Annotated in this window: 46 protein-coding genes (1 of these 46 running past the window's edge); 26 read left to right on the forward strand and 20 right to left on the reverse strand. The window is 62.0% G+C overall.

From position 1 onward, the window contains the following. Nucleotides 1–136 precede the first annotated feature (136 nt). From ACESNB_RS00485 to ACESNB_RS00510, 6 genes are all read right to left on the reverse strand, one after another. Nucleotides 137–1,114 carry an NADPH:quinone oxidoreductase family protein gene (locus ACESNB_RS00485; RefSeq protein WP_373002458.1) on the reverse strand — a complete coding sequence of 326 codons (978 nt, stop codon included), beginning with the start codon at nt 1,112–1,114 and terminating at the stop codon, nt 137–139. After that, the gene (locus ACESNB_RS00490; RefSeq protein WP_373002460.1) at nt 1,111–2,145 is read right to left on the reverse strand and encodes an alpha/beta hydrolase; all 1,035 of its coding nucleotides are present in this window, start codon (nt 2,143–2,145) and stop codon (nt 1,111–1,113) included. Before ACESNB_RS00490 ends, ACESNB_RS00485 begins: the two co-directional genes overlap by 4 nt. A 69-nt stretch (nt 2,146–2,214) precedes the next feature. Continuing rightward, complete coding sequence (locus tag ACESNB_RS00495) at nt 2,215–2,841, reverse strand: TetR/AcrR family transcriptional regulator (RefSeq protein WP_373002462.1); 627 nt, start codon at nt 2,839–2,841, stop codon at nt 2,215–2,217. Nucleotides 2,842–2,915: 74 nt separating this feature from the next. Continuing rightward, the gene (locus tag ACESNB_RS00500; protein WP_373002464.1) at nt 2,916–3,524 is read right to left on the reverse strand and encodes a DUF6498-containing protein; all 609 of its coding nucleotides are present in this window, start codon (nt 3,522–3,524) and stop codon (nt 2,916–2,918) included. A 41-nt stretch (nt 3,525–3,565) separates the two neighbouring features. Beyond that, nucleotides 3,566–4,252 (reverse strand): M23 family metallopeptidase, encoded by a 687-nt coding sequence (locus tag ACESNB_RS00505; RefSeq protein WP_373002466.1) that lies wholly within the window; start codon nt 4,250–4,252, stop codon nt 3,566–3,568. Nucleotides 4,253–4,282: 30 nt separating this feature from the next. Beyond that, complete coding sequence (locus tag ACESNB_RS00510; protein WP_373002468.1) at nt 4,283–5,614, reverse strand: flavin-containing monooxygenase; 1,332 nt, start codon at nt 5,612–5,614, stop codon at nt 4,283–4,285. A 90-nt stretch (nt 5,615–5,704) separates the two neighbouring features. Here ACESNB_RS00510 and ACESNB_RS00515 point away from each other — a divergent pair, with 90 nt between their 5' ends. Together ACESNB_RS00515 and ACESNB_RS00520 are read left to right on the forward strand one after the other, a co-directional pair. Further along, complete coding sequence (locus tag ACESNB_RS00515) at nt 5,705–6,193, forward strand: PaaI family thioesterase (RefSeq protein ID WP_373002470.1); 489 nt, start codon at nt 5,705–5,707, stop codon at nt 6,191–6,193. After that, nucleotides 6,183–6,614, forward strand: coding sequence for a PaaI family thioesterase (locus ACESNB_RS00520; protein WP_373002472.1), 432 nt, complete (start codon nt 6,183–6,185; stop codon nt 6,612–6,614). Before ACESNB_RS00515 ends, ACESNB_RS00520 begins: the two co-directional genes overlap by 11 nt. Nucleotides 6,615–6,642: 28 nt before the next feature. Here ACESNB_RS00520 and ACESNB_RS00525 read toward each other — a convergent pair whose 3' ends face one another. After that, nucleotides 6,643–7,959, reverse strand: coding sequence for a serine hydrolase domain-containing protein (locus ACESNB_RS00525; RefSeq protein ID WP_373002474.1), 1,317 nt, complete (start codon nt 7,957–7,959; stop codon nt 6,643–6,645). Between the two features lie 45 nt (nt 7,960–8,004). Between ACESNB_RS00525 and ACESNB_RS00530 the strand changes: the two genes are divergently transcribed. The 4 genes from ACESNB_RS00530 to ACESNB_RS00545 are packed head-to-tail and all read left to right on the forward strand — an operon-like array spanning nt 8,005 to nt 10,595. Further along, the gene (locus ACESNB_RS00530; protein WP_373002476.1) at nt 8,005–8,319 is read left to right on the forward strand and encodes a hypothetical protein; all 315 of its coding nucleotides are present in this window, start codon (nt 8,005–8,007) and stop codon (nt 8,317–8,319) included. After that, nucleotides 8,316–8,780, forward strand: a complete 465-nt coding sequence (locus ACESNB_RS00535; RefSeq protein ID WP_373002478.1) for a DUF6265 family protein — start codon at nt 8,316–8,318, stop codon at nt 8,778–8,780. The genes ACESNB_RS00530 and ACESNB_RS00535 overlap by 4 nt, the downstream gene beginning before the upstream one ends. 42 nt (nt 8,781–8,822) lie before the next feature. Further along, entirely contained in the window at nt 8,823–9,209 is a 387-nt protein-coding gene (locus ACESNB_RS00540; RefSeq protein WP_373002480.1) for a hypothetical protein, read from the forward strand. An 18-nt stretch (nt 9,210–9,227) separates the two neighbouring features. Then, entirely contained in the window at nt 9,228–10,595 is a 1,368-nt protein-coding gene (locus ACESNB_RS00545) for a DUF3488 domain-containing protein (RefSeq protein ID WP_373002482.1), read from the forward strand. A gap of 8 nt (nt 10,596–10,603) precedes the next feature. On the opposite strand, the gene ACESNB_RS00550 is transcribed toward ACESNB_RS00545, so the two are convergent. Both ACESNB_RS00550 and putA read right to left on the reverse strand, forming a co-directional pair. Further along, the gene (locus ACESNB_RS00550) at nt 10,604–11,446 is read right to left on the reverse strand and encodes a hypothetical protein (protein ID WP_373002484.1); all 843 of its coding nucleotides are present in this window, start codon (nt 11,444–11,446) and stop codon (nt 10,604–10,606) included. A gap of 14 nt (nt 11,447–11,460) precedes the next feature. Then, nucleotides 11,461–14,595 (reverse strand): bifunctional proline dehydrogenase/L-glutamate gamma-semialdehyde dehydrogenase PutA, encoded by a 3,135-nt coding sequence (putA, locus tag ACESNB_RS00555; protein WP_373002486.1) that lies wholly within the window; start codon nt 14,593–14,595, stop codon nt 11,461–11,463. Between the two features lie 199 nt (nt 14,596–14,794). Between putA and ACESNB_RS00560 the strand changes: the two genes are divergently transcribed. After that, a complete protein-coding gene (locus tag ACESNB_RS00560) occupies nt 14,795–15,901 on the forward strand; it encodes a glycosyltransferase family 4 protein (RefSeq protein ID WP_373002488.1) in 1,107 nt (368 codons plus the stop codon). A 63-nt stretch (nt 15,902–15,964) separates the two neighbouring features. On the opposite strand, the gene ACESNB_RS00565 is transcribed toward ACESNB_RS00560, so the two are convergent. Then, complete coding sequence (locus ACESNB_RS00565) at nt 15,965–17,050, reverse strand: substrate-binding domain-containing protein (protein WP_373002490.1); 1,086 nt, start codon at nt 17,048–17,050, stop codon at nt 15,965–15,967. Between the two features lie 275 nt (nt 17,051–17,325). On the opposite strand from ACESNB_RS00565, the gene ACESNB_RS00570 reads away from it, so the two are divergent. Continuing rightward, a complete protein-coding gene (locus ACESNB_RS00570) occupies nt 17,326–18,519 on the forward strand; it encodes a type III PLP-dependent enzyme (protein ID WP_373002492.1) in 1,194 nt (397 codons plus the stop codon). Here the strand turns inward: ACESNB_RS00570 and murI are convergent. Then, nucleotides 18,465–19,334, reverse strand: coding sequence for a glutamate racemase (gene murI, locus ACESNB_RS00575; RefSeq protein ID WP_373002494.1), 870 nt, complete (start codon nt 19,332–19,334; stop codon nt 18,465–18,467). The genes ACESNB_RS00570 and murI overlap by 55 nt on opposite strands. Before the next feature lie 124 nt (nt 19,335–19,458). On the opposite strand from murI, the gene ACESNB_RS00580 reads away from it, so the two are divergent. Further along, nucleotides 19,459–19,761 (forward strand): hypothetical protein, encoded by a 303-nt coding sequence (locus tag ACESNB_RS00580; RefSeq protein WP_373002562.1) that lies wholly within the window; start codon nt 19,459–19,461, stop codon nt 19,759–19,761. Here the strand turns inward: ACESNB_RS00580 and aguB are convergent. The 3 genes from aguB to ACESNB_RS00595 form a co-directional block, all read right to left on the reverse strand. Continuing rightward, on the reverse strand, nt 19,758–20,600 hold the full coding sequence (aguB, locus tag ACESNB_RS00585) for an N-carbamoylputrescine amidase (protein WP_373002496.1): 843 nt from the start codon (nt 20,598–20,600) through the stop codon (nt 19,758–19,760). The two genes, ACESNB_RS00580 and aguB, sit on opposite strands and share 4 nt — an antisense overlap. Nucleotides 20,601–20,645: 45 nt before the next feature. Continuing rightward, nucleotides 20,646–21,629 (reverse strand): agmatine deiminase family protein, encoded by a 984-nt coding sequence (locus ACESNB_RS00590; RefSeq protein ID WP_373002498.1) that lies wholly within the window; start codon nt 21,627–21,629, stop codon nt 20,646–20,648. A gap of 95 nt (nt 21,630–21,724) precedes the next feature. Continuing rightward, nucleotides 21,725–24,940: a TonB-dependent receptor domain-containing protein gene (locus ACESNB_RS00595; RefSeq protein ID WP_373002500.1), complete on the reverse strand. Its 3,216-nt coding sequence runs from the start codon at nt 24,938–24,940 to the stop codon at nt 21,725–21,727. Nucleotides 24,941–25,201: 261 nt separating this feature from the next. Between ACESNB_RS00595 and ACESNB_RS00600 the strand changes: the two genes are divergently transcribed. Continuing rightward, the gene (locus ACESNB_RS00600; RefSeq protein ID WP_373002502.1) at nt 25,202–26,923 is read left to right on the forward strand and encodes an ArnT family glycosyltransferase; all 1,722 of its coding nucleotides are present in this window, start codon (nt 25,202–25,204) and stop codon (nt 26,921–26,923) included. On the opposite strand, the gene msrA is transcribed toward ACESNB_RS00600, so the two are convergent. From msrA to ACESNB_RS00615, 3 genes are all read right to left on the reverse strand, one after another. Further along, nucleotides 26,917–27,567, reverse strand: coding sequence for a peptide-methionine (S)-S-oxide reductase MsrA (msrA, locus tag ACESNB_RS00605; RefSeq protein ID WP_373002504.1), 651 nt, complete (start codon nt 27,565–27,567; stop codon nt 26,917–26,919). The two genes, ACESNB_RS00600 and msrA, sit on opposite strands and share 7 nt — an antisense overlap. A 159-nt stretch (nt 27,568–27,726) precedes the next feature. After that, on the reverse strand, nt 27,727–29,784 hold the full coding sequence (gene pbpC / locus ACESNB_RS00610; RefSeq protein ID WP_373002506.1) for a penicillin-binding protein 1C: 2,058 nt from the start codon (nt 29,782–29,784) through the stop codon (nt 27,727–27,729). A 4-nt stretch (nt 29,785–29,788) separates the two neighbouring features. Continuing rightward, entirely contained in the window at nt 29,789–34,762 is a 4,974-nt protein-coding gene (locus ACESNB_RS00615; RefSeq protein ID WP_373002508.1) for an alpha-2-macroglobulin, read from the reverse strand. Between the two features lie 169 nt (nt 34,763–34,931). On the opposite strand from ACESNB_RS00615, the gene ACESNB_RS00620 reads away from it, so the two are divergent. From ACESNB_RS00620 to murB, 10 genes are all read left to right on the forward strand, one after another. Beyond that, on the forward strand, nt 34,932–35,339 hold the full coding sequence (locus ACESNB_RS00620) for a YbaN family protein (RefSeq protein WP_373002510.1): 408 nt from the start codon (nt 34,932–34,934) through the stop codon (nt 35,337–35,339). Nucleotides 35,340–35,344: 5 nt separating this feature from the next. Continuing rightward, nucleotides 35,345–36,118 carry an SDR family NAD(P)-dependent oxidoreductase gene (locus ACESNB_RS00625; RefSeq protein ID WP_373002512.1) on the forward strand — a complete coding sequence of 258 codons (774 nt, stop codon included), beginning with the start codon at nt 35,345–35,347 and terminating at the stop codon, nt 36,116–36,118. Between the two features lie 173 nt (nt 36,119–36,291). Beyond that, a complete protein-coding gene (locus tag ACESNB_RS00630; protein ID WP_373002514.1) occupies nt 36,292–36,867 on the forward strand; it encodes a type 1 glutamine amidotransferase domain-containing protein in 576 nt (191 codons plus the stop codon). A 162-nt stretch (nt 36,868–37,029) separates the two neighbouring features. Further along, nucleotides 37,030–38,238, forward strand: a complete 1,209-nt coding sequence (locus ACESNB_RS00635; RefSeq protein ID WP_373002516.1) for an NAD(P)/FAD-dependent oxidoreductase — start codon at nt 37,030–37,032, stop codon at nt 38,236–38,238. A gap of 59 nt (nt 38,239–38,297) precedes the next feature. Then, nucleotides 38,298–39,041 carry a TVP38/TMEM64 family protein gene (locus tag ACESNB_RS00640; RefSeq protein WP_373002518.1) on the forward strand — a complete coding sequence of 248 codons (744 nt, stop codon included), beginning with the start codon at nt 38,298–38,300 and terminating at the stop codon, nt 39,039–39,041. Between the two features lie 138 nt (nt 39,042–39,179). Then, nucleotides 39,180–40,712 (forward strand): 2-isopropylmalate synthase, encoded by a 1,533-nt coding sequence (locus ACESNB_RS00645; RefSeq protein WP_373002520.1) that lies wholly within the window; start codon nt 39,180–39,182, stop codon nt 40,710–40,712. 66 nt (nt 40,713–40,778) lie between these two features. Further along, a complete protein-coding gene (locus ACESNB_RS00650) occupies nt 40,779–41,372 on the forward strand; it encodes an exopolysaccharide biosynthesis protein (protein WP_373002522.1) in 594 nt (197 codons plus the stop codon). A 94-nt stretch (nt 41,373–41,466) separates the two neighbouring features. Then, nucleotides 41,467–42,606, forward strand: coding sequence for an OmpA family protein (locus ACESNB_RS00655; protein ID WP_373002524.1), 1,140 nt, complete (start codon nt 41,467–41,469; stop codon nt 42,604–42,606). A gap of 45 nt (nt 42,607–42,651) precedes the next feature. After that, nucleotides 42,652–44,178, forward strand: coding sequence for a hypothetical protein (locus ACESNB_RS00660; RefSeq protein ID WP_373002526.1), 1,527 nt, complete (start codon nt 42,652–42,654; stop codon nt 44,176–44,178). Nucleotides 44,179–44,233: 55 nt separating this feature from the next. Then, the gene (gene murB, locus ACESNB_RS00665) at nt 44,234–45,187 is read left to right on the forward strand and encodes a UDP-N-acetylmuramate dehydrogenase (protein ID WP_373002528.1); all 954 of its coding nucleotides are present in this window, start codon (nt 44,234–44,236) and stop codon (nt 45,185–45,187) included. A 6-nt stretch (nt 45,188–45,193) separates the two neighbouring features. Here murB and ACESNB_RS00670 read toward each other — a convergent pair whose 3' ends face one another. Then, nucleotides 45,194–47,251 (reverse strand): TonB-dependent receptor plug domain-containing protein, encoded by a 2,058-nt coding sequence (locus tag ACESNB_RS00670; protein ID WP_373002530.1) that lies wholly within the window; start codon nt 47,249–47,251, stop codon nt 45,194–45,196. 240 nt (nt 47,252–47,491) lie between these two features. On the opposite strand from ACESNB_RS00670, the gene ACESNB_RS00675 reads away from it, so the two are divergent. The 6 genes from ACESNB_RS00675 to ACESNB_RS00700 all read left to right on the forward strand — a co-directional run bounded on the left by ACESNB_RS00675 (nt 47,492) and on the right by ACESNB_RS00700 (nt 54,114). Beyond that, a complete protein-coding gene (locus tag ACESNB_RS00675) occupies nt 47,492–48,400 on the forward strand; it encodes a D-alanine--D-alanine ligase (RefSeq protein ID WP_373002532.1) in 909 nt (302 codons plus the stop codon). Further along, nucleotides 48,388–49,257 (forward strand): cell division protein FtsQ/DivIB, encoded by an 870-nt coding sequence (locus ACESNB_RS00680; protein ID WP_373002534.1) that lies wholly within the window; start codon nt 48,388–48,390, stop codon nt 49,255–49,257. Before ACESNB_RS00675 ends, ACESNB_RS00680 begins: the two co-directional genes overlap by 13 nt. Further along, on the forward strand, nt 49,257–50,552 hold the full coding sequence (gene ftsA / locus ACESNB_RS00685) for a cell division protein FtsA (RefSeq protein ID WP_373002536.1): 1,296 nt from the start codon (nt 49,257–49,259) through the stop codon (nt 50,550–50,552). Before ACESNB_RS00680 ends, ftsA begins: the two co-directional genes overlap by 1 nt. A gap of 88 nt (nt 50,553–50,640) precedes the next feature. Then, nucleotides 50,641–52,068, forward strand: coding sequence for a cell division protein FtsZ (ftsZ, locus tag ACESNB_RS00690; RefSeq protein WP_373002538.1), 1,428 nt, complete (start codon nt 50,641–50,643; stop codon nt 52,066–52,068). A gap of 190 nt (nt 52,069–52,258) precedes the next feature. Further along, entirely contained in the window at nt 52,259–53,164 is a 906-nt protein-coding gene (gene lpxC / locus ACESNB_RS00695) for a UDP-3-O-acyl-N-acetylglucosamine deacetylase (RefSeq protein ID WP_373002540.1), read from the forward strand. Nucleotides 53,165–53,280: 116 nt separating this feature from the next. Continuing rightward, nucleotides 53,281–54,114: an outer membrane protein assembly factor BamD gene (locus tag ACESNB_RS00700; protein ID WP_373002542.1), complete on the forward strand. Its 834-nt coding sequence runs from the start codon at nt 53,281–53,283 to the stop codon at nt 54,112–54,114. 3 nt (nt 54,115–54,117) lie between these two features. On the opposite strand, the gene ligA is transcribed toward ACESNB_RS00700, so the two are convergent. Both ligA and recN read right to left on the reverse strand, forming a co-directional pair. Continuing rightward, the gene (ligA, locus tag ACESNB_RS00705) at nt 54,118–56,223 is read right to left on the reverse strand and encodes an NAD-dependent DNA ligase LigA (RefSeq protein ID WP_373002544.1); all 2,106 of its coding nucleotides are present in this window, start codon (nt 56,221–56,223) and stop codon (nt 54,118–54,120) included. Further along, a protein-coding gene (gene recN / locus ACESNB_RS00710; RefSeq protein WP_373002546.1) for a DNA repair protein RecN crosses the window boundary here: on the reverse strand, nt 56,220–57,671 show its 3' portion. It continues 243 nt past the right edge of the window; 1,452 of the gene's 1,695 nt are visible here — the last part of the coding sequence; its start codon lies off the right edge, out of view; it ends in the stop codon at nt 56,220–56,222. The genes ligA and recN overlap by 4 nt, the downstream gene beginning before the upstream one ends.

Consider the following 57,671-nt stretch of genomic DNA (forward strand, 5'->3'; position numbering starts at 1 on the left):
CCAACATGGGCCGCAACAGCCCGGCGAAAATCAAGCGAATACGAAACTGCCATCGACAAATCCTCCTGCCGAACAGGAGAATCAGAGTTCGAAGCAAAAGGGAATCCCTCACGATTCCTTTTGTCGCGGATGTGCTTTAGGGCGTCACAACGACCTTGCCGACCACCTTCCGGTTCCACAGCATGGCGAAAGCATCCATCGCCTGTTCCAGCGGAACCTCGGCATGCACGCGCGGATGGACCTTGCCCTCGCGCGCCCAGTTCCAGATCGTCTCGACATTCTCGCGGCCCTTGTCGGGAAACTGGCGGCCATATTCGCCAGCCCGTACCCCAACCACCGAGAAGCCCTTGATCAGTGGCATATTAGTCGAAACGGTCGCAATTCGTCCTGACGTGAACCCGATCACCAGCAACCGCCCATCAAAGGCGATGCAACGCACGCTCTCATCGAACACATCGCCGCCGACCGGATCGAAAATGACGTCCGCACCGCGTCCTCTGGTCAGTGTTTTCACCTTGTCGCGAAAGCCTTGCGTCACATTGATCGCATAGTCCGCGCCATGCGCGATCACCTTGTCCAGCTTGTCGTCCGATGCGCCCGTCGCGATCACCGTCGCGCCCAGCAGCTTGCCAACATCCACCGCCGCCAGGCCAACCCCGCCGCTCGCGCCATGCACCAGCAGCGTCTCGCCCGGCTGCAAATTGCCCCGGCGCACCAGCGCAACATAGGCCGTGAGATAGGCCGCCGAATAAGATGCCGCCTCGGCAAAGCTCATCGCAGGCGGTTTCTTCTGGAGCGATGACACTGGCACCACGATAAATTCCGCAAACGCGCCGGACCGCACACCGCCCGCAACGTCGGTGCCCTCGCGCAACGGCCCCGTCACGCCTTCACCCAGCGTGTCGATGATGCCCGAAAAATCCATGCCCGGCGTGAAGGGCGGTTCCAGTTTCAGCTGGTACTTGCCCTGCGTCAGCAACAGGTCCGGAAAGTTGACGCTCGCCGCCTTGACCCGCACCAGCACCTGGCCGGGGCCGGGCTTGGGCATCGGCACGTCACGAATTTCGGTTCCGGAAAAATCATCCGTGATCGTATGGCAGACAAGCGCCTTCACAGCCGGCCATACATGTCGCGCACCATGCCCGCTATCTGGAGACACGCCCGGCGCGAGCCCGGCGAGAAGTCGGTAAAGGCGGTGAAGGCATGGGACAGGGTGTCATAACGCTTGTGCTTCACATACACGCCGTCACGCCCCAGCCGCAGCGCATAATCATCGCCCTCGTCGACCAGCGGATCATGTCCCGCCGTGATCACGATCGCTGGCGGCAGACCGGACAGGTCGCCGCTCTGGCCAGGCGACAGCAAGGGGTCGCTGCGATCATGACCCTCTGGCAGGTACTGGTCCATGAACCAGTTCATCGTGTCGGTCGACAGCGAGAACGTGTCGCCAAAGGCGATGCGCGACGGAAATTCCTCGACCAGGTCCACAGCCGGATAGATCAGCAATTGCAGCGCCGGGATCGGCTTGTCCTCGCGCTTCATCTCCTGCGAGACAATGGCCGCGAAATTGCCGCCCATACTGTCGCCGCCAACGGCAGCAACGCCCGCCGGCGCGCCATACTTGCCGGCATTGCGGAGCGCCCATTCATAGGCGGCCATCGCATCGTCAATCCCGGCCGGGAACTTGTGCGGCGGCGCCAGGCGATAATCGACCGACAGGACCGGGCATTTGGCAATCGTCGCAATCATCGAACAGAACGCATTGCATGTATCGAGATCGCCGATCACACCGCCGCCCATATGATAATACACCATCATCGGGTTTGACGTGTCCTGTTCGTCGGGCAGGTAAATCCGCACAGGGATTTCGTTCTTGTCGGGGCCCGGGATCGTCGAATCTTCAATGATCACGCCCGGCTCCGGCGCGGCCGCCAGCATGGCAAGCTGTTGGCGTGTTGCCGCCTGGACCACGTCAGCCGGCAGCGATGACAGCGGCGGCGCGTTGCGACCGTTCCAGGCCACCATCTGCAATTGCGGCTCCAGCACCCGGCCATTGATTTCGAGCGGCTTGCCGCCCGCCATGCGTACGAGCAAACTGCCCGGCAGTTTGAATATCAGTTTCGTGATTATCTGCTGTAGACTCATCGCCCGGCTCCCAAACTGCCCTTTGCACGTCAGTTTAGCCCCCTTCCCCAAGGTCCGCCAAGCGCTTCCTCAAACAGCCTTGCCGGCGATCTCGCGAACGCCGGCCAATAACAGGGCCGAGGCGAACTCTGTCGCCGCATCCGCATTCACCGGCCGGCGCTGCAGCATGTGGTCGCCCATTTCCCGCGCAATGCCGATGGCCGCAGCTGTCAGATAGTCGATATCGATCACTGGCGCCCCGGCCGCCTTGAGAACATGATCGAGATCGGACCGGATTTCGTCGGCAATCGCCAGCATTTCTGGCGTATCCACGCGCACACCGATCAGCGCCAGGTGCGGCGCCCCGCCCCTGATGGCCTCGGCATTCTCGGCGGCGATGAAGCTGAAATAGGCGTGATAGGCTTGGTGGATATAGTCCTCGAACGTCGTCGCCCGCGCCCGCACATCACTGAGGCGAGTGCGAAACCGGTACGTGGAATCCTCGGCAATCGCCTCGAACACGTCTTCCTTGCACTTGAAGTAATTGTAGAACGTGCCCGCAGCCAACTCCGTCTCGCGGATAATGTCGCGCACGGTCGTGGCATCAAAGCCGATCCGCGCGAAGACGCGCCGGCCCGCTTCAAGAATCGCGCGGCGGTTGGCCGCTTTGGACTTTGCGCGTTTGCCTGAGGACAGTGTGTCGATTGAAGAGGGCATTCTACATCCTTTGTTGCCGTTTGATGCGGCTCATCCGGATTACCTTGCGCAACCCGTCACCAAACGTCAACTTTTTACAATGCCGGCGCGAACTTGTCTCCAACTTTACCCAGTTGGCCATCCAGGCGCCGACGGCGCATCATCGACAGCATGATCCCGAACACGACCCGGATCACGATCCGGCCAAAGGGGGCGAACATCTCTGCCGGCGGATTGGTCCGGCGGAACTCGCCCTTGCCGATGAAGTCGACGGCGAAGAATATGGCATTCGAAAGGATGATGGCCGCGACAAACCAGATCATGCCCTCACCTGACGCCAGCGCCCAGTCGACAAGCGCCATTGCGCCCTCGCCGGCGCTACCCTGACCCGGCACCGCGAACGAATGCAGGAAAACACCATGCCCGTAGCAGAACATGCCATAGTGGACGGCAAAGAACGAGATCATGAACAGGGCCACCATCAGCTTGCCGATTCCCCCCAGCGCACTGCCCGCCAGCCGCAGGATCGTATAGACACCAATCACCAGATTCTCGAGCCAGTACAGCGCCACCAGCGGTGTCGACCGCCAATGGAACAGGATGATCGCGATGATCGGCACAAGGTCCGTGCCGAGGCTCAGCCATGCCCGCGGATCGCGATAGGTTCGCACCATCAGCGATGGATCGAAAAAACGGCGATTCACGCCGCTGTGCCTGTCAGTTTCATTGTCCCCCGCTCCCTCGCCTAAGACCCCGCGAAGTTCAGTTCATAAGCGGGAAAGCTGAACGGGTCGCGCACGTCCAGCCCCTTGGAGCCGCGGGGATTGTGATAATTCCCAGTCAGAATCTCATAATGAAGGTGGATCGCGGTCGCATTGCCTGAACTGCCCATCATGCCGACCGGCTGGCCAAATCCGATTTCCCGTCCGACGGCGACATTCGGCTCGAAATAGGCAAGGTGAGCATAGCGCGTATACACGCCGCGGCCATGGTCGATCAGCACCTGCCAGCCATAGCCCGTGGAATGGCGGGCCTCGATAATGCGGCCTGGCGCGGCGGCATAGACCGGCCCGGACGGGCGCCGTGTCAGGTCGACCCCCTCGTGAATCCGTCCGCCACGGACGCCAAAGCCCGATGACAGGCAGGCATCATTGGTCGGCACTGTCACCAGCACCACACCATTCACATCGATTACCGGCTTGAAATCCCGCACCCAGCCGCCCGGATAGAAGGGCGGCGAATTGCTCACTGCCATGCCGCTGCAGACCTGCAAATATTCATTGGGCTGGTACGGGCCCTGCACCGGATTATGCGGATCGCCCGGCGGGCCATAATGCACCACCACCCGAGGGGCCGCCGGTATCGGCGGTGGCGCGGACGCACACGCGGCAGCTGCCAGAAGCAGCAGTATGGCTGGGATCAGGCGAGACATCGACTATACCATACCATGCTTGTCTTAATATCAGGCAACCACACCTGCGCGTTTTGCGCCCCGCTTTAACTCTTTCAGCAAGTCGGCGACATAGACGCCGAAATCCACCTGCATGCGGTGGCGCGGGCTGTCATAGAAATGGCCGAGGTGTTCCTGCTCGTCCGTCATGGTGATCCGGTCCATCTCGGCGGCGTCCGGGAAGGCATATTCCCCGGTCAGCGCCGCCGCGACCAGTTTCGACTGTTGTTCGGCGAAGTTAACCAGTGTCGGCAGCGGCTGGGCCAGTCCCAGGAAGAACATGTTCTCGAAGCCGGGCTTCACCATGCGCTTGTACAGCGGGAACGTATTCTCCTGCGGCATCAGCTCTTTCTGCTTCAGGAACGGGAAGGTCACGTTATATCCGGTCGCCCAGACAATCGCATCCACCTTCTCGCGGCTGCCATCGCTGAACACGACGCTGTCGCCGTCCAGCCGCTCGATCGCGCCCTTTGGCAGGATGTCACCGCAACCGACCCGCGTCAGGAACTCACCCGACACTGACGGGTGCCCGTCCAGCGGCTCATGGTCGGGCTTCGGCAGGCCGTAATCTTCCATCATGCCGATCGTTTTCTTGATCTTGGCGCGGGCCAGCTTGCGGCCAAGCTTGGCGGGTAGCCATGGCGGCAGCGCCGCCTTGTCCGCCGGCGTCCCGTCGATGTATTTCGGCAGCACCCACACGCCGCGCCGCATCGAGATGAACAGCTTGTGCGCGATCGGCCGCTGCGACAGTTCCGACGAGATATCCATCGCCGAATTGCCGGCGCCGACAATCATCACGTTCTTGCCCCGGAAGTCATATGGCTCGAACGGGTCGCGATAATGGTGGGAATGCACCTGGTAACCATCGAAATGCCCGGGATAGGTCGGCATCCGCGCATCCCAGTGATGACCGTTTGCCACCGCGACCGCTTCATATTCGCGCGACTCGCCCGTCGACAGCGTCACCTTCCAGCGCCCGTCCGGCAAGCGCTCGCAATCGGTCACGGCCGTATTGAACGTGATCGTCTCGCGCAGCCCGAAATGGTCCACATAGTCATGGAAATACTGCAACAGCTGGGCATGATGCGGAAAATCCGGCCAGTCGTCCGGCACGGGATAATCCTCGAAGGCGAGACGCCATTTCGACGTGTCGATATGCAGGCTCTGGTAACAGGACGAGGTGCCGTTCGGGTTCTTGTAATACCAGTTGCCGCCAATATTGTCCGACATCTCGAAACAGTCATAGGGCACGCCCTTGTCCTTCAGGCGCTTGGCCATGGTGAAGCCAGAGCACCCGGCCCCTATGATGCATGTTTTCGGTTTTCTGCTGCCGTCAAATGCCATTTGGCATGTCCTCCCTCGCGTGAAGTGTTCCCACGTTCCTGACCAGATGTTATCCGGGGCGGATCGAACGTCAAACAAAGAGGTCTGCACATGAGCGATGACGCGACGTCAGCACCGGTCCCGCTGGAATTGATGCAGGGTAACCTCGACATGATCTCCGGAGTCATCCCCTGGGGACGGCGCCTCGGCTTCCGCATGACCAAAGTGGAAAAAGGCCATGTCTGGGGCCTCCAGCCATGGAAGGAGCGCCTTGTCGGCGATCCCGACACGGGCGTCATCCATGGTGGCGTCCTGACCGCCTTCCTCGACAATCTCTGCGGCACGGCGGCCGGGTCCGCCATGGACCACCTGCGCTATGTCGCAACGCTCGACCTGCGCATCGACTACATGCGCCCTGCCGAACCGCGCCGCGACATTCTCGGCGAAGCCGAGTGCTATCACGTTACCCGCTCGATCTGCTTCACCCGCGCCTGGGCTTTCCACGAGACCCGCGACAAGGTGATCGCCACCGCCGCCGGCGCCTTCGCCATCACCAAGCCCCGCGCACCGTACACGATGGGAGGCAATAATGCCGAGTGAAGCCGTGCTCAGCCGCGCTGAAGAAGTCGCCGCCTTCATCGCGCGCACGCCGTTCGCGCAGGAACTCGGCATGCGCTGCGAAGTCATGGGCGACGAGATGACCGCCATCCTCCCCTTCCAGGACAAGCTGATCGGCAATGTTGCCATCCGCGCCATCCATGGCGGTGCCATCGGCGCCTTCCTCGAGATCGCGGCCATGGCGCAGGTCTTCCTCGTCAGCGAACACCTCGTCCGCCCGCCCCGCCCGATCAACCTTACCATCGATTATATGCGACAGGCCCACGCAAAAGACCTCTACGCTCGCGCCACCATCACCAAGATGGGCCGGCGCATGTGCTCGGTCCAGGCGGTCGCCTGGCAGGACGAAAAGTCTAAGCCCGTCACCACCCTGATGGCCCACTTTATGGTCGGCGGAGAATGACCTCAAAGCCCCTCAGGCGCCGCGCGCGCTACTCCACCGCCGCCGCAACTTCCGGAAAGGCCCGCGCAATTTCCTGGTTCCACTCGTAGAGTGCTGACCAGTTTTCGTCCGTGTTCTCCATCAGGCCGAGGTGCACGATCACGAGGTCACGGCTCGGCACGACCCAGATGGTCTGGCCCTCATGCCCCCCGGCATGGAAGGCGTCCCAGGGCGGCGTCGCCGCGTTCTGCGCATGGGTCAGCGGCGCGCCATAAGCGGTGATCCACCAGCCCGCACCATAAACATTGCTATTGTCCGCTGGGGTTTTCGTCCGCGCGAAATCCACCCAGCCTTCCGGCAGCAGGCGCTCGCCATCCCACACGCCATCGCGCAAATAGAGATAGCCGAATTTCGCAAAATCCCGCGGGCTCGCCCAGACCAGAGAGCCGCCGAGATACGTCCCCGCCGCATCGAATTCGACGAGGGCGTCCATGCCGATACGAGGCAAAAGAAGTTCATCAAAAAACGAGCGAGCGATACACTCATCAATTTCCTCGCGAGAGAGGTCCTCCGTCTCGGCAGGGCGCTTGTCCCCCTCTGCCAGCTGGCCATTGTCGGGTCGGAACGCACACAAGATCGGCTTGAGGCAGGGCTTGTCTCCGCATACCGATCCCTTGATTTGGGGGTTCTCACGGAGTGTATCCTGAACCGCCCGCCCGATCAGATGAAACGCCGCCGTCGAATAATTCCAGTGCGTACCGGGCTCATGGATCAGCGGCAAATCGCTCTTCACATAGTCCAGCACATCGAACCGCCCCTTGCCGAACATCATCTGGATAACGTCATTTTCCGCCATACTCGTCGCGCCAATTTCGGCATAGTCGAGCCCGTCCGTCATGGTCAGCCACTGGCCCCAGGTAATCTCAGCCCGCGGATCGCCTGCTTCGAACGGCGTCGGCATCGCGGCGTCGATATCGTCAATCAGGCCAAGCGCCACCGCCCGCCCGACCAGCGCCGAGGTCACCGATTTCGCCATGCTCCACGAGATCTGTTTCGTCTTCGGCCCGAACCCGTCGCGATAGGCCTCAGCCACAAGCTTGCCCTCGTGGATGATCACGACCGCCCGCGTCTCGCCCATCGGGCCTGCCTTCTCGCCGGCGATCACCTTGTCGATCAGGGGCGTCACAATGGCCGCCACGCCCGCATCCATCTCCCCGGTCTCCCAACCATTCGTCGGCCAGGCCAGTTCCGCCGGCTGCGGCGTTGAGGGCACGAGTTCCTGCGCGGCGGCGGGCAGCGCGGCAATGAATACAAGGCCCAGAAGGCTCATCCTGAGCGCTGCGGAATTCAAGAAATGGTTGCCCACGACAATGCTTCTCCCCTAACCTTTGACCCAGCTTAGGGGCATCACTTGAAAGTCGTCAAAGTCCTTCTCATCACGCTCGGTGTGATGCTCGTCCTTATCGGCTTCGGCTGGCAGGTCTGGCTGAAGGACCAGGTCGCATTTGCCCGCGTCGCGACCGCCTATGGCGCCAAGCAGGTCTGCTCCTGCCTGCATGTCGCCGAACGCCCGATGGACAGTTGCATGGATGACTTCACCACCGATATCAGCGCCGTCAGCATTGCCGATGATGGCGCGGAAACCAGCGCCACAGTGCTCGGCGGCCTGGTCAGCGCGAAAGCTCGCTTCGAGCCAGGCCTCGGCTGCACACTGGTGAAACCGTGAAGCGGCTAGCCGTCCTGTTCCTGCTTGCCGGCTGCAGCACTGCAACGACCTCTGCCGAGGAAGAACACTCCCTTGGCTGGCTGACGGGTTGCTGGGAAAGCGAAGATGGCATCTACCGCGAAGTCTGGTCGTCGCCCGAACACGGATTTCTTTTCGCCTATGCTGTGTCCCTGCAAGATGATGCCGTCACATTCTTCGGACAGACCTGTATCGAACCCGGTCCGCCCGCTGTGTTCAACGCCTATCCCGCTGGCGCAGGTCCCTCGCCTTTCACGGAACGCGCACGGACCGGGACCTCGATCAAATTTGCGAACGCGGAACATGACTATCCGCAAGTCGTCGCCTATTGGAAAACGGGCCGGGGCCTCGCTGGCCGATGGATCCGACCCGCGAGATTTCGTATTCCGTCCGTGCGCCGGCCAACCCTGAAAGGCCGAGTCCGATATTTAGGCCTTGCTTAAAAGGTTTGTAGCAGCGTGCGCTGAACCACGAGAGAGCGCCTGATGCCTGCAATCCTGGACTTTGGAGATCTGACCGCGACGCCCTATTGGCGCGTCTTCCTGCTTTTCCTTGTGACGGGCATCGGTCTCCTGCTGCTGGACGGTCCGCCCGGCGCCAGCTTCGCCGCCGACGTCGACGACGTCGCCCGCAAGCTGCAAATCGCCGACCTCCTGCGGGACAGCCAGTGGCATGACCTCTCCTGGCCTGTCATCGCAATGCCCGACGCCTATATCACGCCATGGTCCCGGCTCGTGGATGCGCCCTATGTGGTGGCGACCTGGCTGCTCGGTCTCTTCATGGACCCCGACGCGGCATTCGCAGCCGCGCGCCTCGTGGTGCCCCCGCTCTGGTTTGTCGCCTATGCCGCCCTGGCAGCGCGCGTAATCTAGCATATTTCAGGCCCCCATTTGCGCGCGCTGCCGATTATCGCTGCGGCTGTCGCCTCGCTGTTCGCCCTGCCTGAATTCTATCCCGGGCGCATCGACCATCACAATGTCCAGCTCGTCCTTATGCTGGCACTCTGCCTCGGGCTCGTGTCTCCGCATCGACACGCCGGCGTACTGATCGGACTGGCCAGTTTCCTGTCCGTCGCCGTGGGACTGGAGTGTGCGCCCTTTGTCGCCTTGGCGCTCGTCGGTATCGGCCTTGCAGCTGTCTGGACACGCGACGCCGACCTAGCCCGGCGACTCTCCCAGGCTGGCCTGACACTGTTCTTCGTCGCCCTGCCGGCGAGCCTTTTTTTGATCGGACCCGGCGCGATGTCACAGGTCCGGTGCGATGCGCTGTCGGCACCCTGGATTGCCGCCCTTTGCCTCGGCGGACTGGTCCTCGCGGCGGCCCCGCGCCTCTGGCGACATGAGCGCTTCGCCCGACCGGTCGCGCGGATGTCCAGCCTGGCTGTCCCGGGCGCGGTCCTGCTGGCCGGATTGTGGCTGGCTTTTCCGGCCTGCCATGCCGGTCCCCTGTGGATGATCGACCCCATTGCGAACGAATACTGGTTCGCCCGCATCCCGCAGGAACACGGTCTCATCGATGGCTATGCCAGGGGGGCACCGCTGGCCATTCCGATCGTCATGGGCGGACTGATGGCCGTGCTCATCGCGGCCGGGTACTGGGCCCGGCCGCGCACGGCCGGTGCGCTGGTCATTCTTCTTATGGCAACCGCCGCCCTGATCCTGACCATTCTCCAGACCCGCAATTTCCGGTTCCCGGCGGTCTTCATCCCGCTGTTCGTTCCCGCTGTCATGATGGTGCTTCCGACGGTCAGTTCATGGACGAAGCGGCTCGCGCCACTCGCGGTGCCCGTTGTTCTCGGGTTGGCCTTGGTCGGACTGGCAAACCGCACAGAGCTCGCGGTCGACCCGATCCTGATAATGGATGGCGATGCCTGCAAGGACACCGATTTTTCTGCGCTCGACAATGCTCCGCCCGGCATCGTCATGGCGCCCTCAGGCCTGTCGTTCACGCTGGCTGAGCATATTGAGTCCACGCACAGCCTGCACCAACTCGCGTCGCTGCCATTCCACCGTGCCGCGCCCAGTATCAGTCGGGTCGTGAAGACCTTCATCATGAGCGACAGCACCGCACGCCGCGAAGCACTCGCACCGTTCACCTATGTCGCCGTCTGCACAACCAATCTAACCTTCGATGGTTCTGTCGCCCCGCTCTATGTAGCGCTCAGCGCGGGTGAAGACTGGCCCGGCCTGGTCGATGCGGAAACGGACAGGGCGTCGCGCTTCCGGCTGTTGCGCATCGATCATGAGGCGCTTCGCTAGGTAGGGATTTAGTCTTCGGTAACCGGCCCGCCTGCGAACAGTCCGGCATATTCAGGTTTCAGGAAATCCCCGAAGACCGACTGCGGCACGACGGCCTTGTACGCGCCCTCGGCATAGGAGCCGATTTCATAGGGTGCAAAGTGCACGACAAAACCGCCAAACGTACCGGCTTGGGTCGATGCGACCAGACCAAGCTCACCGCTTAGGATAGTGTCAGCCGACACAGCGTCAGCCGTTTCCGCGCGGAATGTTTGAGCGGATGCCCCGCCGCCGACTTTTTCTGTCCGCTGCTGCGCGATGTCGGAAAGAACGAATGGCAGACTTTCCGCCATGGCGCCCGCCGGATCCGTCAGCAGGTCGCTCAGGGACACCTGCTTCCCGTTCTGGAGACTGTAGATGCGCGCATCGGTTCCGTAATTTCCGTGCGCACCGCCGGAATAGGCCGCCGTGAATCCTTCAAGGCTGATCAGGTCGCCAGCTGCCGCTTTCAATGTCCACTGGATCGACAGGCTGTAGGGATTGAAATATTCGGGATCCGCTTCCTTGTAGGCCAGCGCATCAGCGTCCATGGCCTCCAGTCGGCCCCGCGCATCCTCGACCAGCGTGGCGGCAATGTCCGGCGCGATCTCGAACAGGGAATCATCGATACTGGCTGAACCAACGAAATAGTCCTTGGTCACTTCCAGGTGCTGCGGCACGTCCGCAATCGCCTCGGGATCGACCACCAACTGAGTCTCCCCCACCGGAAGCTCGGCACCCTGAGTGACCTCGGTGTCTGGCGCGTCGGGTGTCTTCCCGCAGGAGGCAATCAAAAGCACCCCCAGCGCGGCACTACAGGCAAGTCTCGACATCAGGTCGTCTCCCTTTACAGGCTCAGCAGTTCGGCATCGCCGCCTTGCGCCGTGATATTTACTGTTACCACCCGCTCATTGGCGAAACGATGGAGATAATGCGGCCCACCCGCCTTGGGCCCGGTGCCCGACAGGCCTTCCCCGCCAAATGGCTGCACACCGACAACGGCGCCGGTCATCGAGCGATTCACATAGGTATTTCCAACGGGGCAGACCGACTCCACAGTCGCATGGAAGCGCTCCAGCCGCGAATGCACGCCCAGGGTCAGGCCGTAGCCTTTCGCTTTCAGCGCGGCACCGACCTTCTTCACATTGTCAGGATCATAGAGAAGGATATGCAGGATCGGTCCGAAATTCTCTTCCTGAATCTGGTCCATCGATGACAGTTCGACCAAGGCCGGCCCGAAGCCGAACCCCTCCTGGCCAATCTTCCCGGCGTCGACCTGGTGCAGGACTTTTGCCTCCTTGCGCATCTTGTCGAGGTGCGCCTCGAGCAATTTGCGCGAATCGGCGTCGATCACCGGCCCCATATCGGTATCGGCTTCGGCCGGGTCGCCAAGCTTCAGCTCGTTCATCGCCCCAATCAGGCCCTCGATCAGGCTCTTGGAGGTCGACTTCGGAATGAAGGCAATCCGCAGCGCCGAGCAGCGCTGGCCTGCAGAGCCAAAGGCCGACGCGATCATGTCATCGATGACCTGTTCCCGCAGGGCGGTTGTATCAACGAACAGGCCGTTCAGGCCGCCCGTCTCGGCGATCAGCGGAATGATCGCACCATCACGTCCGGCAATCGCCCGATTGATCAGGCGCGCCGTCGACGTGCCGCCCGTGAAGCAGACACCCGAGACGCGCAGGTCAGCCGTCAGTGCCGCGCCCACTGTCTCACCCTTGCCCGGCAGGAGGTGAAGTGCATCGACCGGCAGGCCGGCCTTCTGGAACAGGCGAACCGCCTCGAATGCCACCAGCGGCGTCTGCTCGGCAGGTTTGGCCACGACCGTGTTCCCGGCTGCGAGAGCCGCCGCGATCTGGCCCGTGAAGATCGCGAGCGGGAAATTCCATGGACTGATGCAACAGAACACGCCGCGCCCGTGCAGGGAGAGGTGGTTGGTCTCGCCCGTCGGCCCCGGCAGGCGCACCGCGCCCTCGAACTCATGCTCGGCCTGCGCCGCGTAATAGCGGCAGAAATCGACCGCCTCGCGGACTTCGGCCACGCCATCGAGCAGCGTCTTGCCTGCTTCGCGCGCCATGAGCGCGATCAGGCGGGGGGCGTTTTCTTCCATCGCATCCGCCATGGCGCGCAGGTGCTCTGCGCGCTTCGATCCGCCGAGGGCATCCCATGAAGGCTGGAATTTCACGGCAGCGCCTAGCGCCTTGTCGATGGCGTCAGCACTCGCTTCCTTGCAGGCGCCCAGGATATGGCCTGTATCGAACGGCACACGGATCATGTCGCCGCCACCGGTATCGGGCTTTCCGGAGACAATCGCGCCTGCCGCAATGGCCGGGCTGTCGCGAAAGGATTTCAACGCGGTGGCCATCGCCTGGCGCACCGCTTTCTGGCTGAGATCAAGGCCTGTTGAATTGCGCCGCTCCGGCCCGTAAAGGCGCGGCGGCGTCGGAATACCCGGATGCCGGCGTGGGCCGATCTCGACCCGTGTGATCGGATCATCGACGACGTCTTCGACCGGAACGTCCGGATCGAGGAAGGAATGCACGAAGCTCGCATTGGCGCCGTTTTCGAGCAGGCGGCGAACGAGATAGGGCAACAGGTCCTTATGCGCCCCGACCGGGGCATAGACGCGCACGCGGCGCCCCGCTTCAGCGGCATCATACAGCGCTTCGCCCATACCGTGCAGACGCTGGAACTCATACGCAGTAACGCCAGCCGCCTCCGCCAGCAGGTCGACTGCCGCTAGCGTGTGGGCATTGTGCGTCGCGAATTGGGGATAAATCTTCGGGGACGCCTGAAGCATCATTTTTGCGCAGGCAAGGAAGTGAAGGTCGGTGCCCGGCTTGGTCGTGAAGACCGGGAAATTCGGATAGCCCTCGACCTGGGCATGCTTGATTTCGCTGTCCCAATACGCCCCCTTCACAAGACGGATCATGAAACGCTGCCCGGTCTCTTCGGCAAGGCGCGTCAGGTTCTCGATCACCGTCAAGGTGCGTTTCTGGTAGGCTTGGATGGCAAGGCCAAGGCCCGTCCATTCCTTGAGCGACGGTTCGCGGGCAAGGCGGTCGAACAATTTGAGGCTGAGCACCAGCCGGTCGGCTTCCTCCGCATCAAGGCAAAGGTGAATATTCGCCTCCGCCGCTTTTTCGCACAGAGCGAGCAGGCGCGGATAGAGTTCGGCCATGACGCGCGTCTCGTTCACGGCTTCAAAGCGCGGGTGCAGGGCGGAAAGCTTGACCGAAACGCCGCTCGCCTTTTCCGGCACCGTTCCGACGTCCTTTACGGCGGCGACCGCGTCGATCGCGAGTTCATAAGCCTTTAGGTAGCGCGCTGCGTCTTCAGCAGTCCGCGCACCCTCGCCCAGCATGTCGAAACTGAAATGGGCCGCTTCGCCTGACTTCACCATGCGCTTGCCGCGCTTCAGGGCTTCCTTGACGGTCCGGCCAAGGACGAATTGTTCACCCATTATGCGCATGGCCTGCATCATGGCCGCACGGATCACCGGTTCGCCGCTTTCGCGGATCAGGCCGGAGACAAACGCCCCCGGACCTTTCTCGAGCGATTTCGGCACGCCGATCACCCGGCCCGTCAGCATCAGGCCCCAGGTCGATGCGTTGACCAGCCAGCTTTCGGACTGGCCGAGGTGGGAGGCCCAGTCGCCCGAGTGGATCTTCTCGGCGATCAGGTCGTCACGCGTCTCTGCGTCCGGCACTCTGAGCAGCGCCTCGGCCAGGCACATCAGCGCCAGGCCTTCAGAGTTCGACAGGCCGAACTCCTCCAGGAAACTCTCCATCATGCCTTTCTTGCCGCCCCGGCTACGGGCGATCTCGACAAGTTCGCGCCCATGGCGCACCGCAGCCTGGCGTGCGCCATCGTCAAGCGGTGCGTCCTTCAGCAACCCTTCGAGCAGGGCCTCCTCGTCATCGAATTTCTGGGCGTCGAGATCGTTCCAATCGAGGGACGCAGTGGGCAGCGAATCAGGCATATGGCATTCCGGGGGGCAAAAGTTTCAGGGGTATCCGCAAGACAGAGCAATAGTCTGCCGGGTATTTAATGTTTACGGGCACAGTCATATCGGCACATAGAGACAAACGCGAGCAACATTGCAGTTGTTCCGCCTCTTTACGCATAGGACCAACCCCGCCACATTGCCGCCGACCGTACGGCGGCCTCAAGGAGACCCGATGCGCATTCTGCTGATTACCGACGCCTGGGATCCTCAGGTCAACGGCGTCGTCCGCACGATGAAGCGGGTGATCGCCGAATCCGAAGCGATGGGCCATATCTGGGAAGTCGTGCACCCTGGTGACGGCTTTCGCACTGTACCCCTGCCGACCTATCCCGAGATCAAGCTGGCCCTGTTTGCCCGCAAGAAAATCGAGGAGCGCTTCCACGAGTTCGAGCCAGATGCGATCCATATCGCCACCGAGGGCACGCTTGGCATGGCTGGCCGCTCCATGTGCCTGATCGTCAAGCACCCCTTCTCGACCGCCTACCATACCCGCTTTCCGGAATACGTGTCGGCGCGCCTGCCCGTTCCAATATCCTGGGGCTATTCGTTTGTTCATTGGTTCCACAAATATTCCGGCAAGGTCATGGTCCCAACGCCCTCGATGGTCGAGGAACTCCGGGCCCGCAAGTTCATCAATCTGGTCGCTTGGACGCGCGGCGTCGACACTGAAATGTTCGATCCGGCCCGCCGTGTCCCGGAAGGGGCAGAGAATGACCCGTTCAAGGGTCTGCAGCGCCCGATCTTCCTGAATGTCGGACGCGTCGCGGTGGAAAAGAACATCGAATCCTTTGCGGAACTCGACCTGCCGGGATCGAAAGTCATCGTCGGCGACGGGCCTCAGCTCGAAGAACTGAAGCGCAACTATCCGAACGTGACCTTCCTGGGAGGCAAATTCGGCGAGGAGCTTGCGGCCATTTATGCCAGCGCGGATGTGTTTGTATTTCCGAGCCTGACAGATACGTTCGGCCTCGTCGTGCTGGAAGCCATGGCATCCGGAATCCCTGTCGCAGCCTTCGACGCGACCGGTCCGCGCGATGTGATTCCCGGCTCCAATGCCGGCACGATCACGCCCGTCGGGGGTGACCTCGCCCAAGGGGCGCGAGACTGCCTGACGCTCAGCCGCGAAACCTGCCGCGCCTATGCTGAAACCTATAGCTGGAAATCCTGCGCCGAAGCCTTCATCGAGAACCTCCAGCCCCTGCCCGCCCCCGCGCGCCGCCGGTTCTGGCAGAAGATTCGCCTGCGCCGCCGCAAGAAGCCGCCGATCGACGGGCTCTAGACACAAAAAAACCGGCCGCCCGAAAAGCAGCCGGTCAGATTTGTGAGCGTTTGGCGCGTCGGCCTATTCGGCCGCTTCAGCCTTGAGACCTTCGACGATCACACGCTGGGCTGCGCGATCCGCGTCGCTGAGCGGAATCAGGCCCTTCTCGACCAGATATCCGTCCGGGCCGAATGCGTTGTCGGACGTGAAGGCTTCGACATAGTCGATCAGGCCGGGCACCAGGTTCAGGTTCTGGTCCTTCACATAGATGAACATCACGCGCGACAGGCCATATTCACCTGAATTGATATTCTCAAACGTCGCCGGCACGCCCGCGAGCTCGGCTCCTTTCACCCGGTCTCCATTCTGTTCGAGGAATGAATATCCCAGCACGCCGATAGCCGCTGGCGTCTTTACCAGCGACTGGATTATCGCTGTGTCATTCTCACCGAAATCGATCCAGGCACCATCCGTGCGGATCGTATGGGCGCGGCTTTTAAAAGCATCGCCATCGCTCGCCTTCAGCGCGGCCAGTTCGGGCAGTGCCTCGGCGCCATGCTCCATGCCGAGCTCGACGAACGCGTCGCGCGTGCCGGATGTCGGCGGCGGGCCGAACACCATGATCGGCTCATCCGGCAGGCTAGGGCTTACATCGTGCCAGGATTTGTAGGGGTTGGCCTGAAAGCCACCCGCGCCGTCCGGCACATCCTGGGCCAAGGCCAGATAGAGTTCCGTTTTCGAGATATCGAAATCCGGGCCTTCCTTGGAGTTAGCCACGACGATGCCGTCATAACCGATCTCGACCGGGGTGATTTCGGTTACACCATTGCCGGCGCAGAGTGCGGTTTCGCTGGCCTTGATCGGACGCGAAGCACTCGAGACCGAAGGCTGGTCAGGACCAACGCCCTGGCAAAAAGCCTTGAAGCCGCCACCGGTGCCCGTGGTTTCGACAATCGGGGTGGAAAAACCGGACGTCGCTCCAAAACGTTCGGCCACCGTGGTGGCGAAGGGCGAAACCGTCGAAGACCCGACAATCTTGATCTTCTGGGTCGAACCGGACATTTCCGGCCGGTCGGGCGCGGCATCCGATGCCTCAAGCGTGGAAAGGTCTGTCTTGCCGCAGGCGACCAGCGCCAATGCTATCAGACTGATTGTTCCGAAAGTCATGCCAGATTTCATGAGATTTGCTCCTGCAGAATCATTCCCGGGATCGGGTTTCGAGGGCCGGAATACCCTGCGGGCATGACAATCATGTCGAAGTTACATGACGTTTCTGTGACATCCATTCGGGGGGACTCATTTTTTCACTTGCACTCGCGCTCATGTTCGCATATCTCACGCTCCGAATACGGATGTGGCGGACATCTGGGCCAACCCTTAAACTGGGGGCCCCCTGCACTAACGCCCGAAGCTGGTTAAAAGCCCTTTGGAGGTTAGGTGTCATGCACTCCTATGCTACCCCCTATAATATCGTGCGCTCGCAAGAGCCAGATGTTCCTGTCTACTGCTTCCGCCCGGATCGGGTGACGGCGGCTGCGAAATGGTTCCGGGAAAGCTTCCCGGCCCAGCCCTTCTATGCCGTCAAGGCGAATCCCGGCGTGCACGTGCTCGATGCCCTCTGGGCAGCCGGTATCACCAGCTTCGACGTGGCCTCGGAAAACGAGGTCGAACTGATCTACAACCGGTTCCCCGGCGCTCGCATGGCATTCCTTCACCCAGTGAAGAACCGCCGCGCGATTTCTCGTGCCTACCACCAGTACGGCGTTCGCATCTTCGTGACCGACACACAGGCCGAACTGCAAAAGATCCTCGAAGAAACAGGCCACGCCAGGGACCTCACCATCATCGTACGCATTGGCGTCTCGAATGACGGCGCGACCCTGCCGCTGACCGGCAAATTCGGTGCGAACGAAGACGACGCTGCAGAGATCCTGCGCGAAGCCCGCCGCTATGCCGATGAACTGGGCGTTTCCTTCCACGTCGGCAGCCAGGCGATGAAGCCTTCGGCCTGGGCCACGGCCATGGCCGACGTCTCGCGCATCATCATCTCGGCCGGTGTCACCGTCGATATCGTGGATGTTGGCGGCGGTTTACCGTCAATCTATGCCGATACGCCCCCGCCATCGCTGGAAGCCTATGCGGCCATGGTCGAAACCTCGTTCGAGAACATGTTCGTGCTCGAAAACGCCGACCTCTGGTGCGAACCCGGCCGCGCGCTTGTCGCCGAAGCCGAAAGCCTGCTCGTGCGCGTTGAACTCGCGAAACCCGGCTCGATCTACATCAATGACGGTTCCTACGGTGCTCTCTACGATGCGGTGCACGAGCGCTGGCAGTTCCCGATGCGCGCCATCACGGGTGACGGACGCAAGCTGCGTGGCATGGCTGAATACACGGTCTATGGACCGACCTGCGATTCGACCGACAAGTTCCCTGACAAGGTCTGGCTGCCGGCCGGCCTGACCGAGGGCGACTATCTCGAATTCGGTAATATCGGCGCCTATGGCCGTGCCATGTCGAGCCGGTTCAACGGGTTTGGCGAGACCGAAGTCGCAATCGTGCACGATGCACCATGGCCGAGCCTCTACAATGCCATCGGCGCAGAAGTCATCTCGATCGGGTCCAAAGCCACCAAGTGAGCATCCGGGAAACCGTAACGCCTGAGGACCAGTGCCAGATCCGGCGACTCCTCGGGCGAGCTCGTCAGGTAGGCTGAACCACCGACGCCACGCGCTTCGGCTTCATGTGGCAGAACGCGAATCGTCTGCCGGGCAATCGCCGCGCCGGAATCGACATAGCTGACACCGTGCGGCGCGCTGGCGATCAATTGCCCGCGCACCAGCGGAAAATGCGTGCAGGCCAGAACGACCGTGTCGATCTGGCCGCCGCCAGGCGCCTCGAACAGCGGGGCCTGCGCCGCCGCGATCGCCTCAATCGGCACGTCTTCACCGCGCGCATGGGCCTCGGCGAGCCGCACGAGTTCAATACTGCCATGCATGATGACCCGGTGCCCGCTGGCGAATTCATCGATCAGCCTAGCCGTATAGGCCCGGCGAATGGTACCGGGCGTCGCCAGCAGGCCAATCGTGCCCGTCTGGCTGAAGGCTGCCGCCGGTTTGATCGCCGGGACCGTCCCGACCACCGGAATATCGAGGACGGCGCGAATCTCGGCCAGCGCCAGCGTGCTGGCCGTATTGCAGGCGATGACGAACACGTCGGGCCGGACATGGTCGCACAGCATCTTGGCAACCCGTGGCAGGCGCTCTCTCAGGGCCTCGTCGGACTTGTCGCCATAAGGGAAAAAGTCGCTATCGGCCGCATAGTGCACGCCCAGGGCCGGCCCGAGCGCCCGGATTTCCTCGGCAACGGTCAGGCCGCCAACGCCGGAATCGAAGACGAGGACCCGGCCGCGCGCCGGCGAGGGAACGAAATTGGTGAACAGAAAATCAGTCATGGCAGGAGACTATGTGCATTCGCTCGCGGCGAAAACGGGGCAACCGGGCAGGTTTGGCATCGGATTTGTTGTGCGCCGCACAATAAAGGCCTATTGTCCTACTCAGAAACAAGGAATTTGATTCATGATGGACCTCTGGCTGGCGCCGTGGCGCGCATCCCTCTCCCTCAGCGCTTCAATGCTGGAAATGATGCTCAAGGCACAAAAGAGCATTGCCAGTGCGCAGGGCATGTCGAATTTTCAGCCCATGGACGAGGCACGCATGCGCGAAGCCTTTCACGAGGCCGCTGACGCCAACCTGCGCCGCTGGGGCGACACGGCCGACGCCGTGAACAAGCTGCCTGACTGGTACCGCGACCTGTCCCGCGTGCCGGGCGGCGTCATGACCGACTGGTTCGATGCAGCCCGCCGCGTGAAGCAGGACTAGAGCAACGACCCGTACAGGTCCGGTCGCCGATCGCGGAAGAAACCCCAGGCCGCCCGTTCGCGGTCAATCATGTCGAGATCGAACGTCGCGACAATGACGCCTTCTTTGGCGCGGTCCATCTCGGCGACGACTTCGCCGGTCTGGTCGGAAATGAAGCTCGTACCGTAGAAGGCCTGTCCCTGCTCGTCGCCCACGCGGTTTGCAGCGCAGACCGGAATCACATTCGACACCGCATGTCCGAGCATTGCGCGGCGCCAGCGCGCGGCGGTATCGAGACAGGCATCCTGCGGCTCGGCCCCAATGGCCGTCGGGTAGAGCAGCACGTCAGCGCCCATCAGGGCCATGGCGCGCGCCGCTTCCGGGAACCATTGGTCCCAGCAGATGCCGACGCCGATTTTTCCCTTTTTGGTGTCCCAGACGCGAAAGCCGGTATTGCCCGGACGGAAATAGAATTTTTCCTGGTAGCCGGGTCCGTCCGGGATATGGCTCTTGCGGTAGACGCCGAGCGCTGCGCCGTCTGCGTCGAGCATGACGAGCGAATTGTAATAGGCAGGACCGTCCTTTTCGTAGATCGAAACGGGAATTACCACGTCGAATTTCTTCGCAATTTCCGTGAGTTGCACGACCGCCGGGTGGGTTTCCCATGGCAGGGCGCGGGCGAAATGCTCTTCTTCCTGGGTCTTGCAGAAATAATATCCGCAGAAGAGTTCCGGCGGCAGCACGACATCGGCGCCCCGTCCTGCAGCCTGTTCAACGAATCCGGCGACGCGGTCGATATTCGCCTGAACGTCGTCGCTCGGTGAAAACTGGATGGTGGCAAGGGTGATCGAGCGGGTCATGGGCGGGGGTCCGAGGGGTGTGGCAAGGGGGTGGGCGAACCGGGATTAGGCAGGTATCTCGCGCGTCATGCAATGGAAACTGCCGCCACCGCGCAGAATGTTCAATGCCGGCAGGCCAATGATTTTCCGGCCGGGAAACAGCGGGCCGAGTTCGGCAAGCGCGACGAGGCTGAAACGCTCATCATAGGTCGGCACGAGGACTGCGCCGTTGGTGATGGTGAAATTGATGTGGCTGGCCGGTACCGGTTTGCCATCCCCGAAATGAACAAGGCCGGGTGACGAGATGGTCGTCACCATCAGGCCGGCCCCGCGCAGGCTGTCCTCGATGGCGAGCAGTATCTCGGCGTTCGGGTCGTCAGGCCCTGTCGGGTGCTGGCACAGGACATGACCCGGCGCGATGAAGCGCGCGATATTGTCGACATGGCCATCGGTATGATCATTGAGCAGGCCATCACCCAGCCAGATCACTTCGCTGACGCCGAAAGCCTTTGCCAGAGCCGCTTCGGCATCGGCTTCGGTCCAGTCGCCATTGCGGTTCGGGTTGAGCAGGCATTGCCGTGTCGTCAGCAGGCGCCCTTCCCCGTCAACGTCAATCGCGCCGCCTTCCAGAACGACATCGTGCGCGCGCACCTCGATGCCCTCAATACCGGCAACGGCAGCCGCCGTCTCGGTATCGCCCGGCATCAGGTATTTGCCGCCCCAGCCATTGAAGCGGAACGTCTCAGCTTGCTTGCCGCCCTCTCCTTTGGTGACGATCGGCCCGGTATCGCGCAGCCAGATATCGCCGGTCGGCACCTCGACGATCTCAGCCACGTCGCCCACCTCCGCCCTCGCCGATTGAGCCGCCTCGTCGGAGCCCGCCGCCAGTTTGACCGGCAGGAAGGCCGCTGCCGCGCGAACGAAGGCTGCAATATCGCTGCGGGCACCGTCGAAATCGCCGCCCCACTCATCGGCAAGGCGGGGCCAGCCGCACCAGAGTGCGGATTGCGGGGCCCATTCGGGCGGGAGGAAACGGGGAGCGTCAGTCATCGTCGCAGGGCCTTGCCACAGGTTTCAAACAAGGAAAAGGGCGGCCCGCATCGCGAACCGCCCTTCCCCAATCTGCATTCTGGATCGCGGACGATCTAGAATTCGTATTTCACACCGATCTGAACCTGCCAGAGCGACTGGTTGAGGATTTCGGAATTCTTCGACGTGCTGAATGTCGATTCATCCCGGTCGCCTGTGCCCCAGATGCCATCGCGGCCGGGGAAGCCATAGACGTACTGGCCATTTTCGATCGTCGCGGCGCTGACCAGGCGTTTGTACTCGTAACGGGTACGCTCGATACGACCGGCATTGCTGTCGATCAGGTTACCGAGGTTCTCAATGTCGAGGAACAGGAAGGTACGATGGTTCTTCATCGCGCCTGGCAGTTCCTGCTGGAGACGAAGATCAACGATTGTCGACCAGCGGGAATTATCGCCATTGCGTGGCGCAATGCCGCCCTTGTATTCGTTGAGTTCCGACGTTGCGATGTAGCTGAAGAAGTCCTGCTGGAGATTGACGTCTCCACCGAAGGAGTTCGCCGAGAACAGCGGATCGTCAAAGCCCGACGGCACGTAGAAAGTGGCACCGGCATCATCGGCGCTGCTTTCGTTGATGCCGAACACATCATTACGTCCCGTCGTGTTGAACGTGTAGGAGTAAGGCTGGCCCGAACGGCGGGTCGCAAACAGCGATGCCTTGGTGGCGTAGTCGCGGAAGAATTCCTTCTCCCAGTTCAGGCGCATTTTGAACTGATGCTCGACTTCGAAGTTCGACGTGCCGGTCCGCGGGTTCTGGTAGCTGTAGCGCGCCGTATCGGAATAGTTGGACGTAGCAGTCGATGACGTACCCATGCCGATATCGTTAACGTCTGCGTGGGTATAGCTGGTGAACAGATCAATATCACCAATCGCTGTTTCCCAGTCATTGCTTGCAGTCACGGCCCACAAGAGCGAGTTGCCCTTGTCGACACTGCCGACGAGGATGGCCTGTGGTGCACCACCGCAGCTATAGACAGGACGGCCGTCTGGTGCGGCAGAAACTGGATCACCGCAGGTTGCATCATACCAGTAAGGTGCGTTCTCGAGCTTGTTGTAAAGCACGTCAGCAGTCAGCAGCCAGTTGCCCGGTGCGTTTACGGCGACACCGAGGTTGGCTTTCCAGGTCGATGGAATCTCGAACGAATTGTCGAGCGCGTTGACCGAACCATCAGGTGAAGTGTTGGCCAACTGGTCCAGAAGGTTCGCTGGGATGTAATTGCCCGAGTCAGGATCTGGCGTATTCGGAACGGCAATGATCGATGGTCCGCTCGAAGATCCCTCGAAGACCTCTCCGTTGATCACACCATCATTGGAATAGCTGTTGGACACCCAGACGCTTGGTGCGCCGCCCGAGAACTTGCCGAGACCACCGCGAACGGTGATGTCGTCACTGGCATCCCACTTGAACGAGAAGCGCGGGAGAAAGACATTCAGGCCGTCAAGATCGTTGGTGTTGGAGAAGCCGTAGCGATCGATGAAGTTCTGGTTCTCGCGAATTTCGCCTTTCGATTCGTAATAATCGTAGCGAAGGCCAAACAGCAGGCTGAGATCGTCACGGATATCCCAGGTGTCTTGAGCGTAAACGGAGTTGTAATTGTAACCCCAGATGGCCCGCAGGTCGTTCTCGTCATTCGTGATCGCATTGGCATAGGAGACCCGATAGGCCAGCTGGTTGCGCAGATCGTCGATCGACGCGAACGCATAGGTACCTTCGGAGTTCTGGGCGAAGAGGTTGTCGACATCGACTTCTTCCCGCTCGAATCCGGCCTTCAGCGTGTGATCGCCGAGCAGGTATTCAGCTTTGAGCTTGTACTGCATGAACTCCTGGTCGAGTTCGTTGCCATGACGGAAACGGTCCGGGCCGAAGGCGATGACCGTGCCTGTCGACGTTTCGACAGAGCCTAGGAAGAACTCAGCACCGTTCAAGCTGTCTGCGCCGGATGCCTGGGTCGTCTTGGCAATCTTGACCTCGGTCGAGAAGTTTGGCGTCCAGTCGGAATAGAGATGGCCGATATAGGATTCGAGTTTTTCCGAGTTGTTGTACCAGGAAGATGGGTAAGCGAGATCCGCACCCTGGAGGAAGTTGTTGCCGTTCTGCTCGGTGATGCTCGCGCCTTCGGTCTTGATATAGGTGAATTTCGCGCGATGGTCGTTGGTGATGTTCCAGTCGATGCTGCCGAGAATCTTCTCGTCTTCGACCGGTGGCACGCCGCCGCCGAAATCGCCGACGTCGAAGCCGTAGACGGTCGACATGATGTCGCTGATTTCAGCGACATCTGCCGGCGTCACATCTTCGATATTGACGGCACCCGAGCCTGTTGGGCCACGGTTAAGCGCGGCGGCTTCTTCATACTTGTCGTAGGAGAGGAAGAAGAACAGTTTGTCCTTGATGATCGGGCCGCCAAATGTGCCGCCATAGGTTTTTTCTTCGAACGAGCGGTCCACCTTCCGGTCGCCGATCTTGCTGCCGGCCATCGAGTCGTCGGTCTTGAAGTAGAACGCCGAGCCATGGAATTCATTGGCACCCGATTTCGTCACGGCGTTGATCGTGCCGCCGGTGAAGCCGTTATATTCCGTATCGAATGGAGCGGTTTCGACCGACAGGGACTGGATCGCGTCAAACGAAATGGGCGAACGCTGGGTCGGGTAGCCGTTGGCGTTGAGGCCGAAGCGGTCGTTGAGCGCAACGCCGTCAATGGTGAGCGAGTTGAACCGATTGTTTGCGCCGGCAATCGTCAGTTCCTTGGCGCCACCCGACTGGACGTTGACGCTTGCGAACGGGTCGAGTTCGGCTGCATCAGTGATGTCGCGGTCGATCGTGACGACTTCGTTGAGGGCTTCAAGGCCGAGCGAAGTCGTGAGCCCCTGGCTGGAGAAGCCGGACTGGAGCTGGCTGCCAGTGACGACAACAGTATCCAGCGTACGCGCGCCGGAAACGGTGAGGTTCAGCGGGTAGGTCTGGTCGAGTGCGATAAAGATGTCTGTGACGGTGACAGGCGTGAAATCTGCGCCGGTGACTTCAACGGTGTAAGGTCCGCCGACGCGCAGGCCGCGCGAGGAGAATGTGCCGTTCGCACCGGAAACGGCGGCTGAGACGGTGCCGGATGGCGTGTGCGTGATGACGACTGTCGCTCCGGAAACGGCGCCGCCGTCGGCATCGGAGACTTGTCCGCGAATGCTGGATGTTGTGACCTGCGCGGAGGCGATGCCCGCGACGCTGAGCGCGATGGCGGAAACCGCCATGCCGCGACCGAAAGTATTCCAATTCATCATGATATTCCCCTGATGCAAATGAGCCCCCGACCCTGAAACCTTCGCAAGGTCGGCTTGCGGTCGCTTACTCCCGCTGAGTGACGGATTAGTGACAAGTTTTTAACACTTCAACTTAGTACCCGGAGAATGCTGTCATTCAATTTGCTGCGATGCAAAAAAGCCACGGTTTGGGCCCGTAAGAGGCAGACCTTGCCTGAAAAGGGGGCTGTATTCGACGGGGAGTGCGCTGCATAAGCACAGAACGTATCAAGGTGAGACGACATGGCAGGCAAGAAACACGAATCGGACTCGGCATATCTGCGCGCGACGCTGCTTGGCCTCGGCTTGCTCCTTGTGCTGCGAATCGGGTTTCTCGTCGCCGCGCCGCTGAACCTTTATGCCGACGAGGCGCAATACTGGCGCTGGGGCGAAACACTCGACTGGGGCTATTATTCCAAGCCGCCCATGATCGCCTGGGTGATCCACGCGGTGACGGCCCTGTTCGGCAATGGGGAATGGGCCGTGCGCCTGGCCGCGCCCTTCCTACACACGACCGGCGCCGTCTTCCTCTTCCTGCTCGGGCGAGCCATGTACGACGCGCGCACCGGCATGTTCGCAGCGTTCGGCTATGCGCTGATGCCAGCCGTGATCCTGTCATCCGCCGTTATCTCGACCGACGGCGTGCTGATGCCGTTCTGGTGCGCCGGGCTGTATGCCTTCTGGCGCCTGCGCAGCGGTGAGGGCCGCTGGGCAAGTGCGGTGGGCCTTGGCGTCGCCGTCGGCGCGGGCTTCCTGTCGAAATACGCGATGTTGTATTTCCTGATCGGGACCGGGCTGACACTGGTGCTCGACAAGGATACGCGCCGGGCGCTGGTCTCGTGGCGGGGCCTGGTCGCCTTGCTGGTTGCAGCCGCCATCTTTGCCCCGCACATGGCCTGGAATGCCGCCAATGACTTCAAGACGGTCAGCCACACGGTCGACAATGCCAATCTCGGCGGCGAGCTCTTCCATCCGGAACATGCGCTCGACTTCCTGGTCGACCAGATGGGCGTGTTCGGCCCGATCAGCCTCATCTCGCTGGTCTTCGGCCTGTTCGTGATGCGGCGATCGGATGAGGGCCTGATGGGGCGCGACCGCTGGCTGCTCTGCTTCGTGATTCCTGTCCTCGTCATCATCCTGGCGCAGGCCGTCATCTCACGGGCCAATGCCAACTGGGCGGTGACGGCCTGGCCCGCAGCAAGCGTGCTCGTGGCCGCCTGGCTGATCCGCGCCCAGCCCAATCGCAGCCTGTGGTTCTGGATTGCCGGGCTGACCTTCGTGGCACTGCTGCTGGCGCCGGATCTCGACCTCTGGCTGCGCGTGCTCATCGGCGGCGCAATTGCCGCCAGCATGCTCGGCTTTGGCCACTATCAGGCCTATCGCCCCGCCGGCCTGTTATGGGCCAACCTCACCGCTCATGCGCTGCTGGCCCTGTTTTTCGTCACGGTCGCGCTGCTGCCGGCCGACATGTCGACCGAACTCGGTTTCGACAACGCGCAGAAGCGTACACGCGGCTGGGACATTGCGGCGGCAGACGTGTTCCAGAAAGCGGCAGAGATGGGCGCGACGTCCGTGCTCGTTGACGAGCGCGAAGTCTGGCATGGCCTCGACTATTATGCCCGCGACAGGACCTTACCCCTGCTGTCGTGGCGGCGCTATGGCGTCCCGAAAAGCTTCTCGGAAACCGTGCCTCTCGCAGCGCCGCTCGACGAAAAGGTGCTCGTCGTCTCGCTGCACGCCGAAATGCGCCCGATGCTGCGCAGCGACTTCAACACGTTCGATTCGGTCGGAGAGATTGCGATCCCGCTTGGCACGCGCGGAAATGGCTGCCCGATCACACGGCGCTTCCATCTGTATCTGGCGTCAGGCTTCACGCCGGACCTGCACGATGATGCGTGGGAAAAGCGACACGCAGGACAGTCGGAATTCCCGTCGCCCCCCTGCCCCGCACCAAAGGATCAGTGATCCGCGACGCTGTCGCCCCAGAGGTCCTTGATCCGGCCATCACGTCCGCAGGATGCGCGATAGTAACGGTATTTGAGCGGGTTCTTCTTGTAATAATCCTGATGGTAGTCTTCGGCAGGCCAGAAGGTTTCGGCACCGATCACCTGTGTCACGACCGGCGCGGGCAAGACGCCTGAGGCATCCACCGCAGCAATATCCGCGTCGGCGATCGTGCGCTCGTTCGGGTTCGCCACGAAGATGGCGGTGCGATAGCTCTCGCCCTTGTCGCAGAACTGGCCGTCGGCATCGGTCGGATCGACATGGTGCAGGAAGTAGGTGACGAGATAGTCGTACGACACGACGTCTGGATCGTAGGTGATCTTCACAGCTTCGTAGTGGCCGGTATTCTCGTGGCTGACCTGTTTATAAGTCGGGTTGGCGATCCGGCCGCCCGTATAGCCAGAAATGGTATCGACCACGCCGTCGACCTTGTCGAAATCGGACTCGACGCACCAGAAGCACCCGCCGGCAAACACAGCTGAAGACAAGCGCTTGGGCACTTCGTTTGTCGGCGTGTCCTGCTCGCCCGCGCTGGAAATGAAGGCGAGGCCGACGGCCGCAATACCGGCAACAATGGCGACAAAGGGGGCAGAACGGGTACGCATGACAAACTCACTCAACTGATCAATGACGGCTTTGCGCGCCATCTACAACCACATATGGGACAGTCGCTGCCGTCGAAAAGGCAGCAATCGCATACCTAACAGGTTTGTGTTGATCGCGTGTTGTTGTGGCGTGTCGAAATTGCGGCAATGCCGTGTTTTTTACGCAGGCCCGGTGAGCACGCGCACACGCACGCGGCTGGCCCGGCCTGCGGCATCCACTGCAGTCACCGTGTAAAATCCCTCGCGCGTGGGCGACCAGACCGGCGCGCCGGCATCGTCAACCGCGCAGGGCGTACCATCGACATACCAGGACAGCTGCCCTTCCCCGCGTCCGGCCAGAACGAAACCGCGCGCGGGGGCGCCGTCGACCTTGCCGGCCCAGAGTTCGGCCTCGCTCGGCGGGAACAGGATTTGCGGCGGGGCCGCCGCGGCGAAGTTGTGCATCGCGCCCCGCGATTGCAGTCGCCGCTCGGATGTCAGCCGCCCGCGCGCCTCGCCGGTGTCGCGCAAATGGTGCGCGGCCCGGTCGGCAATTTCGAACAGTATCGGCAGCGCGGCGTCACCGCCGGTCACACCCGGACGCGGCCCGCCGTCGGCACGGCCGACCCAGACGATGATCGCCAGGTCACCTGCAACACCGGCCGCCCAGGCATCGCGGTAGCCATAGGACGTGCCGGTCTTGAACGCGATCTGCGGCGCGTTCTCCGTCAGGCGGCCCGGCACGCGGCCTGCGGGCGTCGGACCGTTTTGCAGGATGCGGAGAATCTCGTCGGCGCTGGCCTCGCCGACCAGGCGGTGGCCGGGACGCTCATAGGTCTCGTCTTCCTCATCGGCGCGCCAGACCAGCGGCTTGGCAATGCCCTTGTCGCCAAGAGCTGAGTACAGCACGGCCAGTTCGCGTGCGGTGAGGCCTGCGCCGCCTAGCGCAATCGCAAGGCCCGCCTCATGGCTGGCCGAGCCCGCGACGCGGGGACTTGCTCCGGCAAGCGCCAGTTGCGCGACGAACCGCTCCGGCCCGACCTTGTCCAGCATCATCACGGCCGGCACGTTCAGCGAGTGCTGCAGCGCGTCCGACACCCTCACATCGCCCCGGAACATGCGGTCGAAATTTTCCGGCTGGTAGGTGGCAAAGCGTTTCGGCAGGTCGGAGATCAGCGTATCCGGCGCGGCGGTGCCATCGTCGAACGCCATGGCATAGATGAAGGGCTTCAGCGTCGAGCCCGGCGAACGCGCCTGCGCCGTCAGGTCCAGCCAGCCGCCCGGCCGGTCGCGCGAGGCCGATCCGGCAATGGCCCGCACGGCCCGCGTCGGAATGGACACGACCAGCGCCGAGACCTGGACGTCTGCCCCGGCAGCGTTCGCCTGCGTCAGCGCGATCCGCTCGACTTCCGCCTGCAGGCCCGAATCCAGCGTTGACCGCACATCACCGCGCGGCCCGTTGGCCAAGGCCTTGGCCGTGCCATGCCAGGCCCGGTCCGGGAAATCCCGGCGACGCCCCGGCACGCCGGAGGCCGCAACGTCCGCCACATCATCTTGGGTGAACACGCCATAATTGGCCAGTTTCTGCGCCACCCAGTCGCGCGCCCTGGCCGCATTCTCCGGACGCCGGTCGGGGCGGCGAGCTTCCGGTGATTGCGGCAGCGCGATCAGCAGCGCGATCTCGTCATCCGACAGCCGGTCGGCCTCGTGGCCGAAATAGCTCCAGCTCGCGGCGCGTACGCCTTCGAGGTTGCCGCCATAGGGCGTGAGCGTGAGGTAGAGCGCGAGTATTTCGTCCTTGGAAAGGCGCCGCTCGATCTGGTGCGCGCGGACAATCTCGATCAGTTTCGAGCCTACATTGCGGTCACGCGGTGCCAGCATGCGCGCTGTCTGCATGGTGATAGTCGAGCCCCCGGACACGACCCGCCCCGACAGGGCCGAATCCACCGCGGCCCGCACCATGCCCAGCCAGTCGGTGCCCTTATGCTGGCGGAAGCGCTTGTCCTCGACGCGGATCAGCGCCTCGATAAATTCCGGGTCGATCTTGTCGAGATCGCCATGGAAGCGCCAGCGCCCGTCATCGGTCGGGAACGCCCGCAGCGGTTTGCCTGACCGGTCGGTGACCATGGCCGAAATGGCCCCGGCCCGTTCGAGCGGCGGCGGCAGGACCGCGTCCAGCGCAAAGGCTGCGCCGACAAGCAGGGCTAGACCGGCAAGGAGACGCCCGGCTGGCCCCATCAGCCTACTTGCCTCCTGCCGTCGATCCCGGTGCGCCGACAATCGTCACCCGGCCCGCGCTCGATCGCGCATAGACGGCCGGCCGATACATGTCTTCAGCCACCACGCCCGGCATCGCGAACGCTCCTGGCGTCACGGCCCGCACGACATAGGCCAGCGTCACCGGCTCGCCATAGACATCGACAGCCGCGACAAAGCGATCATCCTGCGCCTGTTGCGACTGCGCGTCGCCAATCTCGCCAACGAAGGCGAACGCGCCCGATGACTCGCCCTTGCGGCGGCCATCTGCCGGACGAAGCACTGTCTCGATCTCGAAACCGGCTGGCAGGAGATCGGCAATGATGACCGGGTTCAGGCGGCGCTCAAGTGGTGTCACCGATACACGCACGACCAGCTGGTCGCCCTGGTTGACCCTGGACAGGTCCACCTTGCCGCCCGTCATCGTGAAGAACGTCTTGTCGGTCTTCAGCTTGGACGAGGCCGCAGGCGGGGCTTTTTCCGGCGCGCCGGTGACCAGCACCGTGCGGAACATCGGCGCCTTGCCTTCGAGTTTGAAATTCACGCCCGAAGCGGCCTGCGCCTCGGAGATGAGGTATTGACGCTCATTGTCATTGCCGCGGCCGAGGCCTTCGACGATCAGGCGGAACGCATTCTCACCCCTGTTGAAGTCATTGACCGCAAGCAGGATGAACGCCTTCTCCTGCGTTGTCAGTTCATCCGCATCCGGCACATCCTTGCCGAGGCGTTCAGCAAGGCGCGCGACAAGCGGAGCCATGTCAGCTTCACTTGCCAGCGCCATGACGCCCGCTACGTCACGCAGCGGCGTCTGGTAATAGTCGCCGCTATTCTTGTAGCCGAGGGCTTTCTCGGCTGATTCAAAGGCCGAGTTCGCCCGCGCACGGTCGCCCATATAGGCAAGGCCCGCACCGATATGCGCCCGCGCCAGCGGGCTGTCGATGTTCGACAGTTCACGGTCGTGCAGGTAGCGAAGGCGGGAAATGTCCGCCTCGCCAGCCTTGGCCAGCACATAGAGTGCGTAGGCCGACGAACGGAACATCATCTGCTCGGCCGTATCGTTCGAATACTGGCCTTCATAGACGTCCGTGTCATAGCCATAGACGCGCCACTGGTCGCCGGTCGAGACGGCGCGCAGGGCGCCATAGGCCCGGTCGAGCGCCTCGTCCGGAACCGAATAACCAGCGGTCTTGGCCCGGTAGATGAAGTCGGTCGAATAGGCGCCAAGCCACGGCGAAGCATAGCCGTCCCCTTCGCGCCACAGGCCGAACGCACCTTCCGAACCTTGACGGTTCAGGATCGTGTTGACCGCCGTCTGCACACGGTCACGCGCATTGTCGCGCGCGCCGCGGGCGCCCATCGCTACCAGCTGTTCGGAATAGAGTAGCGGCATCGCCCGGCTGACCGTCTGTTCGGTGCAGCCATAGGGGTAACGGTCGAGCGAGGCATACAGCGTCGCCGGGTCGACCGGGATGCTGGAGAAGCCCACCGTCACGTCCACCGAGCCGGGCACGTAGCCGGCCAGCAGTTTCGGATCGATCGAATATTGCTGGCCCGGCTGCATCAGCATGCTCGTCGAGCGGGTTTCCGGCAAATAGGGCGAGCGGGTCTGGATGTCGTATATGTGCTGGACCGCGAAATTGTTCGGGCCCGTCACAGCCATGCGCACCTGCGAGATGCCTTCATTCCGCGCCTCGACGCGCACCGGCGCATCCGAGCGTTTGCCGGTTTGCAGGGTCCGGGTCAGGCGGCTCTCGGCCACTTCGATCGAACCCGCTGCGGAAATCTCCGCCGCGAACTCACCCGCCGGCAATTCGATATTGTCGATACTGGCAGTCAGGAAGGCTTCGTCGCCGGGTGCCATGAAGCGCGGCAGGATCAGGTCAGACGGCGCCGCATCGCGGACCGTCATCTTGGCTTCGCCCTCGCCGAGCCCGGTCTTCGACCAGGCAACCGCCATGATCCGCAATTCGCCATTGAAGTCAGGCAGGTCGAAGCGGACCTTCGCCTTGCCTGAGCGTCCGACCTCGACGAGGCCGGAGAACAGGGCCACCGATTTGGTGGGAACAACTGTCAGTCCTTCGCCGCCGAGCTGGTCACCACCGGTCCGCACTTCGGCGGGCAGGCCCATATTGGGATCGAGCAGGCGTCCATAATCGTCATATTGTTCAATGCCGAGCGCCTTCTGGCCGTAATAATAGGCAACCGGATCCGGGCTCTTGAACTTGGTCAGCTGCAGGATGCCTTCATCGACAGCGGCAAGTGTCAGGAAGACCGGCTCGCGCGGGCCACCCCCGAAATCAACCTCGATAACCTGTTCGCCACGCGGACGCGCAACCTTCGGCGCATCAATGGTCAGGGAGAACGTGCGCGAATCCATGTTGACCGGCACATGCGCGACGCCGACGGCGCGGCGCGGCTTCGCCTGCAGGACAGGGTCGCGTTCCGTGTAGACATTGACCATGACATAGGCGCCTTCGCCCCATGCATCCGTGACGGGAAGGCTCACGCGTGTGCCGCCTGCCGTCACATTGAGGTTCTGGACCGAAAGAACCCGGTCGGTTGCGACAACGATCTGCGCCTGCCCGTCATAGGGCGGGACGATCGTGATCTCGGCGGTCTGACCAGGGGTCGGCGACTTTTCAGGGCCCATCACGCGAACGCGGTCGGGTGCCTCGACGCCGTCGTCGGACACGCGGCCACCCCAGCCGACATAGAAATCGTCGCTGGCGGCGGCGCCGACATTGACGCCTTCGGCTTCGACCACGAGTTCATGGCTGCCCCATTCGAGACCGCTCACCTTGATCTCGGAGGTCCCGCCGGTCGTGGTGGACACGACGCCTTCATTCACCTTGGTGACGGTGCGCGACCGGCGCCAGCGCCATTCCTCGCCATCCCGGTACCAGTCATAATGATAGTCGATGGCCAGCATCTTCCAGGCGAGGCGCTGCGCCACGGCAGCACCGTCGGCATTCACCGCAACAACCTGGAACACCGAATCCCCGCCCTCTTCCACGGATTCACCGAAGCCCGGCTTGAGGCCGACATAGAGATTCTCGGGCCGGTAGGGCACGCGCACGCTGTCCGTCACGGCACGTCCGCCGGGCTCTAGCACGCTGATCACGGCATTGATGCGCAAGGGGCGCCCGGCATTGCTGCCGGCATTGCCCGGCGCGAGACTGACAATGGCCGCCCCTGCCCCATCGGTCGTCTGGTCAGGCAGCTCGATGATACGTTCCTCGAAGGTCGCGTCATAGCGGCCGAACGAAAACCCATCAAAGGCAGGGAACGGATTGGGCTGTGGCTCAAGCCGGGCTTCAGCCTTGACCGTCAGGCCCGCGCCGGGCGCGCCATAAAGGAAGCGCGACGCGACCGCGATGTCCCGCGTGCCGCCCAGCTTCATAGCCGTCTTGTCGTCCGCCGTCAGGTCCACGGCAATGCGCTGCGGCACGAAGTCTTCGACGGCAAATCGCGCGCTTCCGGATGTCTCCGGCAAGCCATCTATTTCAATGGTGGCGCGCCATTGGCCGCGAGAGGCCCCCTTGGGCAGCTCGAAACTGTTCAATACGGCGCCGGACTCGGGATCGTCGAACCGGATCTTGTCCGCAACCAGGCCATTCGGGCGATAGATCACGAGATTGCCCGTGCGGTCGTCCACCTGGCGCCCGGCGCGGTCGCGCAAAAGCGCCGAAATCTTCACCGACTCGCCGGGACGATAGATGCCCCGGTCTGTATAGACATAGGCATCGACAATGCCCGGTGTCCGCCGGCCGCCGACAGCATGCTCGGACAGGTCAACCGGCGCGCGCGTCAGGTCCAGCGCGGCGAGCTCACCCTTCGCACTGAAGGCCAGCACCATTTTCGGCGCCATATTGCCGGCACCATTAGTGAGGGGCTTATCGAACGCGACCCGCCCCTGCTCATTGGTCCGCGTCTCTGCGAGGATTTCATTGCTCATGGCCACGAGCTGGACCGTCGTGTCCGGCACGGGCTTTCCGTCCTGCAGCGAGCGCAGCGTGATATCGAGCCCGTTTTCGCCTTCATAGGCCGTGATCGCCAGATCGGTCAGCATGATCCAGCGGCTGGACGAGGCGGGCGGGCCTTCCTGCGCGCTCAGTTTCGCCGCGTCCGTAATGCGCACATAATAAGCGCCCGGTTCCATCGTCGCGATCACATCCTGCAACGGGAAGACCGACACGATCGGCGCGTTCTGTTCGGCGGCAATATCCATCGTGCCCGACCAGATGACGGCCTCGACATCGCTCGGGCTGTCATTGCCCCAGGAATAGGAATACCGGCCCTGCCCCGTGGTTTCGCCTTCGGTGATGCTCTTGAACGCCAGCGCACGGTCATTCACGTGCGACACGCTGATATTCACCTTGTCGACATTCACCGTCTCGATTGGCAGGCCGTCAGCATCCTCGCGCGGCAGGATCACGCCCGCGCCCTTGAATCCCACATAAGGCGGGCGGTCGGCAAAATCGATCGGCACCGTTTCTTCGCGTTTCAACGTGCGCCCGTCAGCAGCCGGCAGGCCGGACAGGATCGTCGCGGTGCGACTGGTGCCGAAGGTCAGGCCGCCAATGCAAAGCTCGCGGCCCTCGACGCTCAGCGCCGGACGGAAGGCCGGGCGAAAATCGACATAGGGCGAATAGTCGGTCTTCGGGTCGAGCGCAGCCGAGAAGACGAGGCAGGCCAATGGCTGTTCGCCGGTCATGTCGATGCGATAGCGGAAATAGGAGAATTCCTGCTCCTGCGCGTCACGTGCCTTCTGGCGGCGCTGCTCACGCTGGCGGGCTGCGACCTGGTCCTTGGGGGCGCGCTGGACGACTTCGCCGGCGGCTCCGACCTCGTCAGACGTCTTGTTCTTGTCGCCACCGCCACACGCTGCGACGAGCCCGAAAAGGATGGCCGCGATGACGATCCGATACTTGCCCCGCGTCCCCGTGATGAACTGCGACATGAGCCTCTCCTCTATTTCTGTTGATATCCATACACCTGTTGGGCACGGCACCAACAGGGCGTGATTGGGTCAATTCAAAGGAATATTGCGATTTCGTCATGGCGCGAACGCGGCGACATCGCGGATGCCAGCCTTGCCAGTCCACGCGCGGCATCCGATGTAGGCACGCATGTGGGCTTGGCGCATCCTTGGCATGATTGCATTCGCGCTGGGCGCGATCGGCGTCGTCTTGCCGATCTGGCCGACGACGATCTTCTGGATTGTTGCCGCGCTCGCCTTCGCCAAGTCCAGCCCGCAATGGGCCGACTGGATCTATGCCCGCCCTGGCCTCGGCGTGCCAATCCGCACCTATGTCGAGACCGGCCGCATGAGCATGCGCAGCAAGTCCGCCGCGCTGGCAGGCATGGCCCTGGCCGCTGCCGGGACGGTCTACCTTTTCTGGAACAGGCCTTGGGCCATGACTGGCAGCCTCGGTTTCCTCGCGCTTGGCGCCGCCTTTGTGATCAGTCGGAAGCCGCCCTTTGCCCCCGAGCCCGAAACGCCTAAGAAAATCAGCACAAAACAACAGGGAGAATAAACGGCATGGATCTCAATCTGAAGGACAAGGTGATTTTCGTCGCGGGCGCCAGCCGCGGCATCGGTCTTGGCATTGTCGAGACATGCCTCGCCGAGGGCGCAAAGGTCGCCATTGCAGCGCGCGGTGCCGAGGCGCTGGAAGAACAGCGTGCGCGCCTGGCCAAGCAATATGGCGAGGACAAGCTCTGGGCCCGGGCCGGAGACTTGCGCGACAGTGAGACCATCGACTCCATGATCGAGGCCATCGAATCCGACTTCGGCCCACTTTGGGGCGCGGTTGCCAATGTCGGCCTGCACCCCTGCCCTCCTGGCTTTGAAGTGGATGATGAGACCTGGGATGGCGGCATCAGCCAGAATCTCGATTCCGCCTTCAAGCTTGCCCGCTCGGCCCTGCGCAAGATGACGCCACGCGGCGAAGGCTCGGTACTGATGATCACGTCCATCGCCGGGCTGGGCGCGCTGGGTACGCCATTGACCTATGGCACATCCAAGGCCGCGATGAACCACCTCGCCAAGGAACTCGCACGTGTTGCCGGACCATCGGGCGTGCGCGTCAATGCCATCGCGCCGGGCAATATCATCTTCCCGGGCGGCGACTGGGAAACCCGGTCCGAAGGCGAGCGCGGCGCAGCCTGGAAGAAATGGATCCGGCGCGAAGTGCCACTGAACCGGTTCGGCCGGCCTGACGAAATCGGCTCGGCGGCAGCCTACTTGCTCAGCCCGCTGGCTAGCTTCGTGACTGGTGCCGTCCTGCCGGTCGATGGCGGCCAGACCAAATAGGTTTGACCGTCTCGCTATAAAGCGCGCCCGGTGTCCCAGATGCCGGGCGCAACTGCATTTGCCTGCAACGATTCGAGGTTCCATGCATTGTTTAGGCACAGGACTATTCCTGAAGCGGCGCAGGCCTGAGCGGCCTGCCGACGCGCCAGAACACTAAGCAAGGAGACATAATCATGACTCAACGCGCTCGAGGACGAAAACTCGCTATCCTCGCCACTGACGGCTTCGAACAGGTCGAGCTGACCTCGCCCAAGGAAGCCATCGAAAACGCTGGCGGCGAGACGACGATCGTTTCGATCAATCACGGCACGATCCAGGCCAACAAGCACCGCGAACATGGCGACACGTTCAAGGTCGACATGACACTGGACGATGCGAAGGCGAAAGATTTCGACGCCCTGCTCATTCCCGGCGGCCTGTTCAGCCCGGACGCCCTGCGCACCAACCAGAAAGCCAAGGACTTTGCGTCCGCCTTCTTCGCGCAGAAGAAGCCCGTTTTTTCGATCTGCCACGGCCCTCAAGTGTTGATCTCGGCCAATCTCGTCAATGGCCGTGAAGTGACCGGCTACCCTGCCATCCAGCAGGACCTCAAGAATGCAGGCGCCCGCGTCCTCGATCAGTCTGTTGTCGTGGACTCCGGTCTCGTCACGTCGCGTTCGCCCGATGACCTCGGCGACTTCAACGCCAAGATCGTCGAGGAAATCTGCGAAGGCAAACATGCCGAACAGCGCCAGTCCGTGACCGCATAACACGGGCAGCGACGCTTCCATGGGAGCGAAACGCAGAGTACTAAAGGCGCTCTCCGTCTGGAGGGCGCCTTTTTCTGTCCCGGCTGTGGGGGAGGCATCGCCCCGTTACCTTGCAGCGGATCAAGCTTGCGCCCCGGGGGCCGCCTGCTGCATAGGCCTGCCATGCCTGACGCGCGCCCTTCCTCCCACCACGACGCCATCGTCCTCGGCGCTGGCGCGGCCGGACTGTTCTGCGCCAGCCGCATGGGACAGACGGGTCTCAATGTCCTCGTGATCGATCACGCGGCAAAACCTGCCGAGAAGGTACGCATTTCCGGCGGCGGGCGATGCAATTTCACCAATATCCATGCCGCGCCGGACCGATTCATTTCGGAAAACCCGCATTTTGCCAAGTCTGCCCTCGCCCGCTACACGCCGGGCGATTTTCTCACCCTGCTGACGCGTCATGGCATTACCTGGCATGAGAAGACGCTCGGCCAGCTCTTCTGCGACCAGAAATCCGGCGCGATCATCAAGATGCTGCTGGGCGAGCTCGAAGCCGTCGGCGGTGAACTGCGCCTCGGCACAGAGATAAAGTCCATTGCCCATGCCGACGGCCTGTTCACGGTGGAAACCTCCGCCGGCGCATTCAACGCGCCGAAGCTTGTCGTTGCCACTGGCGGGCTCTCCATCCCCAAGATGGGCGCCACCGGCCTCGCCTATGACCTGGCCCGCCAGTTCGGTCATGACATCATCCCCACCCGCGCGGCGCTCGTGCCCTTCGTCTTCACCGGCGCCGACCATGAGGACTTCGCCTCGATCTCCGGCGTCGCCTGCGACGTGCGCGCCACCACAGACAGCGCCGCCTTCGACGAGGCCATGCTGTTCACCCATCGCGGCCTGTCAGGCCCCGCGATCCTGCAAATCTCTTCCTACTGGTCCCCGGGCCAGCCCGTGACGCTGAGGCTCCTGCCGGGCACCGACATTCGTGAAACGCTGAAAGCCGCCAAGCGCGACCGACCGATGCAGACCTTGGTGGCAGCGCTCGAAGGCCTCTTCGCCAAACGGCTCGCCGACCTCATCCTGCAACGGACGAACCACCCCCCTGCCACCCGCCTCGCCGACACCCCCCACATCACGCTCGACGCCCTCGCCACCACCCTCGCGGCATGGGTCGTGCGCCCTGCCGGCACCGAGGGCTGGCGTACGGCAGAAGTCACGGCTGGTGGGATAGACACGTCGGGCCTGTCGTCCAAAACCATGGAGAGCCGCAAGGTTGCAGGACTCTATTTCATCGGCGAATGCGTCGATGTGACGGGCTGGCTTGGCGGCTATAACTTCCAGTGGGCCTGGGCAAGCGCCGCCGCCGCTGCAGCCGGAGCGGCTGTGTAACACAAGCGTTGCAACAGACCGCTTGACGCAAGGCTGCACTGGCCGCATGCGATGCGATCATGAGCCAGACCGACAAGACCGCCAGCCAGCCAGCCCGCCGGACGCTGATCCTCGGCGCCAGTCTGCTGGGCGCTGTGCTTGTCATCTTCATCATGGGGAAGCTCGGGCTTCTCCCCCGCGCAGACACGCTCAACAGCTGGATGGAAACCGTTGCCGGCAGTCCGTGGGGATTGCCCGCCCTGATCCTGGTCTTCTGCGTCGCAGCTTTTCTCGGCGTCCCGCAATTCGCCCTGATTGCTGCAGCCGTCGCCCTGTTCGGTCCCTGGCTTGGCTTTGCCTATGCGTGGATCGCCAACATGTTTTCGGGCTCACTCACTTTCTGGGTCGGCCGTATGGCCGGCGAGCAGGCCTTCCGCCGCTATGCCGGCGCCACCGCCAACAGGCTTGCCGCCTTTGTTGGCCGCAACGCCTTCGCGACCAGTGCACTTGTGCGCAATGTACCGACCGGTCCGTTCATCATGGTCAACATGGCATTCGGCGTCAGCACCGCGAAATATCGCGACTTTGCCCTCGGCATGGCAGTTGGCATTCTGCCCAAGCTCGCGCTGATCGCCTTTGCCGGCCAGAGCCTGTTTGCCGCGCTCAAGGGCAATCCCGGAATCGCCATTCTCGCCGCAATCACTGCAGCCGCCATCTATGCAGCAATCGCGCTTTATGCCCGGACGCGTATGGCGCCCAAAGGGCAATCTGTTCCCCTGATCAGCGACCCGCCGGTTGACACGGGGACGAAACAAGATGAATAAAAGTGCCATGTGGAAGAATTTGCCTCTTAGCCTCTTGCTTACCGGCCCCTGGCCGGAGCCGACTGCCTAGAACCGGCAGTCGCGCGGCCAGGGGAATGCTTCAAGCCTCCCTCACACATTCAGCAGAGCCGCAAAACCATGACTTCCAATCCTCATATCCGCATCTTTGACACAACCTTGCGTGACGGCGAGCAATCGCCCGGCGCGTCCATGACCCATATCGAAAAGCTCGAACTCGCGAGCCTGATGGAAGACATGGGCGTCGACGTGATCGAAGCCGGTTTCCCAGCCGCCTCCGACGGTGACTTCGCCGCTGTCAGCGCCATCGCCGCCCAGTCGAAGAGCGCCATCATCTGCGGCCTCGCCCGCTCCACCCCGTCGGACATCGAACGCTGCGCTGAGGCTGTAAAGCACGCCGCCCGCCCGCGCATCCATACGTTCATTTCAACCAGCCCCGTGCACATGAAGCACAAGCTGAAAATGGGCGCGAACGCCGTGCTCGAAGCCGTCGGCCGTTCGGTCGCCCAGGCGCGCAATCATACCGACGATGTCGAATGGAGCGCAGAGGACGCGACCCGGACCGAGTTCGACTTCCTGTGCAAGTGCATTGATCTTGCGATTGCGTCAGGCGCCACCACGATCAACGTGCCCGACACGGTTGGCTATTCCCACCCGGATGAATACGGCGCACTGTTCCGCCGCCTGATCGAGAATGTCGCGAACTCGGACAAGGTGATCTGGTCGGCCCATTGCCACAATGACCTCGGCCTCGCCGTCGCCAACTCGATCTCGGCCGTCGCCAATGGCGCCCGCCAGATTGAATGCGCCATCAACGGACTCGGTGAACGGGCCGGCAATGCCGCGCTCGAAGAAGTCGTCATGGCGATGAAGGTGCGCGAAGACACACTGCCCTTCTCGACTAAGGTCAATCCGGCCTACCTGTCGCGCGCCTCGGCCATGGTCAGCCGCATCACGGGTTTCCCGGTGCAGTACAACAAGGCCATTGTCGGCAAGAACGCCTTCGCGCACGAAAGCGGCATCCACCAGGATGGCATGCTGAAAAATGCCGAGACCTACGAGATCATGAAGCCGGAAGATGTCGGCGTTGCGAAAACCTCACTGGTCATGGGCAAGCATTCAGGCCGTCACGCCTTCCGCGACAAGCTGGAAAGCATGGGCTATTTCCTCGAAGGCGATGCGCTGAACGATGCCTTCAAGCGCTTCAAGACCCTGGCCGACAAGAAAAAGCATGTCTTCGACGACGACATCGCCGTGCTGGTCGACGACCAACTGGCCGCTGAAGGCGAGCGCATCGTGTTCAAACGCCTGCGCGTCGTCTGTGGCACCGACGGCCCGCAAACGGCCGAGATCGACCTGACGATCGAAGGTGACGAAAAATATGCCATCGCCCGTGGTAATGGCCCGGTGGATGCGGTCTTCAACGCCATCCGCCAGATCGTACCCCATGATGCAAAGCTGGATCTCTATCAAGTCCACGCCGTGACCGGCGGGACCGATGCACAGGCGACCGTTTCGGTTCGTCTGAATGGTGAAGGCATCATGGCGACGGGGCGCTCGTCAGACCCCGACACACTTGTCGCCAGCGCCAAGGCCTACCTCCACGCGGTGAACAAGCTCGAGGCCCGCAAGGCCAAACGCAAGGCAGCCTAAGGGAACTTAACTGCACCTCACGCGATTCAGGTGTGCAGACACTCTGGATCGCGTTAGGAAACGGGCATGGCCAACGTACACAATCTCGAATCGCTTTTGGCGAGCCTGACAGAATGCACGTCAGGCGAAGACGTGACGGTACGGGACATGCTGAACGCCGTCGGACGCCGGTCCTATGGTCCCATCCTGCTCCTGCTCGGCTTCATCGCGGTGACGCCGCTGACGATCATTCCCGGGACAAGCTGGATCGTTGCGCTGATCACGTTGCTGATCGCCGGACAAATCGTGATTGGCCGGAAATTTCCCTGGGTGCCCCGGCGCGTGCTGGACATATCCTTTCCGCGCACAGCCCTGGTAACCGGTGTGGAGCAGGCCAGTAAATACGTCCGACCGGTCGACCGGGTCCTGAAGCCGCGACTCGCCTTCCTGTCCGGTCCACCTTTTGTTGCGCTGGCGGCGCTGGTCTGCGTCGCGGCCGCGCTGGTGACATTCCCCCTCGGCCTTATTCCGTTCGGTCCGCTCCTGCCCGGACTGACCGTTCTTCTGTTCGGTCTCGGCCTGACAGCGCGCGACGGCTTTGTGCTGATAGCAGCGGGCGCAGGGCTCGCCAGCGCTGTCTGGCTGCTCTTGCGGGTGTGGTCCGCCCTCCCTTTCGGGTGACCAACGCAGATTCCCGTATCAGGACAGTTGGCTTGCGCCGCTTCGACGCCGCCTGTTACATGCGTGGGCGCAGAATGCGCCGGGACCGCGGATAATGACCAATCTCAGCTATTCCGAAGAAAGGACTGTGACGACCCACGTCCGTCGCCGGCCAGAGCGCCATTTGCCTTTCATGCCTTATGGCTTCGTTCCGTTATTCGGCTTGCTGGTGCTGCTTTGGATCGGCATGGGCCCTTTTGCGAAACACATCATCGAACAAACCGCCACCCGCTCCGCTGAACAGACGCTGGCAGCCAACGGCGCTGACTGGGCGCGGCCAGTCGTATCGGGTCAATGGGTCTGGCTTGAAGGCCAGCCGCCGACCCCGATGGAAGGTGAGCAAATCATCGCCTTGATGCGCGCGTCGCAGACACCTACCTGGTTGGGCTCGGCAGCACCCGTCACGCGTGTGGTCGAACGGTTTGGCACTTCGGTGATCACACCCACCGCGACCCGCAAACCGGAATGGACGTTTCGCCTTGCCGACGGCGTGCTCAACCTGAACGGCAATGTCCCCAACGAGACGACACGCGCTTCGCTGGTGGCAACCGCCGAAGGGCTCATTGATGCGCCCCGCATCGCTAGTGTCGCAGATTTTCTGACGGTGACCCGTGTTGCAGCCGATCCGGCCTATGCTGAAGTTGCGCTCAAAGGGATCCGGGCAGTTGGCAGCTGCGACCGCGGCGTCGCGACATTCCTGGGCGAGGAATTCTCCCTGCGTTGCGAACTGCCGCAATCGGGTGTAGCCGCACTCCAGCAAGTGATTGCCAGCCCCCAGCCTGTCGGGCGCCTCGGCAATGTCGATATCCTGCCCAATGAAGCGGTCGCCACGTGCGAAACATCGCTCTCCGATCTCCTCGGCATGACCCACATACAGTTCGCCCCATCGAGCGCCGCCATCGACCCCAGCAGCTCGGCCCTGCTCCATTCGGTTGCAGATGCCGCGACAACATGCCCCGGCACGTTGCGGATCGAAGGCCATACGGACAGCATGGGCAGCGCGAATGCCAATGAATTGCTGGGTGACGCCCGTGCCGAAGCTGTCCGCGCCGCCTTGATTGCGCGCGGCGTTCCGGCGGAGCGCCTGTTGGCCGAAGGTTTTGGCGCCCGAAAGCCAATTCACGACAATACTACAGCGGAAGGACGAGCGCATAACCGGCGGATCGAAATTCGCGTCGTCCGTGCATCCGATTGACCCCGACAGAGCATTCGGGCTCTTTTGCTCTAGCGAGTTTATATCATGTGGTTTCTTCTTACTCAGATCTTCCCCCTTCTGCTCCTGGCCGCCGTGCTTGGCGCCGTGCTGGCCTATTGGTGGCTGAAAAACCGGCAGGAAGACGTGACCGAGTCTTATGAACGGGTTTCCGAAAAGCTGGAGGCACTCAGCGTGCGCCCCGAACCTGCAGCCCGGGAAGACTACGAGGCCGGCATGGCGCTGATCTCGTCGGCTGTTCGATCGCTCCGCATGCCGGATATGGAGCCGGTGACCCAGCGCCTGTCCTCAGTCGAAAGCGCCATCTCCGGCTTCACCGTGCCGGAGACTGACCTGAGTCCGGTGCAGGGCAAGCTCGACGCAGTGGAAACCAGCCTTTCAAGCCTCGACGAACGTCTATCCCGACTCGATGGACGCCTGTCCGACCTGGATAGCACCTTGTCGTCGGTCGCAGGTGCCGTGACGGGGCTCAACAATACAGACTTATCGCCACTGGAAAGCCGGTTCGGGAAGATCGAAGAATCGCTCGCCGCGATCAAAGTGCCTGAAGTCGATCTTGGCCCCCTGCACAGTGGTCTCGCCCGTCTCGACCTCACCATTGCGGGTCTCGACAGGCCCCAGACCGATCTCGGACCGGTCCAGGCGCGCCTTGCGGAATTGGAGAGCCGCATTGCGCTTCTCGGAGACCGGCTTGAAGCGGCACAGAAGCGTGACTTCGACAAGCTATCGTCTGAGATCACTGGTGTCGCCTCGGGCATTTCCGGCATCGAAATGCCGGATCTCGGCTCCATCTACCAGCGGCTGGTCAGCGTTGAGCACGCGATTGCGAGCTTCACTGTCCCCGAACCGAACATGACACCGCTTTATGACCGGCTCGCCGCGCTCGAAGAATCACTGGCGGCCATGCGCACCAGCCTGCCGGGCGCGCCCGACCTGGCACCTGTCGAGCGACGCATCGCGAGCCTGCAGGAGGCTTTCCTAACACAGACTCCGGTGGACATGTCGCCGGTTCTGACCGTAGTCCAGTCAATCGAGGGACGTCTCGATCTCGAGGCGATGGAGAACCGCCTCAACGCCATCGAGTATGGCCTCGCCGCGATCCATCACACACTGCGCGCCCGACCGGAGGCCAGCACGGCCCGTGCTGAGCGCGCGCCGGTGACAAGGACCACGACCATAGCGCGCGCGCCCGTTCTGGAACGCCGCGCCGCACCGGCACCCGCTGCCGCGCCAGCCCTGCCACCTCCCCGCGATGTCGACCCCATCAACACAGCGCGGCGCGAAGATGACGAAGCGAACCTGCTCGTCGAAGCAGCGTTTGGCGAACCTGACGAGCTTGAACGGATCAACGGCGTGGGTCCGATGCTATGCGAATTGCTGCACGAAATCGGCGTGTTCTATTTCTGGCAAGTCGCCGAATGGAGCCCGCAGGATGTGGATTGGGTGGACGACAAGCTGATGCATTTCAAGGGCCGTATCCAGCGCGACAAATGGGTTGACCAGGCACAGTCACTCGCGGCCCTGCCGGATGCTGCGCGGCGTCCGGGCTCTTAGGTGATTTCGCTACACGCCGCTTGACACGGATGGAAAGTCCGGCGACCGAAGCGGCGTGAAACCTGACCTCTCCCTTCCCCCCGTTCGGGGCAAACTCCTCCAGAATGCGAGCCTTGCGCCCTACACTTGGTTTCGGGTGGGCGGGCCAGCCGACTGGCTGTTCCTGCCAGCGGACGAAGACGATCTCGCTGATTTCCTGAGCGCCCTTGATCCATCCGTTCCGGTGACCGTTCTCGGCGTCGGCTCGAACCTCATCGTGCGCGATGGCGGTATCGAGGGTGTCGTGGTCAGGCTGATGGGAAAGTACTGGGGCGAGGTCGACGCGCTGGACGATGGCACTGTTACCCCGCGCGCGGGCGCGCTCGACCTGTCGGTCGCAAAGGCCGCGGCAAGCGCCGGCATAAGAGGTCTCGAATTCCTGTCAGGCATTCCCGGCTCTGTCGGCGGCGCAACGCGCACCAATGCGGGGTGCTATGGCGCCGAACTGAAGGACGTGCTGCTCAGGCTCGAGGGCGTTACCCGGTCAGGCGCGCGCGCTGCATTCAAGGGTGAAGGATTGCCGGGTGACCTGCCCGAAGCGCATTTTTCCTATCGCCACACGGACCTGCCGGATGATTTCATCGTTACGCGCCTTGTCTTGAAGGGCAGTGGAGCCGATACGCCCGCCGACATCCTGGCTGACATTGAAACCCTCCAGGCGCGCCGCGCCGAGACCCAGCCCATTCGCGACAAGACATCCGGTTCAACCTTTGCCAATCCCGACCCGCCCGGAACACCTGATCAACGATCAGCCTGGAAGGTCATTGACGCCGCCGGATGCCGGGGTTTGCGCGTCGGCGGCGCACAGGTTTCGGAAAAGCACTGCAATTTTCTCATCAATACCGGTGACGCAACGGCTGCGGACCTCGAGGCGCTCGGCGAACTTGTTCGCGCGCGTGTTTCCGAACACAGCGGCATTCAGCTGCGGTGGGAAGTGCGCCGCATTGGCCGGATCCAGCCGCCCGCCTGACGCGCGCTAGAAAGTACCGTGCAGCTCGAACGTGAAGATCGGCCCGAAATGGCGGGTGCGGGACTCAGAACGCACGAGCGCACCGAGACGGTTGGGATCATAAGTATCCCTGCGCAGCCAGTCATGCTGATCGAGGATATTGCCCACGACCAATTTTCCCGTCATGCCCAGCAGGGCCTTGTGCTCGACATAGATATTCGAGAAAGGGGGCTGATTACCGGAATGAAAGCGCTCATTGAGCGTGTACTCGGGATTTCCATTGTACGATTCCAGATAGAGGCCCACGGCCCAGTCTGTTTGCGGAATGTCACGGCGCAGTTCCGCATCGAGGTAATAGATGGTGCTGCCATTGATCGGGCGCTCGACACCGGTCAGAGGATCTTCGACACGGGAATCACGCCATTCACCGCCGAATGTCAGCTCCGTTCCGGATAAGCCGAGCTTCGCAAACTTGAGCGTGGCATCCAGATCAACACCCACACGCCAAGCAGAATCGATATTACCCGGGCCGTCTCCGGTCCCGATCGGAATCCTGTCCGCGATGTCTTCGATATCCGATCCGAACACGGTCAGCGACGCAGCGCCCCAGTCTTTGAAATCCTTCTCGGCTGTCACGCTCAGTTTCCAGGCTTGCTCGGGGACGATCTCCGAATTGCCCTGGCTGCCATTGCCCTGATTGAGGTTCACTGACGAAACAAAGTCGAAGAAATCGAGCTGGCCCACTTCCCGGTCAAGTCGCGCGACAAGTTGAAGTGTCGGGTCGACTTGCCAGGACAGGCTGGCAAATCCCTTGGGGCGGGTGAAGGTGCGCACGTTCTCAGCATCGCCCGACTGGGAGAGCTCCGACATTTCCATGCCCAGTGAAACCTGCAGATTGAGATTTGGCGCGAGCACCCGCCCGTGCGTGACGGACAATTCTCCGCGTTGCTCCTCCACGCGCGAATTGGCGTTCGGTAACACCAATTCCACGAGCGGTGCACCGCCGGTCGATCGGAACAGCGCGGCTTCGGCATCCAGATAATTGAAGGCCCCTTCCAGGGAAACCTGCCAGTCCCGTCCTTCCGAGGGCACCCAGGCGTATTCACTGCGCAGAATATACTCGCCCTCCTCAACGGTCTGCTCGAACACCGATTCTGAAACACCCGAGCCATCCAGATTCCCGCGAAGGACATGGTCAACTGACGGGCTGTTTTCGCGGCGAACTAGCGCGATCGTCTTCAGGCGCCCCGGTCCGAAACCGAATTCATAGTCCCCGCCAATCTCGGCATTGGTTTCATCTTCAGATCCCTGAAACAGGCGGCGTCCAACCACGCCGACGATCGGGAACAGTTTGGAGACTTCCTTGTCGTCGGGCTGGTAGGTCGAAAACTCTGCGCTTAAATTGGCGACGGAGCCGCCAGCCGGATTCCATGCAAGCGATCCGGCTATCGACGCGTTTTCGGCTTGGTGCGTGAAATCTTCCTTTCGCATTTCAATCACGTTAGCTGCACCATCGGTTGCGCGTTCCGGTCCAGCGCTGGCACCGCGTTCGGGGTCGCTCTCCGCTTCAATCGCCCAACTGAGCGCCCCTCTCTGGCCCGAGAGGGTCATGCCGAAATCATTGTAGGTGGGGCGAAGGTTTTCCCGGCTGCGCACTTTCCATTTCCACGTGCCCGACATGCCGGTCGATTCCTTGGTCGTCACATTCACGACCTGACCCGACAGTCCGGGGATACCGAGCGCCGTGCCATCAAGCACTTCAATCTTGTCGACATTGATCGTCGAGATGCGTCCAAGCACAGATTGGGCGTCATTCGATTTGCCCGAAACCCGCTGCCCGTTGATCAGGATATTGCCGCTGGCCTGCCCGAATCCGCGCGATCCGCTGTCGCCGCTATCGATGGAAAGACCCGGAATGCGCCTGACAATATCAAGAGCTGTGCGCGGGGCGAACTGCGCGAAATCCTCGGCCTTGTATTCGGTCTTGTCCGATGTGCTGGTGGCGACTGCCAGATCAGCGCCGAATGCACTTTGGGCTGAAAGCGCAAAAAGCAGGCTCGCACACACAGGGACACGATTTTTCATGTGAACGCTTCCTCGCGGTTTTCTTTTTTTGGAAAACAACGGAGTCGTCCGTCACTTTCATCGTCTATCGATATGGATCGACTACGCGTGTAGTCGATCCATGACAATCTCCCTTTGGTGACTTTTTCGTAACTTGAGCGGCATCATGATCTGGTTTCGCCTGACTCATGCCGCTTTTGTGCAGCACAGGCAGTGGCAAGCGGGCGATTTTCCATCCGTAACACTCAAGAAGGACCAGCGATGAAACGCGTAGCTGTAATTTACGGAGGCTGGTCTTCCGAACGCGAGGTCTCTCTGTCCTCAGGCGGACAAATGGCCGAGGCGGCGCGGAAAGCAGGCTATGATGTCGTCGAAATAGACGCTGGCCGAGGCCTCGCCATCCAGCTTGCCGAAGCGGCGCCAGACGTCGTCCTCAACGGGCTCCATGGCCCCTGGGGCGAGGATGGTTGCGTACAAGGTCTCCTGGAAGTGATGGGCCTGCCCTACACCCATTCCGGCGTGCTCGCCTCCGCCCTGGCAATGGACAAGTTGAAGTCGAAGGCCGTGTACCGCGAGGCCGGATTGCCGGTCGCCGAAGACAAGCGGGTGACGCGGGAAGAAGCTGCCGCGAGCCACCCGCTCAAGCCGCCTTACGTGATCAAACCCGTGGCCGAAGGGTCGAGCTTTGGCGTCCTGATCGTGCGCGAAGGCGCCAATAGCCCACCGCAAGAATTGCTCGGTGCCGGATGGCATTATGGCGACAATCTCATGGCCGAAGAGTTCATCCCCGGACGCGAGTTGACGGTCGGCGTGCTGGGCGACCGCGCCCTTGCTGTTACCGAGATCACGACCTTAAGGGACTATTACGATTTTGATGCGAAATATCAGGCTGGAGGATCGCGGCATGTGATCCCGGCAAACCTGCCTGCACGCGTGACCGAAGCTGCAATGGACGCAGCTCTCAGGGCACATCAGGCGCTTGGATGCCGGGGCGCGACGCGGTCCGACTTTCGCTATGACGACAAGAGAGACCGCCTCGTGATCCTGGAAACAAATACCCAACCTGGCATGACGCCCACCTCGCTTGTCCCCGAGCAGGCCGCTTTCGTTGGCATGTCCTTCGAAGCGCTTGTTGCCTGGATGATCGAGGATGCCTCATGCCAAAGGTAAACCGGAACCAGTCTGTCCCTTCCCGCTCGCGCCTGCGCCCTGCCACCATTGTCGACGAATCGACGGGCGAGGAAATTCGCGTATCTTCCATCCTGTTCGGTCTCGTGATGCTGGTCGCGATTGTTGTCGCAACCGCTGCGTGGATGGGTGGGTCCCTGTCACAGATCGAAACCCGCTTCGGCGGCTTCCTTGACGACACGGCGCGTATGGCCGGTGTGTCGGTGAATGATGTCTCCGTACTCGGTCTCGAACAGAACCCTGCCCTGGTGGACGACATACGCGCTGCCGCCATGATCGAGCCTGGCGAAAACATGTTTCGGGCCGACCCACAGCTGATCCGCCGCCGCGTCGAGGCGACCCGCAAGGTGCTGAACGTTCGGGTCCATCGCCTGTGGCCGGGCCAGATCGTGATCATTGCCGACGCCGCCGAACCGGTTGCCCTCTGGCATGACGGCAAGGAATGGACAGTTGTCGATGGTCTCGGTCGCATCATGCCGGATGCACGCTCCAGTGACTACAAGACGCTCGTTCGACTCGCCGGCCAGGGCGCGCCGACGGCAGCCCCTCAGCTCGTGAACGCCTTGAAAAAGGTACCGGACGTGTCGACCCGCCTTGCCATTGCCACACGCATTGCCGACCGGCGCTGGGATGTGCGTCTCGTGAATGGTGCCACCGTTCGCCTGCCGGAAGACGATGCCATGGACGGTGCCCTCTCCCGACTGTCGACGCTCCAGACCCGCACGGCCCTGATGCAGCGACCCGTCACGATGATCGACCTTCGCAACAAGGGTCGCATCTACCTCTCCCCGGCTCAGGGCGGCACCGCGCGCAAGACAGCAGAGGCGGCCCGTTCCTGATGGCAAATGTCCAGTCCAGACGTATCGCCCTCAGCGGGTCTCGCAGCACCGGCACGGTCGCAGCACTGGACATCGGCTGCTCCAAGATCACTTGCCTGATCGGTCGCAATGACGGGTCTGGCCCGCGGCGCTTCAAGATATTGGGCGGCGGCCGCCAGCAGTCGCGTGGTTTCAATGGTGGCGCCATTACCGACATGGAAGGCCTCGAACGGTCTATCCGACTTGCCGTGGAAGACGCTGAACGCGAAGCGGGCGAACAGATCAGTGAAGTCATTCTCGGCATCACCGGCCCGAAACTCGCCTGCACATTGGTCACAGCCGCCATCGACATAGGCGGGCACGCGATTACCCACAAAGAGGTCAAACGGCTTCAGGCCCTCGCGCTTACCAAGATCCCGACAAAGGGTGTCGACATTCTTGCTGCCTGGCCCGTCGCGTACCGCGTCGACCAGCAGGAAGGCGTTCGCCAACCCGTTGGCATGTATGCCGAGCAACTCGGTATCCTCCTTTCTGTCGTCACGGCACCGCGTCCGATCATCAAGAATCTCGTAGAATGCGTTGGCCGGGCTCACCTCGGTGTCTCCGCCCTCGTCCCTTCCTCAATCGCCAGCGGTGCCGGCACCCTGATCGACGACGAGATCGAGAATGGTGCCATCTGTATCGACATGGGGGCTGGCGTCACTGCCGTGTCAGTCTACCTCAACGGTTCGCCTGCCTGGCTCGGTCTCGTTCCAACAGGCGGAACGCACGTCACCAGCGACATCGCACAAGGTATCGGCACGACTTTCGCCGCGGCAGAGCGCCTTAAGTCCGTGTATGGCACCGCAAATCTTGAAGGCCCGGGCCTTGCCGAACGCATCGAGGCCCCGCGCCTTGGTGATGATGGCCGCTTGCACGGCATGCGGATGGAAAAGGGCGCGATCGCGGACATTATTGCGCCGCGAATCGAGGAAACATTCGAACTCGTCCAGAAGTGCCTTAATGGCAGTGGTGTACGCTCCGTACTGCCGCGCCGCATCGTCCTCACAGGCGGCGCCAGCCAGCTTGCAGGGGTACGCGACGTTGCCTCACGGATTTTCAACTCACCCGTCCGTCTCGGGCGGCCAACGATTGCTGAATTTCTCGGCGAAACACTGGGAACGCCTGCTTTTTCGACGGCTTCGGGTCTGCTACTGTACTCTGAACTGGGGTTTGTGGACGCCGCGCGGGCTGGCGTTGCGTTGAAAGAATATGGGACCGAAACCGGAAGCGGCGCGGTGAACAAGGCGCTCGATTGGCTGAAAGAAAATTTTTGACGCCTTTTGCACTGACTTAACTGTCTTTTAGCCGTGAGGTGTGAAGGTGCGTCTCAAACCGGTCCAGAATGTATATTGAGGTACGCGAATGACACATGAACTCAAGCCCAGGATCCTCGTCTTCGGTGTTGGCGGCGCAGGCGGCAACGCCGTCGACAACATGATCGAGGCAAACCTGCAGGGTGTCGAGTTCATCGTCGCTAATACGGACGCGCAGGCGCTGTTTCGCTCCAAGACAGAACAACGCATCCAGCTCGGCCCGGAAACCACGTCAGGCCTTGGCGCTGGTGCCCGCCCGGATGTTGGCGCGAAAGCAGCCGAAGAATCGATCGACGAGATCAAGATGTATCTCGAAGGCGCTCACATGGTCTTCATCGCCGCCGGCATGGGTGGCGGCACGGGAACCGGCGCAGCACCGGTCATTGCTCGCACCGCACAGGAAATGGGAATCCTCACCGTCGCTGTCGTGACCAAGCCGTTCGGTTTCGAAGGCGCCCGCCGCATGTCGCTGGCCGATCAGGGCCTGCTCGAAATCCGCGAACATGTCGACACGATGATCGTCGTGCCGAACCAGAACCTCTTCCGGATCGCAAACGACCGGACAACCTTCGCCGAAGCCTTCCGCATGGCTGATGACGTGCTTTATTCCGGCGTGCGTGGCATTACCGACCTGATGGTCATGCCTGGCCTTATCAATCTCGACTTTGCCGATGTCGGCTCGATCATGCGGGGCATGGGCACGGCCATGATGGGCATGGGCGAAGCCGAAGGCGAGAACCGCGCACTTGAAGCGGCCCGCGCCGCTATCGACAATCCCCTGCTCGACGACGTGAGCCTGAAGGGCGCCCGGGGCGTGCTGATCAACATCACCGGCGGCTATGACATGACGCTCTTCGAACTTGACGAGGCGGCCAACGAGATCCGCCGGGAAATCGACCCGAACGCCAACATCATCCTCGGTTCGGCCTTCGACAGCGAACTTGAGGGCAAGATTCGCGTGTCGGTCATTGCCGCAGGCATTGAATCCGGCCTGACTGTCGAGGCTGCGCCCCAGCCTGTCCAACAGACTGTGCGCCAACCCATCGCCGAACCGATTGCCGAAGAAGTTATACAGCCCGAGGCCCCCACCGATGAAGACCGTCCTCTTGTGATCACGGGTCATGTGCCATCGCTGCGGTCCGAAGAGAGCGATCCCCGGTCCGACTTCTCGGGCCAGCCACTGCCAGCTGACCATTATGAAGGCGCTGAAGGCAGCGACGAAGTATCAGCAGACGCGGTGTTCGGGTCGCGCAAAGAGACCCCTGCCCCGGACAAGGCGCGCCCCGATCAAGGCGCTTCGGGCTTTTCCCATCTGTTCGGCTGGCGCCGCAGCCAGCAGGGCGAAAATGATGACGCGCCGGAAGCGGCCATTCCGGCACAAATCATCTCATCACCGGACGACCATCCGGAGGCAGCGCCGTTTGACGATGCCGACCTCGAAATCCCGGCATTCCTTCGCCGGTCTGCCAACCACTGATCTTTCGGCAGAAAGCACAGCTCGAAGGCACGGGTTCGCTACAAATTCATTTCATATATAACAGGGCCGTAACGTAGGTTACGGCCCTTTTTGTAACACGTCGAAACAAGCCGTGTTTTGTACTCGCGCTTAACCACATCCAGATAGCAGGCTTTAGCGGAGGGTCGATGCGGTGTTGAGTGGCGTGCAGATGCAGCAGACAATTGAACGTCCAGCAGTTTGTGCCGGCATTGGTGTTCATAGCGGCGAAAAAGCCCGACTTGTTCTGAAGCCTGCACCCGTCGGCAGCGGCGTCGTTTTCCGCCGGACAGACCTTGATGCGACGGATATCGAAATAAGGGCACATGCCGATTCGGTGTCTGACACCCGTCTTGGCACCACATTGACGAACGAAGCGGGGGTTTCAGTCGCCGTGGTGGAACACCTGATGGCGGCACTGGCCGGCTTGGGCGTGGACAATCTGATCATCGAGATCGACGGACCGGAAGTCCCGATCATGGACGGCTCATCGGCGGTTTATTGTGAACTGCTGTTGCAGGCCGGCCTAAAAACCCAGACGGCACCGCGTCGCCGCATCCGGATTCTCGAGCGCGTCGAAATCATCGATGGCCCGAAACGCGCCACGCTATCGCCATCCGACGATACCGTTCTCAGCCTGCGGGCCCGTATCGAGTATGAGGATTCCGTCATCGGCATTCAGCAAATGGCCCTGCGCATGGCGCCCGGCATGTTCGCCCGGGACCTTGCTTTCGCCCGCACCTATGGCTTCGCCCGCGACGTGGACATGCTGCGCGCGATTGGCCTTGCCCGGGGCGGCTCGCTCGACAATGCCATCGTTCTTGAGGATGGCGCCGTGATGAACCCCGAAGGCCTGCGGGCCGAAGACGAGTTCGTCCGCCACAAGATGCTTGATGCTGTCGGCGACCTCATGCTGACAGGTGCACCGATCGCAGGCAGCTATGATGCCGTCCAACCGGGTCACGCGCTCAACAACGCTCTGGTGCGCAAACTCTTGGCCACACCCTCAGCCTGGTGCTGGGAAACCGATGTGGACGCAATGGCCCGACGCCCTGAACCTGCACGCGCCGCCGTCTGAATCTGGCCTGCACATTGCCTTTGTTAAATGTGCGGCCTGACAATGATCCTTGGAAAACCTGTCCGGTTCAGGCTAATCAAGCTGAAGACATTCACAGCTGAAAGTTCCCGACCGGCATGTCCCTTCTGAAACTCCGCCCGAGCCTCTTGATCCTGGCCTGTATTCTCGCCGTTTCGGGATGCCAGTCCGCCAGCAAACGCAAACAGGAGCTCGCCTATGTCGAGCGTCCGGTCGAACAATTGTACAATGCTGCAGCCGAGCAACTGGACAAGCGCAACTATCCCCGCGCAATCCTCCTGTTCAATGAAGTCGAGCGCCAGCATCCCTATTCCGAGTGGGCGCGCAAATCCATGGTCATGACGGCGTACGCTTCATATCAGGCGCACGAGTATGACGTCGCCATATCCGGTGCCCAAGCCTATCTAAGCCTTCACCCTGGCGGTTCTGAAGCCGATTATGCCTATTATCTCATCGCGGTGAGCCATTTCGACCAGATCGTCGATATCGGCCGCGACCAGCGCACGACCGAATTGGCCCTGTCGGCCCTGCAGGATGTAACTCGCCGTTTTCCCGACAGCGCTTATGCGCGTGATGCCGGGCTGAAAATCGATATGGTCAATGACCAGCTGGCCGGCAAGGAAATGGAAATCGGGCGCTGGTACCTGCGCTCCAACCAGACACTCGCTGCCGTCAATCGCTTCAGGACGGTCGTGACAACCTATGACACGACGTCACACACGGCCGAGGCGCTGCACAGGCTGGTCGAATCCTATCTTACCCTCGGCCTGCGCGACCAGGCGCTCGCGGCTGGTGCGACGCTCGGATACAATTACCCGAACAGCACTTGGTACAAGATGAGCTACCGCCTTTTGACCAAACAGGGACTCGATCCCGAAGCGCCGCAAGTCCGCCGGACTATGCTGCAAAAAATCATCCCGGGCGGCAAATAGGCCTTAGGCGTCCCCGATAAGGGTTAGCCATTCCTCCTCGGTCAGCGTTCTGACACCCAACGCCTCGGCCTTGGCCAGTTTTGACCCGGCCCCCGGCCCGGCGACGAGAATGTCCGTTCTGGCCGAGATCGCGCCGGAGACTTTCGCCCCCAGCGCGTTCGCACGCGCCTTGGCCTCATCACGGGTCATCTTTTCCAGCGTGCCGGTGAAAACGACGGTCTTGCCCACCACCGGGCTGTCGCTTGTCGCGGCCACCTCATCAATGATGGCAATTTCCGACAAAAGCGCCGACATCATCTCGTCATTGTGCGGCTCTGCCACGAAATTGCACAAGGACCCGACCGAAGCACCGCCAATCCCGTCAATGCCGATGAGTTGCGCATAGGCATCGCTCTCGGGCCCTTCAGCGGCGGCTTTCATAACCGTCGGCCAGAACCGGTCCCAGGACAGAAAATTCCGGGCAAATTGCTGCGACGTCGTCTGCCCGACATGGCGGATGGCGAGGCCATTGAGAAACCGCGCGAACGGCACGCTCCGCCGCGCATCAATCGCTGCAATCAGCTTCGCCGCCGAGGCGGGCCCAAACCCGTCCCACTCTGTGAGCGGCGGCAGGCCAGCGTCGGCAATCCGTTGCTCCAGGCGAAAAATGTCCTGCGGCGCGTGCACGACGCCCTTCTCATAGAAAAGCTGAACCTGCCTGGCCCCAAGGCCGTCAATGTCCACCCCCTTGCGCGAAACGAAATGCTTCAGCCGCTCTACCGCCTGGGCCGGACAGACCAATCCCCCGGTGCACCGCCGCCGCACATCTGCCACCCCATTCTCATCCACGTCCCGCAGCGCTGCCGACCCGCAAATCGGGCAATGGTCGGGCATGTGGAACGGCGCGCCGCCGCCGTCCGTGACCACACGCAGAACCTGCGGAATGACATCGCCCGCCCGCTGGATTTCCACCGTATCGCCGATCTTGACGCCGAGCCGGGCTATTTCGTCCTCATTGTGCAGCGTGGCATTCGACACGACCACGCCGCCCACGGTCACCGGCGCCAGCCGCGCCACGGGCGTCAGCGACCCTGTACGCCCGACCTGGATATCGATGCCCTCCAGAACGGTCGTGGCCTTCGCGGCTGGAAACTTGTGCGCAATCGCCCAACGCGGCGCGCGGCTGACAAAGCCGAGGCGCTGCTGCCAATCGAGCCGGTCGACCTTGTAGACCACCCCGTCAATATCATAGCCAAGGCTCGCCCGGCGCGACTCCAGATCCCGATAGGCGCCGATCAGTCCGTCAACCGTCTCCGACCGCGTCATCAGCGGGTTCACCTCAAAGCCCCAATCCGCGAACTGCGCAATCGCGCCGGTCTGCGTCTCGGCAAACGGCGCACTGGCAGCGGCCCAGGCATAGGCAAAGAATTTCAGGGGGCGGGATTTCGTAATCTCAACGTCGAGCTGGCGCAGGCTGCCAGCCGCAGCATTGCGAGGATTGGCGAACACTTTCCGGCCGGCTGCCGTCTCGCGCACATTGAGCGCGGCAAAATCGGCGTGGCTCATGAAAACCTCACCACGTATCTCAAGACTATCGGGCCAGCCCGCGTCCTTGAGGCGCTGAGGAATGTCATCAAGAGTGCGGGCATTCGCTGTGACATCCTCACCAATCTGGCCGTCGCCCCGTGTCGCGGCTCGGATCAGCTTTCCTTTTTCGTAAGTCAGGCTGAGGGACAGCCCGTCAATCTTAGGCTCTGCCGTGATCGGGACCTCTTCCGTTTCAGCGAGGCCCAGGAAACGGCGAATACGTCCAACAAAGTCGTCGACGTCCTCGAGCGTGAAGGCGTTATCGAGCGACAGCATGGGCGCTGCATGCGCTGCCTTCGTAAAGCCATCGCTCGGGCCCGCGCCGACACGTTCTGTCGGGCTGTCTTCCCGCTTCAGCTCAGGGAACTGCGCCTCGATGGCGAGGTTGCGCTGGCGAAGCGCGTCATATTCTGCATCTGCTATTTCAGGCGCGTCGTTGCGATAATAGGCTTCATCCGCTTCACGGATAGCCTCTGCCAGCCGGGCAAGTTCGGCCTCGGCCTCGACGGGCGTCAGCGTCTCGACGGGCACAGGCTTGTTCATGCATCCTCCAGCAATCTCCCTGCGGCAGCACGAGCCTCTTCGGTGACCTCGGCGCCAGACAGCATTCGGGCAATTTCTTCCTGCCGTGCGCTGTCATCTAACCCGCGAATGCGCGTCCCGCCAGACTTTTGGTCATGGTCTTTTTCAACAAGCCACTGCGTCGCCGCCGAGGCTGCAACCTGGGGACTGTGCGTGATCGCAAAGACCTGCTTGGCACCCGCGAGCAGCACGAGCCGCTCGCCGACAGCTGCCGCAACTGAACCACCGACCCCCTGGTCGACCTCATCGAAGATCAAGGTTTGCGCCGAACCCGCTTCGGCCAGCGCGCATTTCAGCGCGAGCGAGAAGCGCGCGAGTTCGCCGCCTGACGCGATCTTACGCAGGGGGCCGAACCCTGCTCCCGGATTGGTCTCGGCCTCGAACTCGACGCGATCAGCCCCTTGGGGGCCGCCCTCACCGTCCGGCAAGGCATCTACGCAGATCGAGATCGTCGCCCGGCCCAGTTTCAGCGGAGCAAGCTCCTTGGCGATGGCCTCTTCAAGCCGGCCCGCCGCGGCCTTTCGGGCTGATGTCAGGATCTCTGCAGCCTGGTGCCAGCGCGCCTGGGCTGCCGTTTCGGCCTTTCGAGCGGCGATCAGCGCATCTTCACCCGCTTCGGCAAGATCAAGCCGTCCGCGCAAGCGCAGCAACAGGTCCGCCAGGGTCTCGGGATCGGTCGTGTGTTTGCGCGCCAGCGCTCTCAAAGCAAACAGGCGAGCCTCAGCCGATTCGAGCGCCTCCGTGTCGTAATGGATCAATCGTTCCAGACCGAATACTGCAGACGCGGCTTCCCGCGTCTCAATCAGCGCGCGTTCAACCGCCTCAGCTGCAACTCTCGCCGCTTCGGGCAGGGCTTCTGACGATCCGTCAAAGCCCGGAAGACGGCAAATCCGCTCCAGCGCGCGCGAGGCTTTGGACAGGGCAGTATCGATATCGGCGCCTTCCAGCGCGGCTTCTGCTTCACCCACGGATTCAGTCACCCGTTCGGACTGCATCAACCGCATGCGCTGCGATGCGAGTTCCGCAGCTTCACCGGCCACAGGCGCTAGCCGTTCAAGCTCTTCCACCGCCTGCCCAAGCCATTCGCGGGTCGCAACAGCGTCGGCTTGTTCCAATTCCAGACAGTCGCGCGCATCGCGTGAAACCTGCAAGACGTCAAACGCTTCAGCGCAGGCGGACAACAGTTTTTCATTGCCCGCAAACTGGTCGAGCAGGCGCCTGTGCATGGAGGGCCGCATCAAGGCAGACGCAGCGTGCTGGCCGTGGATTTCAACGAGCAGCTCGCCTATCTCCGCGAGGAAGGCCGCACTGACAGCCTGATCATTCACGAAGGCCCGTGCCGGGCCACAGGCGCGAACCACACGCTTCAACGTCAACGCTTCATCAACTGAGGCTTCGATTCCTTGCTC

This window comes from Hyphomonas sp., from assembly GCF_041689225.1.
GTDB lineage: Bacteria > Pseudomonadota > Alphaproteobacteria > Caulobacterales > Hyphomonadaceae > Hyphomonas.

Excerpts from the sequence above, each read along its gene's own strand:
- ACESNB_RS00490 (WP_373002460.1), bottom strand. The coding sequence starts at position 2,145 with ATGAGTCTACAGCAGATAATCACGAAACTGATATTCAAACTGCCGGGC.
- ACESNB_RS00495 (WP_373002462.1), bottom strand. The coding sequence starts at position 2,841 with ATGCCCTCTTCAATCGACACACTGTCCTCAGGCAAACGCGCAAAGTCC.
- ACESNB_RS00505 (WP_373002466.1), bottom strand. The coding sequence starts at position 4,252 with ATGTCTCGCCTGATCCCAGCCATACTGCTGCTTCTGGCAGCTGCCGCG.
- ACESNB_RS00510 (WP_373002468.1), bottom strand. The coding sequence starts at position 5,614 with ATGGCATTTGACGGCAGCAGAAAACCGAAAACATGCATCATAGGGGCC.
- ACESNB_RS00515 (WP_373002470.1), top strand. The coding sequence starts at position 5,705 with ATGAGCGATGACGCGACGTCAGCACCGGTCCCGCTGGAATTGATGCAG.
- ACESNB_RS00520 (WP_373002472.1), top strand. The coding sequence starts at position 6,183 with ATGCCGAGTGAAGCCGTGCTCAGCCGCGCTGAAGAAGTCGCCGCCTTC.
- ACESNB_RS00540 (WP_373002480.1), top strand. The coding sequence starts at position 8,823 with ATGCCTGCAATCCTGGACTTTGGAGATCTGACCGCGACGCCCTATTGG.
- ACESNB_RS00550 (WP_373002484.1), bottom strand. The coding sequence starts at position 11,446 with ATGTCGAGACTTGCCTGTAGTGCCGCGCTGGGGGTGCTTTTGATTGCC.
- putA (WP_373002486.1), bottom strand. The coding sequence starts at position 14,595 with ATGCCTGATTCGCTGCCCACTGCGTCCCTCGATTGGAACGATCTCGAC.
- ACESNB_RS00560 (WP_373002488.1), top strand. The coding sequence starts at position 14,795 with ATGCGCATTCTGCTGATTACCGACGCCTGGGATCCTCAGGTCAACGGC.
- ACESNB_RS00565 (WP_373002490.1), bottom strand. The coding sequence starts at position 17,050 with ATGACTTTCGGAACAATCAGTCTGATAGCATTGGCGCTGGTCGCCTGC.
- ACESNB_RS00570 (WP_373002492.1), top strand. The coding sequence starts at position 17,326 with ATGCACTCCTATGCTACCCCCTATAATATCGTGCGCTCGCAAGAGCCA.
- murI (WP_373002494.1), bottom strand. The coding sequence starts at position 19,334 with ATGACTGATTTTCTGTTCACCAATTTCGTTCCCTCGCCGGCGCGCGGC.
- ACESNB_RS00580 (WP_373002562.1), top strand. The coding sequence starts at position 19,459 with ATGATGGACCTCTGGCTGGCGCCGTGGCGCGCATCCCTCTCCCTCAGC.
- aguB (WP_373002496.1), bottom strand. The coding sequence starts at position 20,600 with ATGACCCGCTCGATCACCCTTGCCACCATCCAGTTTTCACCGAGCGAC.
- ACESNB_RS00590 (WP_373002498.1), bottom strand. The coding sequence starts at position 21,629 with ATGACTGACGCTCCCCGTTTCCTCCCGCCCGAATGGGCCCCGCAATCC.
- ACESNB_RS00595 (WP_373002500.1), bottom strand. The coding sequence starts at position 24,940 with ATGATGAATTGGAATACTTTCGGTCGCGGCATGGCGGTTTCCGCCATC.
- ACESNB_RS00600 (WP_373002502.1), top strand. The coding sequence starts at position 25,202 with ATGGCAGGCAAGAAACACGAATCGGACTCGGCATATCTGCGCGCGACG.
- msrA (WP_373002504.1), bottom strand. The coding sequence starts at position 27,567 with ATGCGTACCCGTTCTGCCCCCTTTGTCGCCATTGTTGCCGGTATTGCG.
- pbpC (WP_373002506.1), bottom strand. The coding sequence starts at position 29,784 with ATGGGGCCAGCCGGGCGTCTCCTTGCCGGTCTAGCCCTGCTTGTCGGC.
- ACESNB_RS00615 (WP_373002508.1), bottom strand. The coding sequence starts at position 34,762 with ATGTCGCAGTTCATCACGGGGACGCGGGGCAAGTATCGGATCGTCATC.
- ACESNB_RS00620 (WP_373002510.1), top strand. The coding sequence starts at position 34,932 with ATGTGGGCTTGGCGCATCCTTGGCATGATTGCATTCGCGCTGGGCGCG.
- ACESNB_RS00625 (WP_373002512.1), top strand. The coding sequence starts at position 35,345 with ATGGATCTCAATCTGAAGGACAAGGTGATTTTCGTCGCGGGCGCCAGC.
- ACESNB_RS00630 (WP_373002514.1), top strand. The coding sequence starts at position 36,292 with ATGACTCAACGCGCTCGAGGACGAAAACTCGCTATCCTCGCCACTGAC.
- ACESNB_RS00635 (WP_373002516.1), top strand. The coding sequence starts at position 37,030 with ATGCCTGACGCGCGCCCTTCCTCCCACCACGACGCCATCGTCCTCGGC.
- ACESNB_RS00640 (WP_373002518.1), top strand. The coding sequence starts at position 38,298 with ATGAGCCAGACCGACAAGACCGCCAGCCAGCCAGCCCGCCGGACGCTG.
- ACESNB_RS00645 (WP_373002520.1), top strand. The coding sequence starts at position 39,180 with ATGACTTCCAATCCTCATATCCGCATCTTTGACACAACCTTGCGTGAC.
- ACESNB_RS00650 (WP_373002522.1), top strand. The coding sequence starts at position 40,779 with ATGGCCAACGTACACAATCTCGAATCGCTTTTGGCGAGCCTGACAGAA.
- ACESNB_RS00655 (WP_373002524.1), top strand. The coding sequence starts at position 41,467 with ATGACCAATCTCAGCTATTCCGAAGAAAGGACTGTGACGACCCACGTC.
- ACESNB_RS00660 (WP_373002526.1), top strand. The coding sequence starts at position 42,652 with ATGTGGTTTCTTCTTACTCAGATCTTCCCCCTTCTGCTCCTGGCCGCC.
- ACESNB_RS00670 (WP_373002530.1), bottom strand. The coding sequence starts at position 47,251 with ATGAAAAATCGTGTCCCTGTGTGTGCGAGCCTGCTTTTTGCGCTTTCA.
- ACESNB_RS00675 (WP_373002532.1), top strand. The coding sequence starts at position 47,492 with ATGAAACGCGTAGCTGTAATTTACGGAGGCTGGTCTTCCGAACGCGAG.
- ACESNB_RS00680 (WP_373002534.1), top strand. The coding sequence starts at position 48,388 with ATGCCAAAGGTAAACCGGAACCAGTCTGTCCCTTCCCGCTCGCGCCTG.
- ftsA (WP_373002536.1), top strand. The coding sequence starts at position 49,257 with ATGGCAAATGTCCAGTCCAGACGTATCGCCCTCAGCGGGTCTCGCAGC.
- ftsZ (WP_373002538.1), top strand. The coding sequence starts at position 50,641 with ATGACACATGAACTCAAGCCCAGGATCCTCGTCTTCGGTGTTGGCGGC.
- lpxC (WP_373002540.1), top strand. The coding sequence starts at position 52,259 with ATGCAGCAGACAATTGAACGTCCAGCAGTTTGTGCCGGCATTGGTGTT.
- ACESNB_RS00700 (WP_373002542.1), top strand. The coding sequence starts at position 53,281 with ATGTCCCTTCTGAAACTCCGCCCGAGCCTCTTGATCCTGGCCTGTATT.
- ligA (WP_373002544.1), bottom strand. The coding sequence starts at position 56,223 with ATGAACAAGCCTGTGCCCGTCGAGACGCTGACGCCCGTCGAGGCCGAG.